We start from the raw sequence: 51,011 nt of genomic DNA, 5'->3' as shown, positions 1-51,011 counted from the left end.
TTGGTGGTAGACAATCATTCATGCGTTTGTCGTGCCATTGATTGAGTAAACATTTACATATGCTATATAACATTATATAATATTTAGATACATCTATATTATCATTCAGGCGCTGATTTGTCAAATAATTTTGTACTCTGACATATTCTTTTAGTCAAGTTCTATTATCCGGAATTTTTTTCACAAAGTGTACCAGAGAACGATCATATCTTTATGCCGCACCATTGAAAATACATATCCGGATTCCGCACGGATCACCGCATGGCTGACCATTTGATTTCATGTTTATACAATACATCATGTAACATCATGACTTTATATGATTCAGTATAAATAAATTGTGAACAATCAACATTTTTCTATTCTTTTTTATTTTTAGTTCAGAAAATGCATACCACGTGTACAGTAATGTAATTTTTACAATTCTTCAGCCATGTTTTTCCATACTGTGGTATAACCGTTCTGCAAAAAATACAGCTGAATTCAGGAATCCCAGAGCAAAGCTAACCAGAATCAGGATCCCCGGATGGAACATATCGCACAGTCTGCCTCCCACCAGGTTTGCAAGGACTGTTCCCACCACACTGCTGACGGTCAGTCCCATTGAAATACTGAAGCTGCGCAAGCGCTCATCCGCCGCCTCCGCAAAGCACTCCACGCTGACACTCATGTAGAACGCAAAACTAGCACACTGCAGCATCTGTCCCAGATAAAGGGCCCATGTACCGGAAAACAGCAGAAAGCAGAACGGTCTGAGGAGATTTGTGATCAGGGCGATCGCCATTCCCAAAAGAGCATGGGAATTCTTCTTTTTCCATGCAAAAGCCAGCAGCATAAGACCTGCAAACTCCACTGCCGCTCCTGCCCCACAGACATTTCCATATGTCTCCGCATCTCCGCCCAGTTCCACGATGATCAGGGAGAGAAAGCTTCCCACCAGACGGTGGCTGAACCAGTAAAATGTGATGATTCCCAGCCAGAACAGGAAACGACGGTTCTGCACCAAAGTATGAAATGCCTGGAAAAAGGAGAGACTTTTCTCTTTCTCCTCCTGTTTCCGGCGATTCCCGAGACTGGTATCTGGAAGAAGAAGGAGACATGGGATCATGAAGAGAAATATCACCATTTGTACGAGAAAATAGCCATCCCAGCCTCTGTGTTTAAAATAATATCCACCAATCACCGACATCACCGCATACCCGATGGACCCGCCGGCACGAACCCGGCTGTAGATCAGATCCGGCTGTTTTTCCCGGCTGATATCGACCCAGGCATCCATCAGCTGACTGAACGGGTAAACGATCCCGGCAGACAGGACCATCCCAGGAAGCATGATCCAGGGCTGGTCCATATATTTTGTACAGAAGATACACAGTGCTGAGATCATTCCGATAAGCAGAAGAAGATACCGCCTTGTTGGAAGAAATGTGTCCGTGATATAACCGCCCACCGGCTCCATCAGAAGATTTGCCAGAAATGTCAGGCTGGTGATGATTCCGCAGACCGTGGCGCTGTAGGCGCGTTCCGTCAAAAACAGGACCGTATAGCTGGAAAATATGCAGTATGCGGCATAGTAAATAAAGTATGCAGAAAAAAACAGAACCGTATAGTGAGAGCCGCTGTTTATTCCAGCGGCCCTCTCGCGTCTCATCATAAAACCTCCAATGGAACAGATGCCAGCAGTAACCTCCTGTTAAAAATACAGTTACCGTCCTGCCATCCTTCCTCATAGAAGCAGTACACCGGACCTGTTCCCGCCAGGTCAGACGCCCCGCCCTCTTCTGCCAGAAGGAAACCATCGTCCCAGTTTTTTCCATCATCTACACTGATGCGGATCGTCAGTTTCTGACGGGCGTCAAGACTCCACCGGACCGCCTCGCCGTTTTTCTGACGCTCCAGTGCCGGTTCATCTCCGTAAGCGCAGTTGACAAAGGCCATCTGTCCGTCTGGAAGTGTGAGCAAAGCTCCGCCGCAGATCGGATCCGGAAGTTTTTCGTTCAGCCATGGAGCTCCCCACTGGACCGCATCCTGTCCTTTCTCCGTTTTTTTGCTCTCACAGAACGCTCTTCTCCGCACTCCCGGGATCTCATGGCGCATGGTGGCAAGCAGAGTTCCGTCGCTCCGCTCCGCCACGGAGCTTTCGGTTGGATCACCGATCCCATTCTCCGCTGGAACCGTATTGCTGCAGTGCCACGTCCCGCCCCAGTCATCGCTGGAAAGGCAGGCAAAGCAGGCCGGGAGATGCGCATTCTCTCCACGGCTCAGCCACAGCGGCAATATCAGAGTTCCGTCTTTTTTGCAGATTCCATGGCCCGGAGCAATGGCCCACAGCGTCACCGGCCATTCTTTCCGGAAACCATCGATCAGAGAAGTCAGCTCGCGCTCCTCCCCAAATGTTTCCCCATTATCATGGCTTTCCCTAAGAAACAGTCTTTGATAATCCTGACACCAGAAGAAATATACTCTTCCCTCCGGCGCTGCGATCAGCAAGGGATTATGAAGAAGCTCTTCCCCTTTCGGCGATACCATTGTGATCCGCTCTCCTGCGGGCTGCGGCTGTCCGTCCTTTATCTGATATCTCCTGAAGAATAAAGTTCTGCGGTTTCCTCCGGCTTCCCTGCCCTCATATGCCAGAAGCAGATCCCCGTTGGAAGCCGTAACGATTCCCGGGACACGGTAAGAGTCAAAGCCATGTTCCCCATTTTCCTCCACCAAAACCTTAACACAAGTCTTCTCCGCCATCATTTTTCCTCCCCACTTTACTCCTGCATTGGAAAATCACAGTTAAACTGTGTTACATACTTGTCCCTTCCGGACGTGGAATATAAAACCATTGTACAGCAGCTGCCAAAATCTCCAGTCCGCACTACTGCCTTAGCATTTTTCATTGTCTCCATCAGGCGCTCCTGGCTGATCGTTCCGCCCGGAAGCTGAGGCACGAGAGACTGGATCTTCTGATACATCGCATCATTGTACTGCAGCATCAGCTCAAATACTTCATAGCGCTCCGCAACCAGATCATTCAGGATCGCGCACATCGTCTGCACCAGCGTCGGAACTCCCCGCACGAGAGAGACATCGATCACATTACATCCATCCGGAATTGGCATATTCGCGTCACAGATCACGATCGCATCCTTATGTCTCGCTGTCGCCAGCGCATATCCAAGCTCCGCATTGATCACCGTGTGTTTAATCATTTAATTTCTCCTTTCGTTAAATACGTTATATAACATCATTATTTTATATGACCAGTATAGAGGAATCTGAAAAAAAGGTCAATATTTCTTTTTTCTTTTTTTAATAACATTTAAAATTAAAAAAAGAAGATGCATCTTTGGTGGTATGTTAATACCTTTTTGTCCAACAGGACGTCCCATCAGAATTTCCTGTTACATAAGAAAAAGCCCTGTAAGCTGTTTATATCAACAGTTTACAAGGCTTTGGGGCTTTTTTCTTGATTTTCCAGGTTATTTTTCACTTTCTACAATTAATGTATTATAGAACTCTTCAAATACATCTGCCGCCAGACAGACAGTTTCCAGACAGCGCACATCGTCTTTCTTATAGATCTTTACCAGCTCTGAGCAGTCTGTGTTTCCAAGCTTCTTTCGGAATTCATCTACAAGGTCCGCGCATGTATCCTTAAAACCATCGGTTGCATGGGCACGGGTCTTCACCGTCAGCCGTCCCAGCGCTGCCATTGCGCCGCATAATGCACCGCAGGAGGAGCCGCATCCCATGCCGCCGCCAAACGCACTGACCAACTTGAAATCATCTTCCGTAAGACCGATCCCGTATTCCTCGTCAATACATCTTAAGATCGTCTCCGCACAATTGTAATCCTGTTCCAGATAGTATTTTTTTACGTTATCTCTCAGCATATCCTCTTCCTCCGGTTCTTTTTTCTGACTAAGTCCCAATTCTCTCTTAAAGTATTTTAATGATGAAAAATGATATCGACGTTCAAATTCTCTTTCATGAAGCTTTTTTATTCCTTTTATATGTTCGACATAATCATCAACAAATTTTATCACAGAATCTACTATCTTTTCAATATTATATATAACTTCTTTGTATTCGTCCTGATCAACAACAGTGATATCCTCGTTTATAAATTCTTGATTGGTGACAATTACCACTTTTGTAAAATCCAATCCCGAATGATGCTTTCTCGATCTTTCTGATGCTTGGAAATGATACGCATATTTATGACGTATTTCAGTCCGAAACGGTACACATATCAAGTATCCATGTTGTTTAACAAGAAGACATGAATATGGTCTATCCTCTTTACTTAGAATTTCCTCATACATTTTAGATGGATACCTCTGATAAAATTTTTTGCTTAATTTCTTTATACAAAATTCAATTGATGTATTCATGGTAAGAATCCCCTAAGAAAAATAGACTGGTATAGAAAAGGGAGGATTTCTCCTCCCTCAAAGATTCTTCGCTCGGTCACTTTTTATTTTACCGACGAGTCGGAACCGTCACTCGTCTCATCGCTCGGTCACTTTTTATTTTACCGACGAGTCAGAACCGTCACTCGTCTCATCTGCGAAGGAAAGATTAACTCTTTCACTGATAGTATAGTGGATTTCTTATCGAAATACTATTAGCATTTTTTACAAAAAAGAACGTTTGAATTTTACGTGCTGCTGTTCATGCGGTACGCAGACAGTAACGGATTTTCTGCAGTTCTTATTCCCCCCTATCCTTCCAGTTTTCTCCCTCCGGACAATACTCTCCACACCCCCGGCAGGAAGCGGACGAGGAATTTTGCGAGAATGTAAGAGGCAATAACTGCGATTGCCGGAAGCAGGAAATAGACGACCAGGGAGATTCCGGCGGCTGTTGTCGTGCCTGCAAGACTTCTCGTCACGACGGCTGTTCCTTTGTTTACGAACCGTACGACGATGAAGTGAATCGCATAGAGGAACATACTCTGGCGCATCCATGGACGGATCTTCGGAAGGCGCACTCCACAGGCAAAGGCCCAACAGGTCATCGGCACAGCCATACGGTAAAAGCAGGTCCAGAGGACGGCCGCTTCAGGTGCCATCATCCTCCTGTAACAGAATACAGAGATCATGACTCCCGCCAGGCCTTCTGCAAAACAGCGCCTTCTCACATGAGCCGGGATGACACCGGCTGTATTTCCATCTTTGTCCTCTGGGGCAGCTTTCTTTTCTTTCGTTCCATGATCTGCATTCCATCCGGCTGCCTCTTCCTCCATGCTTCTCTCCACCAGCCCTCGGCGATGAACCGCAAAGTATGCGGCAACCGAATAGTAAAGCAGGGCGTCCGTATTCGGATGGCGCATATCCAAGTGGAGATGCACCGCAAACACAAGTCCCACGATCCAGAAAAGACCGACCGCCCGATTCTTAACAAGTGCGTAGATCATCGGTGACACGATGATCAGGAAGATCAGCTGATAAAGATACCAGAAGATTGGCGCATACGCATACTGTGAGACCGCCCGCCAGATCTCCTGCACGGAAAATGGAATGATGTCACGTCCGACCACGGATCGTATGGCGAGAAACCGGGATGCTGCCATATAACCCAGATAGTAGATGAGATTCCAGACTACATAAGGGATCAGGACGCTGAATACCCGGCTCTTCCATTTTCCGACTAGCTTGTCCCAGGAAAAATTCCGGAAAAACAGGTAGGAGGACAGCAGGAAAAAGCCCGGAACGGCGATCTGTCCCAGTCCCACCGACACGAAATTTTCGATCCGGTCCGCAAGACTCCATATCCCATCCTGCGCCCCACCGGAAAACAGATCCACATTATAAGAGTGGACCCATATCACAAATATGCTGAATAGAAACATCAGCCATGATATCTGATCATGAAACCGTCTTTCTCCGCTGCCTGTCACCATATGCACTCCCCGCAGTTTTCTTTTATCTTATCATATAAAATATGACATTTCCAGACAGACTATCAAAGAATACAAAATCAAGTCGAACGTCCGTGAGACTTGGCTCGTGATTCTGGGCAGCGAAGCGGAAGTCTTCACGAGTGAGATCAGAATACAGCCGTGATCTGGTATTATACACTGGCAGAAGCCATCCAAACTACGACATGATCTCCGGTTCCTACACATAATTATCTTTCGTGTCCGGAATCCTTATTTGACAGATTCCTCATTTCCCATTAATATTTGTGATGTCGGGGCAAGAGGTCAGAAACCTGCCTCAGGCCTGCTTGCAGGAGGATTTTTAACCCTGATCCCCGCCCAAACATGTGTAAGCAGCTATTTTTCAAAGAGAAACGAGCAAATTGCGAATATTTTCAGAATACGATCCTTTTGAAAGAAGGTCCTTATATGTACATTTTTCTCCAGTCCATCCTGCGCATGACCGCATGGCCGATGACACCCCCGGTGCCTTATTCTGCCTTCCATATTCTGCTGACCCTCTTTGGGGCAGGATTTGCGGTCTCTTTTGCACGGGTTTTCGGCAAAAAAATACGGTCCATGGCATCGCCTGAACCGTATTTCCGCCATATTCTCTTTTCCTGCGGAGTATTTCTCGCACTCATGGAACTCTATAAGCAGGCATTTTTATATGTCGTCGAGTTTCAAGGGCATTTCGACTGGTGGTATTTTCCGTTCCAGCTCTGCAGTATCCCCATGTACATCTGTCTGGCTGCACCGCTTCTGCACTCGGAAACGGCACTTCGCCGCGCCGCAACCTTTCTTCAGGATTTCGGTCTTCTAGGCGGGATCATGGCCCTGGCTGTACCGCCAGGACTCATGCATCCGTACTGGACGATGACACTGCATGGGTTTATCTGGCATTTTATTCTGCTCTTCCTTGGACTTTTATCCTGTAGGACAGACATCGCAGGACATGATCGACAAGATTATATGAAGATTCTCCCATTTTTTTTCCTCTGCTGCCTGATCGCCTGCGTGATCAACATCGAAGCAGGCCCAACTGCCGATGCTGACATGTTCTACGTATCCCCATTCCATCCGTCCTCGCAGCCGGTTTTCCACCAAATTGCCTGTGCGCTTGGTATCTTCTGGGGAAATCTACTGTATGTTCTTTCAATGATAGTGGGCGGATTTCTAATGCATAGAATCTCGTCACGGCTTGTCTAAACGTTCCTCGCATAAATAAAAGACCGATCTGCCATTCCATTCTTTGGTTCTTTATGATCTTTGGATATTAGTAAAAAAGCAGGTATGGATACATCTGCTTTTTTACTGACCAGTTGCTTCTTATCTTTGGGTATTTATAGTATAATAAAACCATCACAGTCGAACGAAGATGATTCATTTGAAATATGTCCCAACGTAAGACTATTCATTCATCAGCTTTTTAAATTCTTTAATAGAACCCGCTTTTGCAGCTAACTTTACCAGACAATACAAGTGTTCCTTATCCGCCTCATCACGAATTTTCTTTTCAAGAGTCGCGGATACTCTTCCTTTTTCTTTTAGCAAACGTAAAATCATTTCAAGTGTTGCCTGATGTTCCCCTCGTTCTATTCCATCTTCTACTCCAATCGAATAAATGCTCATCCTGACATCCTCCCACTCTTCCGATTTCTCCCTGCCAGTTTTCATTGGGTATTTAGCAAAGAGTCATCCGATGCTGTTTCCAGCTAAGAAATTTAGAATTTTAGATGTATAGAAACTTTGACTGAGATAATAAAGATATCACTCTTTATATCTGACTCTAAGATAACAGATTCCTCTCAGGAAAGTAATGAACGAAACGATAAAATAAGATTAAAATCCTGTAAACTATTGTCACTAAAAAAGATCCCCAACAGCCTCATCAGCCATCATGGATCTCTTCATATATTTTTATTCTACATGAAACGCATCCATTCCCGGATATACCCCATTCTCTCCGAGTTCTTCCTCGATTCTGAGAAGCTGGTTATACTTCGCGACACGCTCGGATCTGGACGGGGCACCAGTCTTGATCTGGCAGGTGTTGAGAGCTACGGCGAGGTCTGCAATAGTCGTATCTGCGGTCTCACCGGAGCGATGGGAGGAGATTGCTGTGTAGCCGGCACGGTGCGCCATCTTGATCGCCTCCAATGTCTCAGATACGGAACCGATCTGATTTAACTTGATCAGGATGGAGTTTGCGCAGCCGAGCTTGATCCCTTTGGAAAGTCTCTCTGTGTTTGTTACAAAAAGGTCATCTCCGACTAGCTGCACCTTCGTTCCAAGCTCTGCGGTCAGCTTTTTCCATCCTTCCCAGTCTTCCTCATCAAGGGCATCCTCGATGGAAATAATCGGATATTTCTCAACAAGCTTTTTCCAGTGCTCGATGAGCTGCTCGGAAGTATAGACAGTTCCTGCCTTGGGGAGCTTGTACTCGCCGGTTTTTCCCGTCTTCCACTCAGAAGATGCAGCATCCATAGCGATCCTGAAATCGCGGCCCGGCTCATATCCGGCTTTCTTTACTGCCTCGAGGATCGTCTCGATCGCTTCCTCATCAGACTTCAATGCCGGAGCAAAGCCACCCTCATCTCCAACGGAGGTTGCAAGTCCGCGTTCTTTTAAGATCGCAGCCAGTGCATGGAAGACCTCTGCACACCATCTTAAGCACTCCTTGAAGGACGGAGCACCGACCGGCATGATCATAAATTCCTGAACATCAAGACCGGAGGAAAGTGCATGGCAGCCGCCGTTGATAATGTTCATCATCGGAACCGGAAGACGGTTTCCACCTATTCCACCGAGGAATCTGTATAACGGAATATCTAAGGAGATAGCTGCGGCACGCGCGCAGGCGATGGATACCGCAAGAATCGCATTCGCGCCAAGCTTTGACTTGTCCTTTGTTCCGTCATCCTTGATCATGGCACGGTCAACTGCGTAGATATCAGATGCATCCATGCCTGTCAGAGTCTCGTTGATAATTGTATTGATATTCTCAACAGCCTTTGTCACACCTTTTCCGCCGTAACGTGCCTTGTCACCGTCTCTTAACTCCAGCGCCTCGAACTCGCCGGTAGATGCACCGCTCGGCGCGGTTCCTCTCCCGATGGTTCCGTCTGCCAGATATACTTCCGCCTCAACCGTGGGATTTCCACGGGAATCTAAAATCTCCCTTCCAATAACTTTCTCAATTTTCAGATTATTTATCATCATAAACTCCTTTCAAGTATCAACGTCAATTACTCTCCCACCCGGATCAAACCGGAAAAACGACGTGATCGATTGATCTGTTCACCTGCGAAATCACCCGCCTGCACATGTTTAGGAAATGCCAGCCAGTATTTCGGTTAGTTTTTTCTAACCATCATGATTTTATCATAGCATCATTTTCAGTTCAAGAGGATCGTATGCCAAAACATTCAATTGAAAAAAGTTGTCGTTACCATAAATTTATCGGCAGTTCCCGGAATAAAAAAGAGTGTGTCTTTTTATGTAACAGAGAATTCCTCGAAATTTCCTGCTGCATAAAAAATGGACCATCCTGATATCCTTAGGATCGCCCATTTTTTCTATATTTATTCACATTTTTATTTCATCTGATATCAGCCCGTCACATGCAGCAGATCGACCAGGAATAACATCGCCAGTCCATAATAAACCACAATTGCGACAAGATCGTTCACCGTCGTGATCAGCGGGCCGGACGCAACTGCCGGGTCTACGTTGATCTTCTTAAAGAACATCGGGATCAGTGTGCCGACCATACTGGAGATCACCATCGCTGTCACAAGCGCGATTCCGACACAGCCGGAGACAAGCAGCGCATGGTGGATCGGATATCCCTTGATCACGCAGATATAGATTCCGAGGAAAAGCCACGCCATAACTCCAAGAAACAGTCCGTTCACGAAGCCGATCTTCATCTCTTTCACAACAAGCATAAGCTTCTGCTTTGCGGTCAGTTCCTCATCCATAAGCACACGGATCGTAACAGCCAGAGACTGTGTTCCGACGTTTCCTGCCATGTCGAGGATCAGGGACTGGAAGCACATGACGATCGGGATCACCGCAACGACAGCCTCAAAAGCGCCCACAACAGAAGATACTACCATGCCCAGAAATAACAGAATGACCAGCCACGGAAGTCTCTTTTTCACGCTCTCCGTCAGCTTCTCGTTCAGATCCTCCTCCGCAGTCAAACCGGCTAATTTCGCGTAATCTTCGCCCATCTCATCATCCACGGCCTCAACGATATCCTGGGATGTGATGATACCGGCGATCGTTCCGTCTTCCTGCAGTACCGGGATGGAATCCTCGGCGTAATCCTTGATCTGCTCGATACAGTCCGCAACCTTTTCATGATCCTTGACATACGGATACGAGTGGCTGATCAGGTCCTCAAGGTCTGTATACTCTCTTGCGATGATCAGGTCCTTCAGATCGATCGCACCGTAAAATTTATCCTCGTCATCGATCACATAGATCGTGGAGATATTGTCGTTTTCCCCTGCCTGCTCGATCAGTTCCCGCATCGCCTGACGGATCGTCAGGTTATTGTGGATCATAATAAAGTTGGTAGTCATGCGGCTACCGATCTCATCCTCATCGTATGAGAACAGGAGTCTTACATCCTCGCTGGCTTCCTTATCCAGCATGCCGACGATCTTATGCTTCGTCGTCGCATCCATCTCTTCTAGGACATCCACCGCATCGTCGGAGTCCATCTCGGAGACGATCTTTGCGGCGCTCTCGATCGGAAGCTCCTTCAGGTACGGCTCCGCGTCATCTAAGTACGCGAAGATCTCCGCAACCCGCTCCACACCGATCAGCGGATAAAGTTCCCGCCTCTCATCCGGTGTCAACTTCGTGAGGGCATCCGCGATATCGTTATCATGATAATCGGATAACCGGTCGATCAGCTCCTCTTTCGGAAGTCCGCTGCGGATGATCTCGACCAGTTCTTCCACATAATGTTGTTCTTTTAAAACTTCTGTTTCCATTTCTGCCTCCTTTTCCGTTGTAACTGTCCTTTATCCGTCCAGTTACTTTTTATCATCAGGACTGTGCGTATCTTCGCGCCTCCTGATCGAATTGCCAAATTTCGGCAACAAAAAGAACACCGCCCAGGATAATTCCTGGCGGGGTCCAACCATACATCGCTGTGATGGACAGGCCGTTCCCTTGCGGTGTTCTCGAGACATCTCAATATGGAATCCAGCTATCAGAGGATTACATCATCGCACCGATAGCCGCATTCTGCGCCTGTCTGTTTTTCACACCGCATTTCGTACTTCGCCCTGTACTATCGCAACTATCCATGCAATTCACCTCCGTAAAATTTCTTGGTTTTAAATATTCTCTGCGAAAAAAGGAAACTGCTGCGCACAGATATCTTTTTCCGCACACAGCAGTATAACATTTTTTTATAGGAATTGTAAAGTAAAAATCTGGCAAAATAAAGGTGGGAAATACGGTTAAAACATGTAAAATATTCCGGCTGCCTGCTGTCCTGATCCTCAACGTCCGCGATAACAGGACTACACAGCTATCCGGGAAAAGCCCGTAATTTTTTTCTACCTCATCAGCACTACCGTTGCCAGAATACACGCAAACCCGATCAGGTCCGTCGGAGAAAAGCTGGAGTGCAGCCAGACGACGGACAAGGTTGCCGCGGTCAAAGGTTCCAGGCAGGACAGGAGTGCCGCTTTTACGGGTCCTACCAGAGCGATCCCCTGAAGAAACAGCGTAAACGCACCGACAGTCCCAAGCAGGACGATCACCGCCATATAGAGGATCGCCCGTCCGTCCAGGCCTGCCGGGATCTTCCAGCTCTGGGCGATCAGGGACAGGGCGAGCCCGCCGATGAACATTCCCATTCCGGACACAGGGATACTTCCGCGGTGTTTTACCGGTGCTCTGGAAAGCAGGGAATAGCTTGCCGCGCCGATTCCGGCCATGAGTCCCCAGAAGAGGCCCCTCGGTGTGAGTTCCATGTTTCCGGGCTTTCCGCCGGTGGCAAGAAGCCAGACACCAAACAGCGCCAGAAAAATGCAGAATACGGTCCGTTTATCCGGTGCTGTCCTTGTGGTCAGGCAGACATAGACTGCGATAAATACAATGGATAGATTCTGGATCACCGTTGCGGTTCCGGAATTCGTCCATTTGATGGCGCTGAGGTACGCGTACTGGCAGAGCGCCAGACCCGCAATGGCAAACAGAACGATCTCTATAAGCCCTTTTTTGTCTTTTCCAAGTTCTTTCAAATTCAGACTGTGCTTCGCAAACGCAAGAAACAGCAATATGATCCCCGCTGATGTCATTCTCACCGCCGTCACCCATGTCGTATCTACCGGGTACTGGGAAAACAGCGCCTCACTGCAGGTTCCTGAAAGTCCCCAGCTCGTCGCCCCCGCCGTGCAGCAGAGAATTCCAAGTTTTTCTCTCTTCTTGTCCTTTGTGTCTGTCATAACACCCTCCAGATAATCGATCGATCTTCATAATATCGTCATTGCAGCCTGCCCGTCTGGACCTGCTGCCCTGACATTTGAATTATATCGGGATCTCGAAGATGTGTACAGCAGAATTTCAATAAAAATCCGAATTTGTCTTTCTTTACATCCGGTCCAGAACCACCGATTCCTCCGGAATACTCGGGATCCCGCCCGACTGTGTCGTGGAGATGCTTGCCGCTGTGCAGGCGAACTGACCGATAAATCTAAGTTCTTCCGTGCCGAGCTCTTCCGGCGCTTTTCCTGTCTTTAACAGTCTGGACACCGCGCTTCCTCCGAAGATATCCCCGGCTCCCGTCGTATCGATGGGCTTTACCTTGGGGCACTTCGCATAGGCAGCGCCATTCTGATTTGCAAGATACGCCCCCTTAGGTCCCATAGTGACCATGGCGAGGTGGATTCCAAACTCGTCGAGAAGCTTCTCTGCCGCCTCCTTCTCGTCCGTGATCCCCCAGAGGAATTCCACCTCCTCATCGCTGATCTTCACAACATCCGCATGGGCCAGCCCCCATAAGATCTGCTCTTTCGCCGCGTCCGTTGTCTCCCAGAGCGGAAGTCTTAAGTTTGGATCAAAAGTAATGAGCTTTCCATGCTCTTTCGCATATTCCACACACTTTTTCGTCGCCGTGCGGACCGGATCATCGGTAAGACTCAGGGTTCCGAAATGAAAAACCGATGCCTCATCGATCATGGTAAGATCGATCTCCTCAAAGCTCAATTTCGTATCCGCTCCCGGCTTTCTCGCAAAGCTGAAGGAACGGTCACCTTCCGGCGAAAAAGTCACAAATGCCAGTGTCGTAAACACGGACGGATCTGTCAGGATCCCCTTTGTCTCAATTCCGGCTTTCTCAAACGTCTTTACCAGCAGTTTACCAAAAGCGTCATCCCCGACTTTTCCGAGAAATGCCGTCTTCATTCCATATTTATTTAACGCTGCAAGGAAATTTCCCGGTGCACCGCCCGGATTCGCCTTCATCGTCGGATAGCCGTCCGAGTCCGTCTCCTTCGCCGCAAAATCGATCAGAAGCTCACCAAGAGCGATCACATCGTACATTCCAATACCTCCCTGCACTCACGTTCAAGTAATTCAATTTCGTCTTCTCCGTCCAGGATCTGGAATCGGATCCGGTTTACATGTTTTTCAAATGGCTTTAGAATTTCCGTCGCCCCGGCGCGGCCATCAAACCCACAGTTTGTCGGCTCCAGCGCCATCGCAAAATCGCCGGCTGCCAGACTCTTCCACTGGGTCAGGTAGGGGATCACAGATTTTTCAAAACGAATGCAGAGCCCGATCTGCAGCTCGTCATTGACAAATGCCGCAAACGTATTTCCATTACGATCCGCTGCCAGCTCATGCTGGAATACCTGCTCCGGCGCATGCTCCACCGGCTCCTCCATGACGTTCCAGGCCGCCGCGCCTGCCTTTGCGTCCGCATCTCTCGGACCGCAGAAGATCGATGGCATCACGACCCGCAGCCCCGGCACCAGAAACGGATATCCGGCATTGCAGTGATAGAGAAAGCAGAGCGGCTGGTCCTCAAATCCCTGGTTCTCGATCTCGTCCGTGAACACGATCTCGTTCTTTCCATAAACCGTCTCCACGGTTCTTCTCAGCACCAGATTTTCACCGAAGATCCGCGCTTCCCGCATCTCCCCAGACACCCGGATCTTATACTCCCCGTTCTCCCAGAATGCGTCCATAGAGATCTTTTCCGATGGAGTTGTCCGCATCCGTCCGTGAACCGGATATTCCACACCGTCCACCACCCGGTTTCCGTGGACATTTCCAAGGCCGCAGGTGAACATCGCGCCGCCCATAATGGAGCGCACCGCCTCGTCTCCCGCAGTATCATAGGGATTTCTCCCCTGAAGCCCCGGTTTTGTGAGGAGACTTAAGTTGATCCCCTTATACCGGATCCAGGCCGGGTCCAGGCATTTATCGAGCATCAGCGGAAGCTCCAGCGGTCCATTATGGATCATCGCACAGCGAAGTCCCGCTGCCCGCCCGTCCTGAAATTTCATCTGACGGACTCCGGCGACCTGATCCATATGACCGCAGACCGCCATCAGTGTTCTCTGATCTACCATCTATTTTGCCTCCGGATACTCGTTGCAGAGCAAACGGTACGGTGCTTCATCCTCCTCGATCTCCGGGAATCTTCCCATTTTCTCGTAGAAGCGGTTATCCACGTTGTCATCGTTGCACTGGCTGACCTCGCCTAAAAGAACCGGGCCGCTGCCCTCTTCCACCTCGAAATCATGGTACATGTACGGGTAGATGGAAATGCTCTCACCGGGAGTCAGGCGCACCTGGGTGCCGGCCGGAACGACCATCTCTCTGCCATCCACATGGACATGGACATCGTTCACCTTGTCAAGGTCCTCATCCTTTGTCGAATTATATACACGGATCAGGACATTTCCGCCGCCGCGGTTGATGATGTCCTCCATCTTGGACCAGTGGAAGTGCATCGGGGAGTACTGTCCCTCTTTGATATACAGGAGTTTTTCCGCGTAGGATTTTGTATATTTGTCCTTCATTTTCAGGTTTCCGTTCCGGATCGTGATCAGGGAGAACCCGACTTTATCAAAATCCCCGAGACCGTAGTCTGTGATATCCCAGCCTAACATATTGTCACGGATCTCATCGTAATCATGTCCTTTTTCCTTCCACTCTTCCGGTGTGAAATTACAGAACGGCGGGATCGCAAATCGGTATTCCCTGATCATCTGTTCCATCTCTTTTAAAGCCGCGTTGATCTCACTGCGTTTCATACAAATGTCCTCCTGTCCCTTATATGCAGGAACGCCGATCCTTTCGGCCCGGCGTTCCATTGCGTTACATGTTTCAGTAACTGTCCGTCGCGCGGAAGCTACCGTTATTTTAATTCATTTTCGTGCCGGTTTCCAGTTTATTTTCCTGCCCGGCACCTTTTCTTTCATTCAGGGCCATCATTCATGCGCTGCACGAACTGTAACCATTGAAATTCTTTATCAGTTCGTAACTGTTCCGTACACAGTTACATCAGTTCTTTTTCAGAACAGATACGCCTGTATCGCTGACAGCGCCGCCGAGCTCTTCGCCCTCTAACGCTCTGACTGCTGCCTTTACGCCCTCTTTACCCATAACATCAGGGTTCTGAGCCATTGTGCAGAGGAGATATCCGTCATTGATGAGGTTCATGATCGCATCAGATTTATCGAAGCCTACGCCTACGATGTCTGTCTTTCCGGATGCCTTGATCGCATTACCGGTACCGGTCGTGGATCCCTCGTTACATCCGAAGATACCTACAACTCCCTGTGTGATGTAGTTTTCAGCGATGGTCTGGGACTTCGCTGCATCGCCTTCGCCGTACTGGGTCTCCATAAGCTCGTAGCCCTTTCCTTCGAATGCAGAGCGGAAGCCTGCTTCTCTCTTAACGGTGGAGTCTGTTGCTGCGTTTACGTTTACGATACCGATCTTACCGGATGTGATGCCTGCTGCCTCGAGAGCCTTGATCATCTCATCGCCTGCTGTCTTACCAGCTGCCTCGTTGTCTGTGGAGAAGGTTGCCTCTGCCTCTACGTTTGCCGGAGAGTCAACATACACGATCTTCACGCCTGTGGAAGCGGCTTCCTTTAATGCGGAAGAGATCGCGTCCGGGCCGTTTGCCGCTACGATGATCGCCTCATAGCCGCCTGCGACTGCGTTGTTCACGCACTCGATCTGCTGAGCATCATCCTTTGTGTTCGGGGACATGAAGCTTACGGTTACGCCAAGTGCCTTTGCCTCTGCCTGAGCGCCCTCATTTAAAGTTACCCAGTGCTGGTCGATGGAGTCCATGGTGATCAGCGCGATTTTCCAGTCCTTTGTTGCTGTCACGTCAGTTGTTCCTGCTGCATCCTCAGTGTTGCCTGCCTTGATGACAGAAACGCCTGTATCCGTTACAAGACCGCCAAATGTCTCACCCTGAAGCGCACGGACAGCTGCCTCAACACCGTCTCTACCCATGAGATCCGGGTTCTGAGCCATTGTGCAGAGAAGATATCCGTCGTTGATAAGGTTCATGATCGCGTCGGATTTATCGAAACCAACGCCGATGATGCCTGTATTGCCGGATGCCTTGATGGCATTACCGGTACCGGTCGTGGAGCCCTCGTTGCAGCCGAAGATGCCGACAACACCCTGTGTGATGTAGTTCTCAGCGATGGTCTGGGACTTCGCTGCATCGCCTTCGCCGTACTGGGTCTCCATGAGCTCAAAGCCTTTTCCTTCGAATGCCTTACGGAATCCGGCTTCTCTCTTGACTGTGGAGTCTGTTGCTGCGTTTACATTTACAATACCGATCTTACCGGATGTGATGCCGGACTCTTCAAGAGCTTTGAGCATCTCTTTACCGGCTGTCTCACCAGCTGCCTCGTTATCGGTAGAGAAGGTTGCCTCTGCCTCCACATTTGCCGGGGAATCAACGTATACGATCTTAATGCCCGCGTCCTTTGCTTCCTTCAGTGCGGAAGAGATCGCGTCCGGGCCGTTTGCCGCTACGATGATCGCCTGATAGCCGCCTGCGACTGCGTTATTTACGCACTCGATCTGCTGAGCGTCATCCTTTGTGTTCGGGGACATGAAGCTTACTGTCACGCCGAGCTCTTTCGCCTCTTCCTGAGCACCCTCGTTTAAGGTTACCCAGTGCTGGTCGATGGAGTCCATGGTGATCAGCGCGATCTTATAATCGCCGACTTCTTTGGACGGAGCACCTGTGGTGGACTCTGCCTCTGCAGACGCAGCTGCGGATTCTGCAGGTTTCTGGCTGGAACAGCCGGTGATGCTGGCTGCCGCAAGGGCTGCACAGCTTAACAGTGCGAACAATCTCTTTTTCATAAAAATCCTCCTTAAGATTTTCTTATATGTAACTCCCGTATACCATGGGAGTTAGATATCCATGTAACGATATTTCCGGACCAGCATCCTGCTTATTCTCATGCAGGACCGCGGACCGACTGTTGCTGCAAAATGCCGCAGACACAAAACAGTTTTTTCTCTGTCTTATTTGGATGCTTTCTTTCCGAAGTTTCCGGAACGAACGACAACATCAAGAAGTACAGAGAATACAACGATGATACCGATGACAAGTCTCTGGATGCCGACCTGTGCACCGATCATGTTCAGACCATTCTCCAGTGTCTGCCATACAGCCGCACCGGCAAAGGTTCCGAGCAGAAGTCCTGTTCCGCCGAGCGGGGAGATGCCGCCGATAACGCCGGCCGCAACGCCGTACATCTCGTACATGTTTCCTGCTTCCATGTTGCCCATTCCTGCCTGTGCGCAGAGGATATAACCAACGACACACGCGCAGACAGCACTTACCAGATATGCCTTAATTGTTGTATTTACAACATTCACACCGGACAGTTTCGCAGCATCCACGTTGGAGCCGATCGCGTAAATATGTCTTCCTGTGCGCGTCTTTGAGAGCAGGAAGAAGAAGATCAGAAAGATCACGAGAGCGATCCAGAAGGTGTTGTAAACACCAAGTGTCTTTCCATAGTAGAAGACGTTCTGGAACTTATCCCCTGCTTCCTTTCCGATACCTGTGGCGATGGCATCCGTGTTTCGGTTGTTGTTGACCATGTAGGCAACGCCTCGTGTCACGAACATGGTACCCAGGGTAGCGATGAACGGCGGAAGCTTGAACTTTCCGACTAACATTCCGTTGATCACTCCGGTAACCAGGCAGCACGCCATCGCAACCGCCATCGCAACGAACGGATTGACGCCCATCGCCATCAGGGTTGCCGAGATCATGGCGCTCATTCCGACCATGGAACCGATCGAGAGATCGATGTTTCCGGTGATCAGAAGATAGCTCTGTCCGACGCCGATCAGAAGGTACTTTGACATGGAACGCAGAAGGTTCATGACGTTCTGTCCTGCAAATACTTTACGGTCGATGAGACCGAATGCTACATAGATGATGATCAGTCCCGCGAATGCCGTGATGACCGCGCCCATTCCGCGTGTCCCCAGGATCCGCTTTACTGTACTCTGCTTCTTTTCATTCATTCTCCTGTCCTCCCTCAGCTAACCTGTTGTTTCTTCTCAAATTCGGTAGCGAACTTCAGAACCTCATTCTGGCTTGTTTCCTTCGCCATGACTTCGCCGGTGATCTTTCCGTCGCACATGACGATGACGCGGTCCGCGATTCCCAGGACTTCCGGCATCTCCGAGGAGACGAACATAACGGCAATGCCCTGTTTCTTTAACTGGTTCATCAGGTTGTAGATTTCGACCTTCGCGCCTACATCGATGCCTCGTGTCGGCTCATCGAAGATCACGACTCTGGAATTTCTCGCCAGCCACTTTCCGACAACCACTTTCTGCTGGTTTCCTCCGGAAAGATTGCCCGCGTTGACCTCCACCGTCGGGGTCTTGATCAGGAGGTCCTTCACCGCCTTCTCGCAGAGGTCGTCCTCCTTTTTACTGCTGATCACGCCGAGCTTGCTGCAGATGAGGTCCAGGTTCGGGAGTGCCAGGTTATGACGGATGCTGAGTTTCGTGCAGAGACCGTCTTTTTTCCGGTCCTCCGGCGCCAGTACGATCCCGGCTTTGATCGCGTCCATCGGACAGGTGATCTTCACTTCTTTTCCGTCCAGCCAGATCTCCCCGCTGGTCTTCGGGTCAACGCCGAAGATCGCTCTCGTTGTCTCGGTACGTCCCGCTCCCATCAGTCCCGCGAATCCAACGATCTCGCCCTCATAGAGGGAGAAATTGATGTCGCGGACGAGATGTCCGGCATTTAAGTTTTTCACCTCGAAGATCTTCTTTCCTTTCGGGCAGGAGACTCTCGGGAACTGTTCCTTGATCTCACGGCCGACCATGTTTGCGATGATCTGTTCCATCGTCATATCTGCGAAATTTCCGTCTGTGATATACTGACCGTCACGCATAATCGTCACCCGGTCCACGATGGCCTTCAGCTCCTCCAGACGATGGGAAATATAGACGATTCCGCAGCCGTCTGCCTTTAACTGGCGGATGATCCGGAAGAGCTCCTCGATCTCTTTTGCTGTCAGGGAAGAAGTCGGCTCATCCATGATCAGGATCTTCGCGTGGATCGAAAGTGCCTTCGCGATTTCGACCATCTGCTGTTTGGATACCGGGAGATCGCCGACGGTCTGTCTCGGGTCGATGTCGATCTTCAGATCTCCTAGGATCTTTGCCGCCTCTGCCTCCATCTCCCGGTCATTTAAGACGATCCCGTTGACCTTCTCTCTTCCGAGGAACATGTTTTCCGCAACCGATAAGTGGCGGCACATGTTTAACTCCTGGTGGATGATCGCAACGCCGACGGCCTGTGCCTGCTTCGGTGTCAGATTGTCATATTCCGTTCCGAATATGGTCATCGTTCCGCTGTCTTTTGTATAAACACCGCTTAAGATCTTCATCAGTGTAGATTTTCCTGCTCCGTTCTCCCCGAGAAGCGCCATGACCTCTCCCGACCGGAGTTCGAAATTTACATGATCCAGGGCTTTGACGCCCGGGAATGTCTTGACGATGTCTTTCATTGAAACAATTACTTCGCCCATCTTCTCCCCCACTTTCCAGTTTTTGTTTCTCGTTTGATCCGGTCTCCCGGGTCGTTTTATGTATGCGAAAATGTGCCATGCACATCCTTTTGTGGCTATATTTCTAATGTTTTTCCTGTAACTGCAGGGATTCCGGGCAGTTACATTCTTTTTGTGGTTTCTCCGCAAATCCCGGCATTTTCATTTTTTACAGGTTCATGGCAACACAGAGTGCCGCGATATCTCCGATCGATTCCCCGAGTCCCGCCGGAACGATCCGGCAGATCTCTACGCCCGGTTTCAGTGCTTCTTTCCTGATCTTTTCTTCCATGGAAGCTCTCAGATACTTCTCCGCCCGGACGAAAATACTTCCAATGACGATCACCTCCGGATTTAAAAGGTCGATCAGGATCGCCAGCATGCTTCCAAGATGTTCTCCTGTCTGCGCCCAGATCTGCAACGTCTCCGGATCTCCTTCTTCCGCCCGTTTTCCTAGCTCCGCCGCGGTTCCTTTTCCGTACTGGGCAATCCCGCCGCCGCTCACATATCCTTCGTACGAGCCGGACTTTCCGTAGCCAACGTGTCCATCCTCAAAAAGCCGTACATGACCGATCTCCCCGGCCAGCCCGCATGTTCCTTCGTAGAGCTTTCCATTTAAGATCAGCCCCGCGCCGATCCCGGTCCCGAAGGTAAGAAAGATCATGTTCTCCGCGCCTTTTCCGGCTCCGAACTGCCATTCCGCCACGGCACAGGCATCCGCATCATTTCTTAAATATGCCGGAAGTCCGAACCGCTCCGTCAGCATATCCGTGATCGGAACTTCGTCCCATCCCGGAAGATTCGGAGGTCCCAGGATCACACCCGTCCTGCTGTTTAACGGTCCGCCGCAGCTGACGCCGATTGCTTTCGTCTGATCTGTTTTCAGATCCGCAACGCTCTGAAAGATCATTTCCAGAGTTTCTCCCTTCGTTGTCGTCGCGAATCGCTTCTTTTCAAGGATCGTTCCGTTCTCGTCTCCACGAACGATGGCTGTTTTCGTCCCGCCGATATCGATTCCTATGTACTCGTTCATATAGACCTCCCCTGTTAGTTCCATCTTACATGAAAAATGTCCCCCGTAACAGAGGACAATCCTACGGTTATGGGGGACAATATTTTGATGTATACAACAGGACGGGGCAGCTCCAATCCTACCTCACAATTCTCTTAAACTCACTCTTCTCATACACTGCCGCCACCTTCCCCTGCTCCACGACGAGCAGTCGGTCCGAGATATCAAGCGTATCGGAGATACTCGCGGTGATCATGAGTATCGCCGTCCCCTGTTTCTGGATCTGGCGCAGCACATTTAAAATTCTCATGCGGCAGAACATGTCGCCCTTTGCGAGCGGCTGGATGCAGACCATGATCCGCGGACGCAGAAGATTCATCTTATGATAGAGCAGGGCAAACTGGTCTTCCTGCGGAATATCGCGCACACAGGGCGCGTCGATCACCGGCCCCACGAGCGGCAGATATTCTGAATGGATGCTCCTATAGATCTTCCCCGGAATCAGGCTTTTTTTGAGTTTCCGGTCCAGGAGAAATGTCAGGTTCTCCATGTAGCTCCCATCCAGAAACAGCAGCCGGTTTACCCCGTCCGCCGGGATCACGGCGATCCCCTCATCGAGATAATCCGCCGCTTTTTTCTGCGTGTAGGTCACATGTTCCACTGTGATCCATCCTGATCTGCACCGCTTCTTCCCGGTCATCAGATCCATCATGTCCCCTGCGATCTTATTCTCCTTGTCGAGGATCGTCATACACTCACCGCGGTGCAGGATGAAGCGAAGACCATTTAAATTTCCGACTCCCACGGTGTGAAAGTGCAGGATCCCGTCATCCTCGGCATCCTGATCATTCTCCGTGGACATGATCTTCCATTCTGAGATGTACGGTGCCATCTTTTCGTCCGTCATCTCATCCCGCTCAAAGACCTTGTAGATGTGACCGTCCGAAAAAAGTGCGGTCCGGTCCGCGATCTTAAAGAGCTCTTGGTGGTGGTTTCCCACATAGAGCACGGAGATCCCCTCTTTCCGGATCTTCTTTAACATCTGCTGGAACTCGAAGAGCTCATACTGGCTCAGATAGTTCGCCGGGTTGTCCACGATAATGAGATGACAGCCCGAAAGCAGCGCCTTTCCGAGCTCCACAAAGCATCTCTCAAGCTCTGTCAGGTTCTCCACTCTCTTTTCCAGGTCCACTTTCAGCCCTTTTTCTTCAAAAAAGCGGACCGCCTGGCTGAAGATCACCTGCTCATTGATAAAATATTTCCGGAAACCTTCCCGCAGGATAAAAAGGTTGTCCACAACGCTGAGTCCCTGCACGAGATGGCTCTTCTGCTCGATCAGCGCCACCTTGTTGGACTCGCCGCTGCTGTAGGCGTAGCTATTTACAACGTTTCCGTCATACCACACGGATCCCAGGCTGATCGGATCGTTCCGGCAGATCAGATCCACCATCTCTTTCTGGCCTTTCCGGTTCCGCGCCACCAGGCCAACGATCTCCCCGGCAAACATCTGGAATTCCAGATCATCTAAAAGCTGCTCCCCGTCCCGTTCAAGATCGACATGCGATATCCGAAGAAGTTCTTTTCTCATCGCCATCCTCCCTGACGATCCCCGTCGCGCACCAGCGGAAGCTCCACTATGACATCAGTTCCGATCCCCTCTTTGCTGTAGACATGGATTCCGTACTCCTCGCCGAAGAGGAGCCTGATCCGCCTGTTCACGTTCACCACCGCGATCCCGCCGCGGGCCGGCTTCTTCTCCTCCTCTTTTTCCGGGACATCTGTCTCCACATCAAGACGGCGCAGTTTTTCATTCAGTTCCTTCAGTTTTTCGTCCGTCATTCCGCGCCCATCATCGGAAATCCTGATGTAGAGCCGTTCCTCACTCGCACTGATCCGGATCACAAGATGACCTTTTCCGATCTTTCGCTCGATCCCGTGGTAGATGGAATTTTCCACGATCGGCTGCAGTGTCAGCTTCGGAAGTTTGCACTGCAGAAAATCCATCTCCGTGAAATCGTCGTCCGGATCCCGGTCATACTGGATCTTCAGGTCCAGTTTGGAACCGAATCGGAACTGTTGAATATAGTAATAATTCTCGATATTGGCAAGTTCGTCCTCCAGCGTCACGAGATTTTCCAGGTTTGAGATCGTGTAGCGGAAGAAGGTCGCCAGCGCCTCCGTCATCTCCGCGATGCTGTCCAGCCCCGCGATCAGCGCCTCACTCCGGATCCCCTCCAGCGTGTTGTAGAGGAAATGGGGATTGATCTGGTTCTGAAGCGCCAGATACTCCGCCTGTTTCTTCGAGATCGCGATCAGGTTGTTCCGGTCGATGATCTCGTTCAGGCGCAGGACTGCCTGCTCACTCTCCGGTGAAAACGGATAGCGGACCTTAAAAAGGTCCTCCATGACATAGCCCATGACAAACTGCTCATAGATCTTCCGAGTCTCCCGGTATGGGATCAGCACCGTCCGGTAGACGATCACCGCCAGAGCAGCGGAAAGCGCCGTAAATACAGCCGGGACCATCAGGGACTGCATTTCCCGGATGCACACCACCCACATTCTCACGAGGAATGCCCCGATCAGCCCGGCTGCGAGAAGTGCACACCATTTGATCCGGACGGACAGGTAATTTTTCTCATCGGTATATTTCTTCTCCATCATGAGTACAGCTTTCTGTATTCCTTGGGCTTTAAGCCCGCATATTTTGTAAAGGTCTTCGTGAAATACCGCACATCGCTGTAACCGACCTTCCCGCAGATATCGGCCACCGTGTCATTTGTCTCCTTTAAGAGCTTTTTTGCCATGTCCATGCGAACCTTCGAGAGGTATTCCAGAAACGTCATCCCCGTATCCTTTTTAAAGATCGTGCTAAGGTATGTCGGGGAGAGATCCACAACCTGACTGAGTTCTTCCAGCGTCAGCGGCTCTCCAAAATGTTCTTCCACATACTTTTTCACCACACGGATCGGCCGGTTTTCGTCCTGTCTCTTTAATCTCGCCGCCTTCTCGTAGGAGGTCGTGATCCGTCTCGTCAGATAATCGAAAAGCTCCGCCGCGTCTGCACAGTTGTCGGCGCTGACGCTGAAGTTCTCCATAAAGTTCTCTTCCACCGGAAGGCGGTACTTTTTCATAAAAAACAGGTACTGGTTGCAGATCTCTTTCGTCATCTGAAGGATCTCATGACCGCTGATCTCCTTTTCAGCCAGCATTTTCGTCTTCAGATAGATCAGTTCTTCCCTCACTGCAAAGGAATCCAGACTCTCCAGCGTGTGGGCGATCCGGTCATTAAACTTTGCGAAGCTCTCACTGTCCGCGAAGGACTCCCCGCTTTCGATCTTTCCTTCCATCAGCTTTCCCGTTCCTGCGAGCAGCCGCTCCTCGATGAGGAGTCTGGCATTTTTCAAGGAACTGCCGATCTCCGGGAGACTTTCCACGCCCTCTCCGAGTGCCAGCGTCACCGACAGGTTCTTTAAAATATCCCCCTGGACCCGGATTTCCGAGAGCAGGCCTTTCATCTGTCTCCGGATCTGCATCCGGTCCTCTGCGTCATAATTTAACAGAAAGAAATGGAATCCGTTGAGCTCCGTATTCTCTGTCTCCATAACATAGTCTTTTAAAAATCTTTCCGCCGCAGACTGGACTTTCTCCGCCATAAACTGGACATTCTGCTCCTCGTCGCAGACACGCCCATCCAGTTTTAAGATGGCGATGCAGAATTCCCCCGGCTCAAAACGATAGTGAAATTCCCGGTTGATCTCCAAAAGCGGCTGCGACAGGGTCTCCTTATTTCTTCTCCCCACAAGATCCTGTAAAAAGGCCTGTCTCAGGTTCTTCTCATCGCTTCTGATCGCCAGTCTGGTCTTCTCCTCCTGGCTCAGCTGTTCCGTCTGTGCCCGGAAACGGGTGCTGAGGCGTTTTAATGTCTCCGTCAGCTCGTCCTTTTTTATCGGTTTTAAGAGATACGCATTCACCCCGTACCGGATCGCCATCTGCGCGTATTCAAAATGGCGGTAACCGCTGATGATCACAAACTCTGCCTTCGGAGCTTCCTCTTTTCCCAACCGGATCAGGTCCAGCCCGTCATATCCCGGCATCCGGATATCCGTGATCACGATATCCGGGTGAAATTCTTTTATTTTTTCCAACGCCTCGATCCCGTTCTCGGCAACTGCGACAACCTCCATCCCAAGCGCATCCCAGTCCACAAGCTTCTCGATCAGCTGGCACACCTTGCTCTCGTCGTCGGCGATCAGTACTCTCAGCATCCGCAATTCCCCCCCCTGTTTCCCCCGAAAGTAATATAATTTCATTGTACCCCGCATGGGACATTTCCGTCAACCCATATGAATTACTGCCCTTTGCGTTTTTGGTCAGACCTTTTATTTCCACTTGACTTCCCCCACAACATCTGGTATATATAGCTTATACCGATCATATGACTGACGGATAAGTGGATAAACCACGTGAAGTATGATCGAAGAAAGCCGACCGTCTGGGCAATCATAGCGCAGACCGTGGGCTGTTTTTTTGCCCTTTTGTCTGATGGCGCATTCTGCGCCGCGCTGTGATTCTGTAACAGCTGAGATCTCCCTAAAGAGAAAATTTCCCATATGACGGATTTTGATAATGGTTCTCATTTAGAGTATTGTTTTTTCCTGTCACGATCTGTTATAATGGCGAAGCATTTCTTCACAACCGAAGATTTCAGAATGATCCCTTTTTAACAATATGTAATAGTAATGGAAACAAGGAGGAACCACCATGTCTGAACAGAATACCAGAAACGGAAACGCTGATGTTTTCAAAAAAGCCTGGAGAGGATTCCAGGGCGCAAAATGGACCGACGAGGTCAATGTCCGCGAATTCATCCAGAATAACTATACCCAGTACGACGGAACCGAGGATTTCCTCGCAGCTCCGACCGAAGCTACTGATAAACTCTGGGGACGTCTTCAGGAGCTCCAGAAAGAGGAGCGCAAAAAAGGCGGCGTCTTAGAGTGCGAGACTGAGATCGTATCCAGCCTGACTTCCTACGGCCCGGGCTATATCGACGAGAGCTTAAAGGAGCTCGAGACGATCGTCGGACTCCAGACAGACAAACCGTTAAAACGTGCATTCATGCCTTTCGGCGGAATCAAGATGGCTGAGGAAGCTGCCGAAACTTACGGATATAAAGTAAATGAGAAGTTCCACAAGATCTTCACTGAATACCACAAAACTCACAACCAGGCTGTTTTTGATGCCTACACACCAGAGATGAAGGCTGCCCGCCACTGCCACATCGTAACCGGTCTTCCGGACACCTACGGACGCGGACGTATCGTCGGCGACTACCGCCGTGTGGCCCTTTACGGTATCGATTTCCTGATCGAGGAGAAGAAGAAAGACCTGGATCTCTGCGGAAATGGCGCAATGTACGATGAGATCATCCGCCAGAGAGAGGAGATCGCAGAACAGATCCGTGCCTTAAAGGGCATGAAGGAGATGGCAAAGATCTACGGATATGACATTTCCGGCCCGGCAACAAACGCAAAAGAAGCGATCCAGTGGCTTTATTTCGGCTATCTTGCCGCTGTTAAGACCCAGAATGGCGCAGCTATGAGTGTTGGACGTATCTCCACCTTTATCGATATCTATGTAAACCGTGACCTCGAGGAAGGTACACTTACCGAGTCCCAGGCGCAGGAACTGATCGACCATATGACCATGAAGTTCCGTATGGTGAAGTTCGCAAGAATCCCGTCCTACAACCAGCTCTTCTCCGGCGATCCGGTTTGGGCGACACTGGAGGTTGCAGGTCTCGGACAGGATGGACGTCACATGGTAACAAAGACAGACTTCCGTTTCCTCCATACTTTAGAAAACATGGGTCCGTCCCCGGAGCCGAACCTGACTGTACTTTACTCCTCCCGTCTCCCGGAGAATTTCAAGAAGTACGCGGCAAAGATCTCCGTTGATACATCCTCGATCCAGTATGAGAACGATGATGTGATGCGTCCGGTATGGGGCGATGACTACAGCATCTGCTGCTGCGTATCCGCTACCCAGACAGGTAAGGAGATGCAGTTCTTCGGTGCCCGCGCAAACCTTGCAAAGTGCCTGCTCTACGCGATCAACGGCGGTAAAGACGAGAAGTACAAGACAAAGGACGGAAAGCCGATGCAGGCTGGTCCGGAGTACGCACCGATCACCTCCGAGTATCTTGATTATGACGAGGTGATGCATAAGTATGACCTGATGATGGACTGGCTGGCAGGAATCTATGTAAACATCCTGAACCTGATCCAGTATATGCACGATAAATATTACTATGAGGCAGCCGAGATGGCTCTCATCGATACCGATGTACGGCGTACCTTCGCAACCGGTATCGCAGGCTTCTCCCACGTGGTAGACTCCCTCTCTGCGATCAAGTACGCAAAGGTAAAGGTTGTCCGCGACGAGAACGGTATGGCGACAAGCTTCGTAACAGAGGGTGATTTCCCGCGTTACGGAAACGATGATGACCGTGCGGATGATATCGCAGTTTGGCTGTTAAAGACATTCTTAAAGAAGGTTAAGAAGTACCACACCTACAGAAATTCCGAGCCGACTACTTCGATCCTTACGATCACATCCAATGTGGTTTACGGTAAGGCAACAGGCGCTCTCCCGGATGGCCGTGCAGCGTTCACACCGTTCGCACCGGGCGCAACTCCGTCCTACGGCGCAGAGCAGAATGGTCTTCTTGCTTCCTTGAACTCCGTTGCAAAGCTTCCGTATGAGTACGCTCTCGACGGAATCTCCAACACTGAGACGATCGCTCCGGGTGCTCTCGGACATTCTGAGGACGAGAGAAAGAACAACCTTGTCCATGTTCTCGACGGATATTTTGACCAGGGTGCTCATCACCTCAACGTGAATGTATTCGGTCTTGATAAGTTAAAAGACGCGATGGAACATCCGGAGAAACCGGAGTACGCAAACTTCACGATCCGTGTTTCCGGTTATGCTGTTAAATTCATTGATCTGACAAGAGAGCAGCAGCTGGATGTCATTGCAAGAACTTGCCATGAGGCAATGTAAAAAAATATATTTCTTCTTAAAATGAGTCAGGATATACCTCGCAGGTCTGACTGTTACCACATCAGTCTCTGTGAACATGGACTTCGACTCACATAACAAAAATCAGCCGGGAACCTGATGTTCCTGGCTGATCTTAGATTATGAATGATATACCCGCACCGCACTTTTTGAATACACCGATCGATCGAATCATCGAGAAAGGAATCTGATATGGAAACAACAGGCTACATTCACTCCATCGACAGTTTTGGCTCCGTAGACGGTCCCGGCGTCCGCTTTGTGACATTTCTTCAGGGCTGCCATATGCGGTGCCGGTATTGCCACAACCCGGACACCTGGAAATTGGCCGGAAACCGCGCGGATGCCTGTCCTCAGTCCGGCGATCCTGCCTCTGCCGCTTCCGGCTGCAATTATAAAGAAATGACCCCGTCCGCCCTCTTAAAGCAGGCACTTCGCTATAAACGCTACTGGGGAAAAGAAGGCGGGATCACTGTCAGCGGCGGCGAACCGCTCTTACAGCTCGATTTCATGACGGAGCTTTTCCGCCTTGCAAAAGAAAACGGTGTCGGCACGGTGCTTGACACCGCGGGACAGCCGTTTACAAGAACAGAACCATTTTTCTCAAAACTTTCGTCTCTCATGGAGAACACGGACCTTGTGATGCTCGACTTAAAACACATCGATCCGGAAAAACACCGCGCGCTCACCGGTCACACCAACGAGAACATCCTGGACTTCGCCAGATACTTAAACGAGATCGGCAAACCCATATGGGTCCGCCACGTCCTCGTCCCAGGCGTGACCGACGATGAAGAAAACCTTCGCGGTATCCGCGCGTTTTTAGACACACTGTCCAACGTGAAAAAGGTGGAAGTTCTCCCGTACCATACGCTCGGGATCTACAAATGGGAGTCCCTCGGCATCCCGTATACCTTGAAAGATGTGGATCCACCGACGGCGGAATCTGTGAAGCGGGCGGAGGAGATTTTGGGGTGTCAGAAATAAGTTTTGCTAATAAAACACGTACTGTCTAAAGTTGATTTTATCCGACTTAAACCAGTACGTGTTTCTTTTATCTTTTCTGATTATAAATTTCCTTCAGATTCTCGATCGCAAGAACCGGATCCATCGTATGAAACATCATGTAATTTCGTTTCATAACTTCGACCGGCGCTTGTTTATATATCTTTCTACTGTCCTCACCGCTGTAATAATGCCAATAACGGTAAATATAACCGATCCAATACAGAACATCTTTTGAATATACTTCTCCGCCGACTAAACTTTCTATCTTGGAATTTCCAATGACCTCATCTAAAAGATACTCTTCTCCTGCCCATTGCATACGATTATACTCAGAATCCAATGCTTTTGCCGTTTCAGAATTCATGAACAATTTAATAAATTCCATACTACTGTAATTATGATCAGCTGACAGTTCAAAAAGTCTTCCCTGTATGTCACAGAGTTTTAAAGCTATCTCATTCATTGTTTTCCTCCGGCTTTGGCGTTATCCAGGATTTCATCAAAAAATAGTCCCTCACGGCGATAATTCTTACAGATATCGTTTGCAAGAGAAACTCCCCGTGCACGATTTTCCTCTGCAACCTCCTTAATAAATGCTCTCTCCAAATAGGAAAGCTCTATTTCCGCTTCAATATGGATTGCATCACATCCTCTTTGTGACACCGCAACGTACTGACTTCCCAATTGCAATGCAGAAAAACTGTGCACCAATGCTGCATCTGTGATATTTCCAATAAAGAAATTATCAATCACATAAAACATCCTGTCATTTGCAATGCTTCCAATAAGCAGATCTTTTCCGGCTGCCATATTCCGATACTTGTTATAAAATTCAGTATCCTTTATGCTCTCCATTCTTCCCCTGTTATATGCTACAAGCATTGCCCACTCAATATCTGCTGGTACATTCAGCAATTCAAGCTCATTCACATCGACAGAAACGATATAAAATTTTGATTTTTCATAGTCACAAATCAGTGTCAACGTCTGACCTGGATCTGTTCCCATATAAAAGCCTCTGCCAAAATCACACTGTTTCCGGCTCTTCGGCTCAATAACTCCTTCTATGCCGGATTTCGATCCATGATAAAGCAGCACCTTTCCGTGAACAGCTTCTATTTTTTTTGCCGCTTTCGCAATTTTCTCCAACGTCATATCATAAACCGGAACTGCCCGTGCCTTACACAGCTCATGCAATCTCATCTGCGCCAGTTTATTAGGAACAGCCCGGCCGTTTTCCCAGCGATTCACGGTTGCAAAAGACACATTCATATGCTCTGCGAACTCGGTCTGACTCATGTTCAAATAAAACCTGATTTTTTTAATCAAATTTTTCATGTCGCTTCTCCAAAATATAACATTATTTATAATGTAAAATATATCAGATGTTATGTTTCGTGTCAATGTATCTACCAGAATCCACTTCATACCATGCTGTCAATATGTTGTCGTTTATTCTTTGCATCTTTTTTACTTCTCTCAAAACACGATAAATATCTGTTTGTGAACTACATCGGCAATTGAATTACCGAGCATCTGATTACGAAGCATAACTTCGTCGAAAGCGAGCCTGTTTCTGTAAGTCTCCGCAAACGCACAAATGCCGATAAAGCTTGATAGGACAGGCATTTTCGGTTGAAGTCAAAACATATAAGTTTCTATTTCCCTACGCATCCCCACGCAGAAATGGCGTAAAAATGGCGTAGAGGAACCGGCGATACGCAGTTGCGAAAATCGCCTGCTGCAACATTACTAAGAATATTCAAGCTGCCCTGCGCACAAGCAGGGCAGCTTTTTTATCTGCGCACCGGCGTGGAGAGATACAAGGCGTTTCACTCTGCGTTCGTTTGCGTCGCAGTGTCCGGTGCGAAATATTTCCGCCATGGGAAGCGGTCGCAAAATGTCCAGTGCTCTTCATAGAACGCGGAGAATCGCCCGATGACATAGCCGTTGATCAGCGCGCACAGCCTGCAAGCAGTATTCCGCCATGCCGAAGGTGACGAAGCTCCACACGGGAGACAGCCAACGGTAAAGAAGGTATGCAGGCGCGACCACCATGGAAACGCCGAAGTCGGCCTTTTCCATCAGGACAACGCCCCGCGCGACAAATACGATGCCGAATACATAGGCAAGCTCCGTGCTGAATGTTCTCTTCATTTTTGATCCTCCAAACAAAAAATGAGCCTTCTCCGTTTGGTATAGAAACGGAAAAAGCTCATTTATATTGTACCACGCCTGTCAAGCGGCGCAGAACTTTGGCAGCGCTATGCCTCATCCTCCGCCAGCATCCGGTATCCGACGCCAAGCTCATTGATGATGTAGCGCTTTTCACCGGGCGTCACGCCCATTTTCTTGCGGATGTTCTTCATGTTGACTTGCAGCTTCTTGACGCTGCCATAGTCTGAATACCCCCAGACCGAGCGGATGATGGCGGCATACGTCAGCACCTTTCCCGCATGGACGGAGAGAAACGCCATGATGTTGTACTCCGTCTGAGTCAGGTCAATCTCCTCTTTGCCAACAAAGACCTGCCGCGTATCATAGTCGATCAGCAGATCCTGAAGGTGGAATTTTCCGCCGGGGGAGCTTTCTTCCTCTTCACTGTGCCGATGACTGCGGAGAACGGCGCGGATACGGGCCAGCAATTCCTCCGTGCCAAAGGGCTTGGTGATATAATCATTCGCCCCCAGATCCAGGGCTTCCACCTTATCCCGCTCGTTGGAACGGGCGGAGAGCACAATGATGGGCACGGTGTCCGATTCCCGGACTTTCTGAATCAAGTCCAAACCATCCCGATCCGGCAGGCCGAGATCCAGAACGATGAGATCCGGACGATGGGAGGCGTACATCATTATGCCGAGCGCACAGGTCTCCGCGCAAAGCACCTGATAGTCGCTGGTTTCCAGATTGGCTTTGATAAAGCTTCGGATGTTGGCCTCGTCCTCTACGATCAGGATCTTGTACTTGTTATTGCCCATCGTCCTCACCCCCTCTTTCCAGCGCAAAGCGGAATACCGCACCGCCGCCCTTTCTGTTTTCTGCGGTAATGTCACTGCCGTGCGCTTTGACGATGGCAACGCACACAGATAGCCCGATCCCCATATTGCTGCGTGTCCCGTCCACCGGCGCGGCGGACTTTTCATAGCTCCCGCTGAAAATCTTTTGGAGCGCATCCTCCGGAATGCCGCAGCCGTTGTCGGCGACCTCAAATACCGCCTTGTCTCCCACGAGAGAAACGGAAAGCATCAGCTCCGTCATGCCTTTTGCATGGAATACAGCGTTTTCCAGAAGATTCAGCAGCACTTGCTCGATGAGAAGCGAGTCCATGGGAATATCCACAAACTCGTCCGGTATCTGCGTGATGACCTTCTGGTTCGGATGCTTTTTGGAAAACTTCATGAGAACCGAGTCGATCAGCTCATCCAGAACAGTCGGCGTCTTCACAACCTCGACCTTTGCACCGTCGATCCTTGTGACGGACAGGAGATTTTCGACCATGCGGATGAGCCACTCGCTGTCCTCCTGAATTTCTCCCAACAGCTTGAGCTGCTGCTCCTTTGGCAGCGCGTCATACTTGGAGATCAGCGTGGAGGATGACCCGTATATGGAGGTGAGGGGCGTGCGCAGATCATGGGAGATTGCCCGCAGCAGATTGCCCCGCATTCTCTCCTTTTCATTTTCTGAGCGCAGCTTCTCCTGATCGCGGATGCGAATGTTCAGAGTACTGGTGGAAACGGCGACGATGAGCATGATGACGGCGGACAGGATACTTTCCTCCACAAAAAAGTCGAAGGCATAATAGGGATAGGTGAAGGCGAAATTCACCGCAAACACACTGACGATAGCCGAAGTGATGCCATAGCAATACCCATGCGTTTTCAGCGAGATCAGAAACACACCGAACACAAAGATCATGGGCACCAGCGTCTGCGTGGTAAAGAGCTTCTGAATCAGCAAATTGACGGCAAAGGCGCTGCCAAAAATAATGATTGAAAATAAAATATCCTTTTGTCGTTGACGGTTCTTCATCATGTTTCTCCTGTACGATACTGCGACATTATTATACCGCAGAAACGGAAACGCTTCAAGATTTCTCACAGGGGGATATTGCGCCGCACTTGTTTCTTTACCGAATCTACACCGGAGAAATGCTATGATGTAAGCACATAGCAAAAAGAAGGAAGAAAACCGTGGAAAACGACAGTAGCGACGACAACGGTAACCGCTCTTATATGGTCTGTTCGTATGTCGCATATCTACGCCCTTTGCTGCGGTATCGGGTATAGGCGTGTCTTTTTTTGCTTGGTACGATAATACGAACAGAACATAAAGGAGTTTTATATGAGTTATTCTATTGCATCTTTGCTGCTGATACAGATTATTTTGATTGCATTAAATGCCGTGTTCGCCAGTGCAGAGCTGGCTGTATTGTCTGTAAACGAATCGAGAATCAATCGCCTTGCCGAACAGGGAAGCAAAAAAGCAAGGCGATTGAGAAAGCTCACAAAAGAACCGGCGAAATTTCTGTCTACAATTCAAATTGCTATTACATTGTCCGGTTTTCTTGGCAGTGCATTTGCAGCCGATGGCTTTTCAGACCCGCTTGTTGATTGGCTTATCGGTCTCGGCGTGACGCTGCCCCGAAACACGCTGGATACTTTGTCCGTAATTTTTATTACGCTTGTTCTTTCTTACTTCACGCTGATTTTTGGAGAATTGGTTCCCAAGCGAATTGCCATGAAAAAAGCGGAGGCATTGTCGCTTAAGGTGTCGGGTATTGTCAGCGGAATCTCGATCCTGTTTAAGCCGATTGTGTGGCTGCTATCCGTTTCAACAAATGCCGTGCTGAAAATGCTTGGTGTCGATCCTGATGAATCAGAGACACATATTTGCGAAGAAGATATACGTATGATGGTTGAAACAGGTGGTGAAACCGGGGCGATAGATAAAGATGAGCAGAATTTTATACAAAACGTGTTCAAGTTTGACGACCTATCGGCCAGAGAAATCCTTACGCATCGCACAGACCTGATCATGCTTTGGTTGGAGGATACAGACGACACATGGGAGAAAATCATATGCAGCAGCAACTTTTCACGGTATCCCGTTTGTGACGGCTCCCCTGACAAAGTTGTGGGCGTGCTGAATGCAAAGGTTTATCTGAGAGAAAAGGACAGAAGTCGGGAGAAGGTTATGCGTTCAGCGCTGGAACTGGCCTACTTTGTACCGGAAACGGTGAAAGCCGATGTTCTATTTCGGAACATGAAGCAGACGCATACTACATTTGCTTTTGTTTTGGACGAATATGGCGGTCTGACCGGCATTGTTACAATGCATGATTTGATTGAAGAACTGGTCGGTGAAATTTGGGACGAACATGACGAGGTGGAAGAAGATTTTGAAAAGCTGGACGAGAATACCTACCGCGTGGACTGCTCCGTCAGCTTGGAGGATTTTATGGAATTCTTTGATGTCAAGCTGGAATCGGACAGCGTTTCCGTTGGCGGATGGGTCATGGAGCAGCTCAATAGAGCCCCCATCAAGGGAGACTCCATCACCGCACAAAATTTGGAGATCACAGTCTCCGGGCTGAGCGCATATCGGGTATCCTCTGTCACAGTCAGGCGATGCGGCGTATGTTTGGCCTGCGCACAATAAATCCATCGCACGATTCACAAGGAGTGAGGAAGATGTCAGAAGAAATGGTTTGCAGAAAGCGTCGTCTTTCGTCTTTTCAGATCATCATATTGGGCTTTGCAGGGGTGATCCTGCTGGGCGCGCTGCTGCTGATGCTGCCAATTTCTGCGACAGCTCGGTGTGTAACGCCGTTCAATGAAGCGCTGTTTACCGCGACCTCCGCTGTTTGTGTAACGGGTCTTGTGGTGCAGGATACCGGCAGCTATTGGTCGGCCTTTGGTCAAGCGGTGATCCTGACGCTGATTCAGATAGGCGGGCTTGGTGTTGTCACCGTGGCGGCATCGTTTGCACTGCTGTCCGGGCGAAGGATCTCTCTGATGCAGCGCAGCACCATGCAGGACGCCATCTCAGCGCCGAAGGTAGGAGGGATCGTCCGGCTGACACGGTTCATCCTGCGGGGAACACTTTTGATCGAACTGATCGGTGCGCTTGCCATGCTGCCGGTGTTTTGCCGCGACTATGGATGGCACGGGATCTGGTTGGCGGTATTTCACTCCATCTCCGCCTTTTGCAACGCAGGGTTTGACATTCTGGGAACAAACAACAACTTGTATCCGTCCCTTACCGGTTACGTCCAAAATCCGGTGATCAATATCACGATCATGCTGCTGATCATAACCGGCGGCATCGGATTCTTAACGTGGGATGACATTTGCGAAAACAAGCTGCACATCCACCGTTATCGAATGCAGAGCAAGGTCATTCTCGTTACAACACTCGTGCTGATCGTCCTTCCGGCACTGTTTTTCTTCTTTGTGGACTTTGATGCCCTTCCCCGCGGAGAGCGGGTTCAGGCAGCCTTGTTCCAATCGGTCACGCCGAGAACGGCGGGCTTCAACACGGTAAATCTATCCGCAATGTCCGGTGCGTCGCAGGGCATGATGATTCTTCTGATGCTCATTGGCGGTTCTCCCGGCTCCACGGCAGGCGGCATGAAAACCACCACGCTGGCAGTTCTGCTTGCCAATGCTGCCGCAACCTTCCGTCAGCGGGACAGCGCCCAATTCTTTGGGCGCAGAGTCGATTGCGGTGCCGTCAAAACCGTTGCGACCATTCTGACGATGTACCTTGCGCTGTTCTTTGGGGGAGCCGTCTTTATCAGCGTGTATGAGAATCTTCCGCTGTCCCCCTGCCTATATGAAACCGCGTCGGCGGTGGGCACCGTGGGACTGACTCTGGGTATTACGCCGCAGCTGCACATTCCCTCGCAGGCGGTATTGATCGCGCTGATGTATCTGGGCAGGGTCGGCGGACTGACGCTCATTTATGCGGCGGTGTCCAGCAAAAAAAGCGGCAATGCAAAGCTGCCGCAGGAAAGAATTACGATTGGATAAGTAAAGGAGTTGTCTATCCCATGAAAAATGTTTTATTGATTGGAGCAGGTCGCTTTGGGCGGCATATCGCCATGCAGCTTTCTCAACTGGGGCATCAGGTCATGGCAGTTGATACCAACGAGGAGCGAATCAACGATGTGCTTCCGTTTGTCACCAACGCACAGATCGGCGACAGCACCAATGCGGAGTTCCTGCGTTCGCTCGGCATCGGGAATTTTGATGTTTGCTTTATGACCATCAGCGGCAACTTCCAGAACTCGCTGGAAACCACCTCGCTGCTGAAAGAGCTGGGCGCAAAATGCGTGGTATCCCGCGCCGAACGCGACGTGCAGGCGAAGTTTCTGCTCCGCAACGGCGCAGATAACGTGGTCTATCCCGAAAAGCAGATGGCAAAATGGGCAGCGATTCGATTCACTGCCGACCATATTTTTGACTATATAGAGATCGACGAGCAGCACGCCATCTTTGAAGTTCAGGTGCCAGAGGCGTGGGTCGGGAAAAGCGTTGGAGAACTGGATGTTCGCCGAAAGTTCGGCATCAATATCCTCGGCATCAAGCGTGCAGGAAAAACGGATGTTTCCGTTACGCCGGACACTGTATTGTCCGATGACATAACGATTCTGACAATGGGTGAGTATAAAGCGCTGCAAAAGTGCTTTCGGATTTGAATGGGCCTGTGCACAATAGTGGAAAGGAAGAAACATGGCGAAGAAACCGCAAAACACAGCCGGTAACAGAAATGAGGATTCCGCGCCGCAGGAACGCAAATGGCCGGACAAGGCGATTATTCGTTACATTATCCGCGCATTGGTGCTGCTGATTGTATTTGCGTGGGCACTGGTAAACCTTGACGCTGTTTTGCGTTTTCTCGGCAAGGTGCTTGCGCTGTTCACGCCATTTCTGATCGGCGGCGCAATTGCGTTTTTGATTAACATAGTCCTTCGACCGTTGGAATGCTGCTGGAACAAGGTGTGCCGAAGGGCTCCTGAAAAGCTGACCCGCCCTGTGTGCCTGAGCGCAAGCACCGTGCTCGTTCTTGGGATTCTGTTTGCTGTGGTGTTTATGATGATCCCCAGCCTGCGGGAGTCCGGCGACGAGTTTATTCAAAACATTCCGGCCTATGTGGAGGAAATCGGGCGGTGGTGGACAGGCGTTGTCCGGTTTGCTGCAAAATATAACATTGTCCTGCCCGAATACGCCATAGACTCCGACCTGTTGATCGAGAAGGTCACCGCCTTGATCAGCGATGAGGGAAGCGGCATCCTCACCGTGACGTGGGGCGCGGCAACCTCTGTCCTGTCGGCTTTGGTGGATGTTCTCTTGGGACTTGTCTTTGCGCTGTATCTGCTTGCAAAGAAGGAAGTCGTCGCAGCACATTTGAAAAAACTCATTGTGACAGTCCTTCCGCAAAAGAAGGCACAGCGGCTTCTGAGTATTGCCTTTCTGACCAACCAAACCTTTACAAATTTTGTCAGCGGACAGCTTACCGAAGCGGTCATCATCGGCGTTCTGTGCTTCTTTGGAATGCTGATCCTTGGGATTCCGTATGCTGGTGCGGTCTCCGCGTTTGTGGCCGTTACTGCGCTGGTACCGATTTTTGGCGCATGGATTGGCGGCGGTCTTGGCGCGTTTTTGATCCTGCTGGCAGAACCCGGCAAGGCTCTGTGGTTCATTCTCTTTCTGCTCATTTTGCAGCAGGTGGAGGGCAATCTGATTTATCCCAAGGTGGTCGGCAAGTCCGTTGGGCTTCCCGGACTGCTTGTGCTGATGGCTGTTACAATCGGCGGCGAAGCATTCGGCGTCTTAGGGATGCTGTTCAGCGTACCCGTCTGTGCTGTGTTGTACAGTCTTTATCTGGAGTTCATGAAGAAAGCAAGCACCAACCACTGAATGATTCATGATCGGCTGCCTCCTGAATATAAGGCTGCGAGCCAAATGCAAAGGGCTTGGGATTATCCCAAAATCGCCACGTGTCCGGACAGCGGCTGTGCTTGCTATTCTCCCAAATCTCAGTTTCCCCATCCCCGCGCTGCGCTTTTCCTTCGGCGTGATCTGTGGTATACTGTAGGAAAATCACCAAAGGGAGGGCTGCGTATGGCAGAGAGACGCGTATTTGCCGGTTACTACAAGCGCTACGACGGCAAGCCGATTTTCGTCATCCGGGTGCTCAAGGACATCGACACCGGCGAGGCCATCGTGGTCTGCAAGGATGCCAGCTTTTCCCGCGAGGACAACGAACATTACTACCTCATCCGCTACGCCTCCTTCTGCGAGCAGGTCAAAGTCGATGGTGTGCTGCGGGATAAATACGTCCGTCAGACCCGGCGCGAGATCGACGAAGGCACCGTCCGCGAGGTGTATGAGGATGGCTTTCCGGAGCCTAAGAGCAAGCCCTTCACTTATGTTGATGACGAGTACGCGGAGCGCACCATCCGTTGCAGCAGAACCTACTATGAATACGCCGACCTCTTCCGGAAACGCTTTTCCGAGGGGCTGTCCATCCGCAAAGCAGCGGATGCCATGCAGCAGAATCGCGGCGTGGTCGAGCGGCGGCAGGCCGCGCTCTATCGGGCGTTCGCCCAGCTTTTGCAGCAGCGGGATGAGGCAGATGGTGTCTGTCGGCTGATGCAGAAAACTGAATACGATCAAAGGGATATAGAGGATTTGCTCGAATAACTGATGCAAATCCAAGCGCTTGTCGTAGTGGCAGGCGCTTCTTTTTTTGCCCTTGTTATGACAAAACCGTGACGCCCCGCATCATTTTGTCCGTTGGAAAGTAGAAAGGGCAATTTGGAGCAGCTCACAGAATTTATTTCACCGTCCTCGAAACTTTTTTGAGAAATCTGGGACAAAACCGGTCTCTGATTCACTTAGCTCAGTAGAGGGAGGATCAGGGGCAAGAAAAGTTTTTTGAAAAAGGGTGCCAAGTTTTTGAGAAAAAATGTCCGTTGGTTATATAGAGGACCTTCTGCACGACCAAAATTTTTTCGCGCCACCTGACAAACGGCCAAAAATTGTCTGCGGGATGGAGAAAGGGAAACCAATCCATCCAAGCCGCCCTTCAAACAAAGTTTTTCAAAATCGAAAGGAGAACCACAATGAACATCATGCACTACGATTATTCCGACAAGACCACCGTCCCCACGGAGCTGCTGCAAGACCCCTATCTCTCTGTCGATACCAAGGGTCTGGCCGCAATCCTCTGTTCCTTCGGCAAAGAAGCCTTTGAGCTGTCCGAACTGAACAAACTGCTGAAAGATAACATTTCGGATGAGCGAATCTTCCGCACGCTCATGGAGCTTTACGATATGTGCTATCTGGACGTTTGGGAAGAGGGAGATAACAGACACCTGATGCTGAGGGGGATGTAAGTCATGCCGGACCGCACGCGACCCATCCGCAAGGAAATCTGCCTCAACGAGCAGGAGTTGAATCTCATTCAGCACAAGATGCGGCAGTTGGGGACGCACAACTTCGGGGTTTACGCCCGGAAAATGCTGCTCGACGGGTACATCATCAAGGTCGATTACACCGAGCAGAAAAAGTTAACTGCCGCCGTCAGCCGCGTCACCTCGAACGTCAACCAGATTTGCCGCCGCATCAACAGCACCGGGCGCTGCTACGAGGATGACGTTGCCGAGCTGAAAGCGCGGCAAGCCGAGATCTGGGAGCTGCTGCTGGACAGGGCAAGCATTTCCCGGCAGAACGGCTACGTCGAGCCGGACGGCACCATCCGGCTGTACTTCACCTTGGAGCAGGCGCAGACAAAGCTCCACCGCAGCCGCCAGAGCGCCACACGAATCTTCCGGGAACTAGAGTACAGCGGCTTGATCGTTCGGCGCAAGCAGGGCTTTGCCAATACTAATGATTGTGCGAAGAGGGATAAAATCCGTTCAACTTGAAGTATACCTTGTTTCACTGGGACACAATCTTTATAAATTCCACAACAAACAGATGAAAATAAAATCAGCTGCATAGATTTGAAAATCAACAAATTTATGGGGTAAGGGGGAAATGCGCTTTTAGAGACTACTTCGTTTATAATTTTTTAAAATAAAAACTTACTAAATTTCTGATTATCTTTTCATAAGTTGGTAAATGCCGATATATCCCGTATTTTAGGGCTTTATCGGTATTTTCTTTTCGGAAGATACCTTGCATAAGCTGGCATTTACCAGCATGAAAATGCAACCAAAAGTAGTAAATGAGTAGTAAATATAAGCTCCGATATTAACAAGCCAGCCTTTCCAGTTCTGCTTTTGCAGATTGAAATGTGCCGTGTGCATAATAGCCAAGTGTCATGGTTATGTTAGCGTGTCCCATGAGATATTGCAGAGTGTTTGGGTTCATTCCTCTGTTTGCCATATTCGTACAATAAGTATGTCTGAATGAATGTGGCGTGATGTTCGGTAACTTGTCCGTGTGATACTTGTTATACTTCTTAATCAGTCCTCGCACCATGCCCTCATAGTTTCCTGCAACTTTAGGCAAGCCCTCACGATTTAGGAATAGGAAATTGCTGTAACCACCTACAATCAGCGGTTGTGCCTTTCCTCTGTTCTTTAGTATTCTTTGGATTGCTTGATAAGCCCGTTCTGTCAATGGAAGTTCCCGTTTTCCGTTTTTGGTCTTTGGTGTTTCAATATAGTAGCCCATTTCGCTATCTTTCAATAACTGGTGGTCTATATTGAGTATTCTGTTCTGCATATCAATATGCGTCGTCAGTCCGCAAAATTCAGAAATACGAAGTCCCGTTTCCAGCAGAAGCACAACCTCATCATAATACTTACTGTAAATCTTGTCCTTTTCCATAAAGGCAAGCAGGTGTTCTTCCTGCTCTGGTGTAAGGATAACTTTCTGTTCGGTATCATCTTCCAGAACATCACTTAACTTAAATTCAAATGGGTTCTTTCTGATACAGTCGTCTTGTATTGCCATGTAAAATGACGCTTTCAAGGAACGTTTATAGTTATCAATCGTTTTATAGGCATATCCTTTTTCGCTCATTCTGATAGCCCATTCTTTAGCGTCCGACTGCTTAACCGTATCAATCGCCCTCATACCTAATGGGTCATTTTTCAAAGCGTTCATAAGATACTGTCGTCCTTTTTCAGTAGCCCTTTTGATGTTCTTTCTTTGACTGTTCTTCTTGTCGTAGAGCTGGCAGACTGTCATTTTACCGCCGACTGTGTCGATACCGTCGTTAAGGTCTTTTTTTATCTGTGCTTCTTTTTCCCTCAACGATATATCATCACGCTTTCCAGCAGGTGTCTTGTCTGTCGGTACAAGTTTCCAAGAATAGATAAATTGTGGCTTTCCGTATATATCGGTATATTTATAAACGTATCTTCCGTCTTTTCGCTGGCTCTCTCCATTACGCAAATTGCGATTTTTACTGTCTTTTCGTTTCACATTAGACATAGTGTAAAGCTCCTTTCCGTCATGGAATGAGCCGTGATACGCTACTAATATTATACCATATCTACGGCTCAATGACATTAGATTTCGTCCAATGTATCTATGATTTTTTCAAATTGTTTTCGCTTAATCTGAATACGATTACCGTTCACGATAACCCAGCCAGCGTCAAGATTTTCTTCGGCTAATTTACGCAATTTCTTTTCGCCAATACGGAAGTATTTAGACGCTTCTTCAATCGTCAGCGTATATTTTTCCCAGATAGGCACATCAGTATTGTTCATAATCTATGCACCCCCTTTACTGTGTGTCATTTTTTTACAAGCAGACAAACGGCTTTGGAAAGCTCCGTTAGTATCTCAACTATTCCCATTCTTGTGGGCAGAACCGCACCATGCGGACGTATCATTATTCTGTGAGGATAGGTCGTGGCAAAACGACTATTCCAACAGTCGCTCTCGGATCACTGCGTGGGTCGCTCGCTTTCTTTTGGAAAGGTCATGGCGTACAGTCCCCGTGGCTTGCTATCTCACAAACGTATCTGTCTGCTTTATTCAGTTGTCAAAGACCAGACGGGCATAATCAATCCCAATATGAATTAGAAGCGTTTAATATCAAAGTTTAAGATTTTACGAATAATCGCTTCTTTGATAAAACCTTTCATTTCCAAATCTACCGCAAGACGTAAGTTGTTGTTATCGTCGTAAAACGGACGCATACAGCACTGATTGATATATGGGTCATAAAATTCCAAGATTTTTGAAATTGCTGTTTCGTCGCCGTCGCAGGCTTTGGAAATAACCGTGAAAGTCGGTGTCAGCTCTTTTGGCATTTTTCTTTTTCCTCCTCAATCAGTTGCTTTAACTTGTCTAGTGCTTGTATTCTGCACTTCGTTACATTCGCTCTGGAACAGTCAAGCATTTTCCCAATGTAAGTGTCCGTGTCGCCAATGAAAAAATACTGTAAAACGATATTACGCTTTCGTTCTTCAATAGCTTTCAATGCACGAGCCAGTTGTTCATCTTCGATTGATACTTTTTCTCCACAGACTTCAAATACCGCAACATAATCCGTAGAATATGTATCTTCTGTACCTATGGAATTTAAGAGGTCGTCCATAATTTCGGCGAATGGCATTTCTTTTTTCTCTGAACGACGTATCGCTCGATAGAAGTCAATCGCTCTATGACGTATAACTGTTTTAATAGCACAATCGAATTGATGACAGGTTTTTTCTTGTAGTTCTGACGGTTTCATTTTCCTCACCTCCTTTCGCTAGTCGAAAAGAGGTGTCTGCCCCTTTTCATATATACCGCGTTGAAAGTGGGGGACAGCGTAACCAAAATCGAAAAAACTTTAAAAAATTTTTTTCTGGCATGAAAAAAGCCCGCACAAAACATATAGTCTGTACGAGCTTTTAAAACTGTGCTATATTCAGTTGTTATAAAAATGCCGTTAGGTTCAAACTGATTGCGTCGAGGTATATCTAAAATATTCCATAATGACAACTCCTTTACGGCACTATTCTAATTTAATCAGACAGAAAAGAAATTGCACCGTTTTTAATTTCTAAGATTTCGTCGGCTTCTTCTGCCAAATGCTTACTGTGTGTAACCACAACAACACATTTTCCTAATTCATGTGCAGTCTTTTTCAGCAAAGCAATGATTTCATCAGCGGTAGTTTCGTCAAGATTTCCCGTCGGTTCGTCTGCCAAAAGTACATGAGCGTCGCTGGCTAATGCTCTTGCAATCGCTACACGCTGTTGCTGTCCGCCAGATAGTTGCAATACATTTCTCTGCCAGTATTCTTTTCCAATGCCGACTTCTTCCAATAATTTTTCAGCATTTCCACTACCACCTAATTTGACATTTTCAACCGTTGTCAAATAATCAATCAGATTATAATTTTGAAATACCAATGAGATATTATGCTTTCTGTGGTAATTCAGCCCTTTTTTTGTAATGTCCTCGCCATTGCAAAGGACAGTCCCTTTTACCGCTGTGTCTAAGCCTGCTAACAACGATAAGAGTGTTGTTTTTCCTGCACCACTCGGACCGACAATAGTATAAAAAATACCCTCCTCGAAAGTAGCAGATACATTATTCAAAATGGTTTTATCTTTTTTTGTTTTGTAAGCATAGCTTACATTCTTTACTTCTAACATTTTCGTCGTCCTCCTAACTCATTTCCGATAAAATATCTTTCGGGTTTCTCTTTAGTATTACAATTCCAGATACCAGAACAGAAGCCGTTATCAACACAAGAACACTTGCTCCGTCCAACAGATACATTTCTGGCGTAACCTCTACGCTGATATTCTGCACGTCCTGCTTTGGTGCAACATATTCTGTGGATACTTTTCCCTCGTTATTTTTTTCTTCTTCCTGCATTTGCTGAACCTGCTGTGATACCAGATAATTTGCAGTTACTTTGGAAACGGCAGGAGCGACAGCAAAGGATAGCATAAGGGAAAGAACAGCAATCATAATCGCTTCACTCCAAATCTGCCCGATAATTCTGAATTTCGGAACACCGAGAGATAAGAAAATGCCGACTTCCTGCACTCGATTTTTCAGCCAGAACAGAAATACTAAAACAAGGATAACAAAACTTGCAACAGAGATTACCAATATCATCATTTCGCTTACTTTTGCTAAATCATTGAAGTTTGAGGACATGGTTTCGGAATTTCCGTTATTGTCAATCAAATCATATTGCCCCCAGTTGATGTCTACTTTTTGCAGATTTTCTTTTACTTCGTCGTAAGCTTCCACATCTTCTACTTTGAAATAGGCTCTTTCATATAATGGACTTGTTTCACCCTCTGCCTTTTCTGGAAATCTCAAATCTGTAAATATTACATTTTCCGAACGGTAAGTATCTCCCTGCATAAGTGGGGACATCTTTTGATCCACTTGATAAATTCCAACAATCTCAGCTTCTGATACCTTTGAATTTTCAGTATCGTGGTAATCATTAAAAGAAATCTTATCGCCGATTTTCAGATTATTTTGATTTGCAAGTTCCTCTGAAATGACACACATATCTTTATCCTCTGGGGTTATCATTCGCCCCTCTTTGATATGCAGGTTTCCAGATAAAACATTTCTGTCAAGTTTCATATCTTTGTTTCCAATTAAGCTTACACCTCCCTCATCTACACTTTGGTCTACATCTTTATCTTCAATTCTTTTGAAATTTACAGGGTTTACAGGAGTTGTTGCTGTTGTAATATTGTAATCAGCAATTCCTTTTGTTTTTGCCAGTTTCTCAATGTCTTTTATATCTAAGCTTTCAAATTCATTTGTTGTCCAGCCTGACCAAGTCTCCACACCATTGATAATCTCTTTTTCCTGATGGTAGCCACCAAAACTACCTTCCTTATCATTACCAATCTTTTCTGAGTATTCACGAACTCGTTTTGTTCGGTACTCTGCATTTCTTTCTAAAAGAAAGCCTGCACCTATGGCTTGTCTGGTTTTGTCCTGCACCTCAATACTGGCATTTTTGCTCGCCACACCTGCAAGAAGCAGGGTACTGATTGCAAAAACAATCAACAATAAGAGAATACTTTTTATGGGCTTTCTGAACACAGAACGCCTTGCCAATCCAAAAAAATTCATGTACTATCCCTCCATTTTCGCTAATATATCTTTTGGGTTTGCTCGTAATATCGGAAGAATGGAACAGCACAATGCCACCAGAATAACTGCACCACCTAAAAGGAACAACATTCCAATATCTTGTATCTGCAACACCACTTTCAGATTTTCTGTTACTGTTTCTGAACCAGTAATGACATTTTGCAAAACGCCCGAGAACAATTTACCAATGGCTGTTGCTCCTAAAACCGAAAGTGTAAATACACTGCCTGCTTCTAATAAAGTTTGCAGGAAAATTTCACTTTTTGTCTTGCCGAGGCTCATAAAGATTGCCACCTCTTTTTGCCTTGTCCGCATCCACATACATAACAGCAGGGAAACAACAACAGTACCAGTTACCAATGTAAGTACCAGCATAAGATTTGCCACCTTACTGATTTGCTCTAATGGAGCAGACATCTGTTGATAAAGGGTATCGGAAGTGCTAAGTTCTACATCATTTCCGAATATTTTTTGCAAGCTGGTTTCCAGCACATCTAATTTTTCTGGTCTTTTTGAATAAACGCAGAGTTTTTCAAATTCAGCTTCTTTGAACAATTCTTTATAAGTGCTGTTGTCAATAAAGACTTGATTTTCTATTCGATTGACTGCGGTAGTTTCTGTTGGCTGGTCTTTTTCCACATTTCCTGCGGACATGAAAATTCCAATAATTTGAACAGATACTTTTGTTCCGTTTTCTGTACTTAATTCAATCGTATCTCCAACTTTTAGCTCATTTTGATTTGCAAGGTTCGCATTGATAACAGCACCTTTTTTCTCATGTTTGATATAATCGCCAGAAGATAAGCGGTACTGCATTTCTGAAAAAGGGCTGTCCTTTTCCAAATCATCATAGGAGAGCAACGCTATTTTCAAATTTTCCTCATTCGTAGAAGTATTGAGCGTAACGGGAGCAAAACTAGCTGGAAATACATCTTGCCTGCCGATACGGTTGATAGCTGAAACATCTTCCAGCGTTTCAATCTTGTTTACTTCATTCTCTGTTATCTTGCTGTCCTTACTTGTAATTTCAGCTACAATCTTAGAATTTGTCTTTTCCTGCATGGCTTGTTTGGACTCATTTGTAGTCCTTAAAATCATGCTTGTACCTAAAATCATACTGTTTACAAGTATCAAAACAATCAACAAAAGAATGGTTTTTCCTTTTTTTCGCTGTAAATAGCGAAAACCAAGTTGATAAAACTTCATACTTCACACCTCTATTCCCAACGGGCTATGACAACCTTTGTTGCATTGAAATGAAGTGTGTCTGCAAATTCTCCATAAAGATATACTTCAGATTGTTTTTTTACATCGGATATAGAACCCGTTGTTACATTTGTAACACCAGACTGTGCATTTACTGTGGCAATGACAAATTCACAATCTGGGTTATAGGTTACAGAAACAGCATTGTCTTTATTTTCCATTCCCGGTGCTTCTATTTTTATCCCAGCTCCACCCTCAATATCTTTTGCTTGATTTACCAAGCAACCATTGTCTGTAAATTCCAAAACACTTCCTCTCAAATTAGCAGACTCTAATATGTCGTTTCCTTTATTTTCTGAAGAACCATTTGTATTTTCTTCATTCGTATTAGAATTGACAATAGGATTAGACGTATCTGGCTTCTCATTTGGACTTGCACCACACCCCGTCAATGCACAGATACATAATCCAACTGCTATGAATTTACTGATGTTTGTTTTTTTCATTTTTGTATTCCACCTTTCTTGTTCGATATGCCCCTATTGTAAAAGCAAACCATTCTAAAAATCCTGTAAAAAAGTAAGAAAATCATCATCATTTTTTAGAGGATTTTTACAGACTTTTCTGTTATACTGTCTATAATTTATATAGAAAAGGATTGATACATTATGAAAATACTTCTTCTGGAAGATGATTTAGAGTTATGTAAAAATATAAAAATTTCTCTGGAAAAAGAAAACTATATGGTTGATTGTTGCAATGACGGGGAAACTGCTATGCTGTATGCCTTAAATACAGACTATGCTTATGACCTCGCCATTGTAGACCGTATGTTACCGATTATTGACGGTTTGACAATCATAAAATCTATGCGTAAAAAAGGAATTTCTATTCCTATCCTTATCATTACTGCCATGAGTACCCTTGACAATCGGGTTGAGGGTTTAGACGGCGGTGCTGATGATTATTTAGTAAAACCATTTCATATCAAAGAATTGCTTGCAAGAGTTCGGGCATTAACAAGACGCCCTGCCAATATCCAGTTATCTTCCAAATTAGAATATGGAGATTTAACTTTCGATAAAGACAGCCGAACCTTATCTACACCCGTCAATTCTCTTTTATTAACTTCAAAAGAAACCGAGTTGACTTTTGTATTTATGCAGAACCCAGAAACACTATTTTCCCGTGAACAGCTAATCCTTAAAATCTGGGGCAGTTCTTCCGAGGTAGAAACTGGCAATGTAGACAGTTACATTTCTTTTCTGCGAAAACGCCTAAAAGAATTAAAAAGTTCCTGTAAAATAACAACGGTCTACGGTGCAGGGTACAAACTGGAGAAAGAAACATGTTAAATAACTTATACCGAAAACTTCATATTCTGTTTGCAAGTTCTGTTATGCTGATTATTACCCTTGTGATTTCCTTTGTCGTTGCGAACACAGTTCATACAGAGAAAATCAACGAAAGCACCTTATTTCAGAGATTGACAACCTTGCTGATTTATCAAGTGGAAAGTGCTTCTTCGGATATGGACAAAGCACTCAAAACCTACGAAGAGAGTTATCATATTTTTTCTTTAATTACTGATACAAGGGGGAATACCATTTATCAGAGTGATTTCCCATTTCCAACTTCTGCGGACAATCTGTTGCATGATGTAGAAAAGCAGATTTCTACACAACCATTATCACAAATAGAAAACAGCACAACTTCACAAGGCGGTTTTCTGGAAATAAGAGGAACACATCACGATACTTATTTTGTTATTCCTGCTACAATTAGGACAGCAAATGATACCGTGTATCATGCAACCTTTCTTTATCAGACAGCCAGTTTGACGGATATTTTACAAAAAACATTGCCTATATATCTTCTTATCTGGTTTTTGGCTTGTATCGTTGTTATCGTGCTGACCCGTTATCTGCTGAAAAAGTCGTTTGCTCCAACGGAACGAATACTGCAAAGCCAAAAAGATTTTGTTGCAACAGCGTCCCATGAATTAAAATCTCCACTTGCTGTTATGATTTCCAACACGGATATGCTTCTTGATAATGTTTCCTTAAACGAGCAGGCAAAGCAAGCCGTACAGACCATAGATTTTGAATGTATGCGGTTATCCCGTTTAGTCAAAGATATGTTGCTTTTGGCTTCTTCCGACGCTAAAACATGGACATTGCATAAAAGCACAATCAATGTAGATACCTTGCTCATTACGTTATATGAAACCTACGAACCCGTCTGCATGAAGCAGAATTTAGAACTAAAACTGCATTTATCCGAGGAAAGTTATCCTGCTATGTTTACCGACAAAGACCGATTATTTCAAATCTTGTGTGTCTTTATGGATAATGCCATTCAACATTCCAAGAATAATTCTTTAATAGAGATAGAAGTAATCGCCACCGAAAAAAATATTGCTTTTTCTGTGGTAGACCACGGGCAAGGCATTTCTGATGAAGATAAGCAGTATATCTTTGACCGATTTTATAGTGGCGACAAGTCCCATACGAACAAATCGAATTTTGGACTGGGACTAAGTATCGCCAAAGAATTAACTCAAATGCTGAACGGTATTATCATTATCAATGATACTGCTGGTGGAGGTGCTACTTTTACTGTTAAATTTCCTCTGAAATAGATTAAGGCTTGCAGATCATACACTATGTATGGAGCAAGCCTTTTTTCAAATCTTTGTCTTTTTGGTAATCTTGTAAATATATTCTTCTGGGGTAGGGCGTTTATTACCAAAATATTTTTTGAAATTTGCCTACACTTCTGGGGCGGTGCTATTCATAGCTTCATCAATCGTCGCTTCAATATCTGCCCGAACATCAGCCAATGATACACCGCCAGCTTTTGCACCAGCTTTCAACGCTTTTTTTATATCTCGCTTTTTTAGTCCTATCATAATAACCTTTCTTATCATAATTGCAAATTTATAAATTCATTAGTATTAAAACTGAAATTCAAATACATTACTAAAATCATTGTTCAAGACATAATAAACTTTATTTTTTTCTGTAGAATATACAAATGAAACCCTAGTTGCCCACAAGTCTTTTTGAGAAACAGATTTTAATACTTTAAATGCGTCATTTACTGAAAAATCTTTATCATATCCTGCCAATAACTCTTTAGCCACTTCGTATCTTGTATCCCCAGAAACAATGTACGGCTTTGTTATATCTGGTTTTAGAATAGAATAATTTGTAATAAGTGAAAAATTTTCTTGTTCATATCTATACCCAATTCCAGGTTCAATAATTAAAACTCGTCCTTTTTTATCAGAAAGCATAGCTTGCATAGTAGCATCTGGTGCATAAATAATTTTTTTCTTTTTAACAATGTCCAAGGCTTTATCAAAAGAAATCTCTGCCTTAATGAATTTTTCTGTTAATTCAGATATTGTAATACAATCCTCGCTTTCTATATACCTTGCATTTTCATTACCATGAACATAAAGAAGTGTTCCTACATTACCATTTTTATTTATCCCATGAAATGAATGATACAGACCGTCAGGCATTTTAATACCAATATAAAATCTATTTTCTTCGGTAATTACAGTATGATCCCATACAGAAAGGTCAATATCAAAATTAAAACCAACAATTTTATCTATACCATTGTAAACAAATCTTGTACACATATAATCACTCCTCAAAATACTATTTCAAATAGTCATTTAACTAATCTAATTAGTATTTTAAAATGTTTTTAAACTCAAACATATTATATTCGCACGTTTCGATTGAATAGCCTGAACTAAAGTAGGCTAAAGAGAGGGTAAACATAACGCTATTGCGCCCTACTAAACCCTTTTCTCCTGAAAATTTCGTTTCGTGCAATAAGAGATTAAACCAGGGTTCATCTACTTGTTTTTTGCCTTCTGTACCGCTTAAAACCGTTAGACTTGAACGAGTAAAGCCCTTATTATCTGTTTGTTTGAAAGACCAATCTTGCCATTCTTTGAAAGAATAACGGTAATTGGGATCAAAAAATTCTACATTGTCCGTTCTTGGTATACGAGCAATCCCAAAATGATTGCACGTTAGATCAACTGGCAAAGACTTTCCAAAATATTCTCGGATATTTTGCGAGATTATTTTGGCTGCTTTGACAGATTTAAATTCTGATTTTGAAGTCACATAGACTGGCGTTTCTAAAACAAAATATGCTTGATAACCTTTATCAGATTTGATAATTAACGTAGGCATAAAACCTAAATCAATAGCTGTTGTTAAAATATCGCTTGCTGAAATAGTTTCTTTTTCCGTGTGAATATCAAAATCAATAAAGAAGGTATTGATTTGTCTTAAATTGTTTTCAGAATGTCCTTTAGTGTATGAACGGTTTTCGTCTGCATACGTACCATAACGATAAACGTTTGGTGTCCAATGCGTAAATGTATCTTGATTTTCGTGAATCGCTTCTTCGGAAGTCAGAACAACGCCACGTCCGCCAATCATGCTTTTTTTTGAGCGATACGCAAAAATAGCCCCTTTACTTTTACCTGGCTTGGTAGTGATTGAGCGAATTTTACTATTTGAATATTACGGGTACTTTTACACCACTTGTCCG

At 47.1% G+C, this 51,011-nt stretch carries 46 protein-coding genes, 1 pseudogene and 1 riboswitch; of the genes and pseudogenes, 12 read left to right on the top strand and 35 right to left on the bottom strand.

The features are described 5' to 3' along the window. Window positions 1-427: 427 nt before the first annotated feature. From DXA87_RS13080 to DXA87_RS13060, 5 genes are all read right to left on the bottom strand, one after another. Window positions 428-1,654 carry an MFS transporter gene (locus DXA87_RS13080; protein ID WP_117472458.1) on the bottom strand — a complete coding sequence of 409 codons (1,227 nt, stop codon included), beginning with the start codon at window positions 1,652-1,654 and terminating at the stop codon, window positions 428-430. Then, window positions 1,651-2,742, bottom strand: a complete 1,092-nt coding sequence (locus DXA87_RS13075; RefSeq protein WP_117472460.1) for a sialidase family protein — start codon at window positions 2,740-2,742, stop codon at window positions 1,651-1,653. Before DXA87_RS13075 ends, DXA87_RS13080 begins: the two co-directional genes overlap by 4 nt. A gap of 17 nt (window positions 2,743-2,759) precedes the next feature. Next, window positions 2,760-3,200, bottom strand: a complete 441-nt coding sequence (locus tag DXA87_RS13070; RefSeq protein WP_117472462.1) for an RbsD/FucU family protein — start codon at window positions 3,198-3,200, stop codon at window positions 2,760-2,762. Window positions 3,201-3,470: 270 nt separating this feature from the next. Further along, window positions 3,471-3,884, bottom strand: a complete 414-nt coding sequence (locus tag DXA87_RS17995; protein ID WP_117472464.1) for a C-GCAxxG-C-C family (seleno)protein — start codon at window positions 3,882-3,884, stop codon at window positions 3,471-3,473. 830 nt (window positions 3,885-4,714) lie between these two features. Then, complete coding sequence (locus tag DXA87_RS13060; protein ID WP_117504769.1) at window positions 4,715-5,896, bottom strand: acyltransferase; 1,182 nt, start codon at window positions 5,894-5,896, stop codon at window positions 4,715-4,717. 447 nt (window positions 5,897-6,343) lie between these two features. Here DXA87_RS13060 and DXA87_RS13055 point away from each other — a divergent pair, with 447 nt between their 5' ends. Beyond that, window positions 6,344-7,123, top strand: coding sequence for a YwaF family protein (locus DXA87_RS13055; protein ID WP_117504777.1), 780 nt, complete (start codon window positions 6,344-6,346; stop codon window positions 7,121-7,123). Window positions 7,124-7,324: 201 nt separating this feature from the next. Here DXA87_RS13055 and DXA87_RS13050 read toward each other — a convergent pair whose 3' ends face one another. From DXA87_RS13050 to DXA87_RS12985, 14 genes are all read right to left on the bottom strand, one after another. Beyond that, window positions 7,325-7,546, bottom strand: a complete 222-nt coding sequence (locus DXA87_RS13050) for a hypothetical protein (RefSeq protein WP_117504767.1) — start codon at window positions 7,544-7,546, stop codon at window positions 7,325-7,327. A 288-nt stretch (window positions 7,547-7,834) separates the two neighbouring features. Beyond that, window positions 7,835-9,130: a phosphopyruvate hydratase gene (gene eno / locus DXA87_RS13045; RefSeq protein WP_117504775.1), complete on the bottom strand. Its 1,296-nt coding sequence runs from the start codon at window positions 9,128-9,130 to the stop codon at window positions 7,835-7,837. A 395-nt stretch (window positions 9,131-9,525) separates the two neighbouring features. After that, the gene (mgtE, locus tag DXA87_RS13040; protein ID WP_117504765.1) at window positions 9,526-10,923 is read right to left on the bottom strand and encodes a magnesium transporter; all 1,398 of its coding nucleotides are present in this window, start codon (window positions 10,921-10,923) and stop codon (window positions 9,526-9,528) included. A 573-nt stretch (window positions 10,924-11,496) separates the two neighbouring features. Then, window positions 11,497-12,390, bottom strand: coding sequence for an EamA family transporter (locus DXA87_RS13035; RefSeq protein ID WP_117504763.1), 894 nt, complete (start codon window positions 12,388-12,390; stop codon window positions 11,497-11,499). A 145-nt stretch (window positions 12,391-12,535) separates the two neighbouring features. Continuing rightward, window positions 12,536-13,486, bottom strand: coding sequence for a carbohydrate kinase (locus tag DXA87_RS13030; protein WP_117504761.1), 951 nt, complete (start codon window positions 13,484-13,486; stop codon window positions 12,536-12,538). Continuing rightward, window positions 13,474-14,520 (bottom strand): aldose 1-epimerase family protein, encoded by a 1,047-nt coding sequence (locus DXA87_RS13025; RefSeq protein ID WP_117504759.1) that lies wholly within the window; start codon window positions 14,518-14,520, stop codon window positions 13,474-13,476. The genes DXA87_RS13030 and DXA87_RS13025 overlap by 13 nt, the downstream gene beginning before the upstream one ends. After that, on the bottom strand, window positions 14,521-15,207 hold the full coding sequence (locus DXA87_RS13020) for a D-lyxose/D-mannose family sugar isomerase (protein WP_021905645.1): 687 nt from the start codon (window positions 15,205-15,207) through the stop codon (window positions 14,521-14,523). 250 nt (window positions 15,208-15,457) lie between these two features. Further along, window positions 15,458-17,296, bottom strand: a complete 1,839-nt coding sequence (locus DXA87_RS18750) for a substrate-binding domain-containing protein (protein WP_117504757.1) — start codon at window positions 17,294-17,296, stop codon at window positions 15,458-15,460. 165 nt (window positions 17,297-17,461) lie between these two features. Beyond that, window positions 17,462-18,478 carry an ABC transporter permease gene (locus DXA87_RS13010; RefSeq protein WP_117504755.1) on the bottom strand — a complete coding sequence of 339 codons (1,017 nt, stop codon included), beginning with the start codon at window positions 18,476-18,478 and terminating at the stop codon, window positions 17,462-17,464. Window positions 18,479-18,492: 14 nt separating this feature from the next. After that, a complete protein-coding gene (locus DXA87_RS13005; protein WP_117504753.1) occupies window positions 18,493-20,001 on the bottom strand; it encodes a sugar ABC transporter ATP-binding protein in 1,509 nt (502 codons plus the stop codon). A 187-nt stretch (window positions 20,002-20,188) separates the two neighbouring features. Then, a complete protein-coding gene (locus tag DXA87_RS13000; protein WP_117504751.1) occupies window positions 20,189-21,052 on the bottom strand; it encodes an ROK family protein in 864 nt (287 codons plus the stop codon). 118 nt (window positions 21,053-21,170) lie between these two features. Further along, a complete protein-coding gene (locus DXA87_RS12995) occupies window positions 21,171-22,619 on the bottom strand; it encodes an ATP-binding cassette domain-containing protein (RefSeq protein WP_242998073.1) in 1,449 nt (482 codons plus the stop codon). Continuing rightward, window positions 22,616-23,695 (bottom strand): histidine kinase, encoded by a 1,080-nt coding sequence (locus tag DXA87_RS12990; protein ID WP_347473139.1) that lies wholly within the window; start codon window positions 23,693-23,695, stop codon window positions 22,616-22,618. Before DXA87_RS12990 ends, DXA87_RS12995 begins: the two co-directional genes overlap by 4 nt. Beyond that, entirely contained in the window at window positions 23,692-25,299 is a 1,608-nt protein-coding gene (locus DXA87_RS12985) for a response regulator (RefSeq protein ID WP_117504747.1), read from the bottom strand. The genes DXA87_RS12990 and DXA87_RS12985 overlap by 4 nt, the downstream gene beginning before the upstream one ends. 160 nt (window positions 25,300-25,459) lie before the next feature. Continuing rightward, window positions 25,460-25,539: riboswitch (ZMP/ZTP riboswitch) on the top strand. Window positions 25,540-25,795: 256 nt separating this feature from the next. Between DXA87_RS12985 and pflB the strand changes: the two genes are divergently transcribed. Together pflB and DXA87_RS12970 are read left to right on the top strand one after the other, a co-directional pair. Further along, entirely contained in the window at window positions 25,796-28,099 is a 2,304-nt protein-coding gene (gene pflB / locus DXA87_RS12975) for a formate C-acetyltransferase (protein WP_117504745.1), read from the top strand. A gap of 210 nt (window positions 28,100-28,309) precedes the next feature. Then, window positions 28,310-29,104: a radical SAM protein gene (locus tag DXA87_RS12970; RefSeq protein ID WP_117504743.1), complete on the top strand. Its 795-nt coding sequence runs from the start codon at window positions 28,310-28,312 to the stop codon at window positions 29,102-29,104. A 67-nt stretch (window positions 29,105-29,171) separates the two neighbouring features. Here the strand turns inward: DXA87_RS12970 and DXA87_RS12965 are convergent, their stop codons facing one another. From DXA87_RS12965 to DXA87_RS12945, 5 genes are all read right to left on the bottom strand, one after another. After that, window positions 29,172-29,588 carry a hypothetical protein gene (locus DXA87_RS12965; RefSeq protein WP_117470467.1) on the bottom strand — a complete coding sequence of 139 codons (417 nt, stop codon included), beginning with the start codon at window positions 29,586-29,588 and terminating at the stop codon, window positions 29,172-29,174. Then, complete coding sequence (locus DXA87_RS12960) at window positions 29,585-30,463, bottom strand: DUF3990 domain-containing protein (RefSeq protein ID WP_117504741.1); 879 nt, start codon at window positions 30,461-30,463, stop codon at window positions 29,585-29,587. Before DXA87_RS12960 ends, DXA87_RS12965 begins: the two co-directional genes overlap by 4 nt. Before the next feature lie 576 nt (window positions 30,464-31,039). Continuing rightward, on the bottom strand, window positions 31,040-31,282 hold the full coding sequence (locus tag DXA87_RS12955; protein ID WP_117470469.1) for a hypothetical protein: 243 nt from the start codon (window positions 31,280-31,282) through the stop codon (window positions 31,040-31,042). A gap of 107 nt (window positions 31,283-31,389) precedes the next feature. Then, window positions 31,390-32,103 (bottom strand): response regulator transcription factor, encoded by a 714-nt coding sequence (locus DXA87_RS12950; RefSeq protein ID WP_117470470.1) that lies wholly within the window; start codon window positions 32,101-32,103, stop codon window positions 31,390-31,392. Further along, complete coding sequence (locus tag DXA87_RS12945) at window positions 32,093-33,157, bottom strand: DUF4118 domain-containing protein (protein WP_181968545.1); 1,065 nt, start codon at window positions 33,155-33,157, stop codon at window positions 32,093-32,095. The genes DXA87_RS12950 and DXA87_RS12945 overlap by 11 nt, the downstream gene beginning before the upstream one ends. Before the next feature lie 309 nt (window positions 33,158-33,466). Between DXA87_RS12945 and DXA87_RS12940 the strand changes: the two genes are divergently transcribed. From DXA87_RS12940 to DXA87_RS18460, 7 genes are all read left to right on the top strand, one after another. After that, window positions 33,467-34,783, top strand: coding sequence for a hemolysin family protein (locus tag DXA87_RS12940; protein WP_117504737.1), 1,317 nt, complete (start codon window positions 33,467-33,469; stop codon window positions 34,781-34,783). A 32-nt stretch (window positions 34,784-34,815) separates the two neighbouring features. Next, a complete protein-coding gene (locus tag DXA87_RS12935) occupies window positions 34,816-36,156 on the top strand; it encodes a potassium transporter TrkG (RefSeq protein ID WP_117504736.1) in 1,341 nt (446 codons plus the stop codon). Between the two features lie 20 nt (window positions 36,157-36,176). Further along, window positions 36,177-36,824 (top strand): TrkA family potassium uptake protein, encoded by a 648-nt coding sequence (locus DXA87_RS12930; protein ID WP_117483337.1) that lies wholly within the window; start codon window positions 36,177-36,179, stop codon window positions 36,822-36,824. Window positions 36,825-36,858: 34 nt separating this feature from the next. Further along, window positions 36,859-38,046, top strand: a complete 1,188-nt coding sequence (locus DXA87_RS12925; protein ID WP_117504735.1) for an AI-2E family transporter — start codon at window positions 36,859-36,861, stop codon at window positions 38,044-38,046. A 204-nt stretch (window positions 38,047-38,250) separates the two neighbouring features. Beyond that, window positions 38,251-38,832, top strand: a complete 582-nt coding sequence (locus DXA87_RS12920) for a hypothetical protein (RefSeq protein WP_117504734.1) — start codon at window positions 38,251-38,253, stop codon at window positions 38,830-38,832. 422 nt (window positions 38,833-39,254) lie between these two features. Continuing rightward, on the top strand, window positions 39,255-39,527 hold the full coding sequence (locus tag DXA87_RS12915) for a hypothetical protein (protein WP_117470476.1): 273 nt from the start codon (window positions 39,255-39,257) through the stop codon (window positions 39,525-39,527). A 3-nt stretch (window positions 39,528-39,530) separates the two neighbouring features. Then, complete coding sequence (locus DXA87_RS18460) at window positions 39,531-40,058, top strand: replication initiator protein A (protein ID WP_242990620.1); 528 nt, start codon at window positions 39,531-39,533, stop codon at window positions 40,056-40,058. A 328-nt stretch (window positions 40,059-40,386) separates the two neighbouring features. On the opposite strand, the gene DXA87_RS12900 is transcribed toward DXA87_RS18460, so the two are convergent. The 8 genes from DXA87_RS12900 to DXA87_RS12860 form a co-directional block, all read right to left on the bottom strand. Further along, on the bottom strand, window positions 40,387-41,577 hold the full coding sequence (locus tag DXA87_RS12900) for a site-specific integrase (RefSeq protein ID WP_025489609.1): 1,191 nt from the start codon (window positions 41,575-41,577) through the stop codon (window positions 40,387-40,389). A 77-nt stretch (window positions 41,578-41,654) separates the two neighbouring features. After that, window positions 41,655-41,858, bottom strand: coding sequence for an excisionase (locus DXA87_RS12895; protein ID WP_002347229.1), 204 nt, complete (start codon window positions 41,856-41,858; stop codon window positions 41,655-41,657). 314 nt (window positions 41,859-42,172) lie between these two features. Then, a complete protein-coding gene (locus tag DXA87_RS12885; protein WP_003431885.1) occupies window positions 42,173-42,406 on the bottom strand; it encodes a helix-turn-helix domain-containing protein in 234 nt (77 codons plus the stop codon). Then, window positions 42,391-42,831 carry a hypothetical protein gene (locus DXA87_RS12880; protein ID WP_003431889.1) on the bottom strand — a complete coding sequence of 147 codons (441 nt, stop codon included), beginning with the start codon at window positions 42,829-42,831 and terminating at the stop codon, window positions 42,391-42,393. The genes DXA87_RS12885 and DXA87_RS12880 overlap by 16 nt, the downstream gene beginning before the upstream one ends. A 274-nt stretch (window positions 42,832-43,105) precedes the next feature. Continuing rightward, window positions 43,106-43,741, bottom strand: a complete 636-nt coding sequence (locus DXA87_RS12875) for an ABC transporter ATP-binding protein (protein ID WP_003431891.1) — start codon at window positions 43,739-43,741, stop codon at window positions 43,106-43,108. A gap of 13 nt (window positions 43,742-43,754) precedes the next feature. Further along, window positions 43,755-45,200 (bottom strand): FtsX-like permease family protein, encoded by a 1,446-nt coding sequence (locus DXA87_RS12870; RefSeq protein WP_117504733.1) that lies wholly within the window; start codon window positions 45,198-45,200, stop codon window positions 43,755-43,757. A 3-nt stretch (window positions 45,201-45,203) separates the two neighbouring features. Further along, a complete protein-coding gene (locus DXA87_RS12865; protein WP_025489608.1) occupies window positions 45,204-46,427 on the bottom strand; it encodes an FtsX-like permease family protein in 1,224 nt (407 codons plus the stop codon). A gap of 11 nt (window positions 46,428-46,438) precedes the next feature. Further along, the gene (locus DXA87_RS12860; protein WP_025489607.1) at window positions 46,439-46,933 is read right to left on the bottom strand and encodes a hypothetical protein; all 495 of its coding nucleotides are present in this window, start codon (window positions 46,931-46,933) and stop codon (window positions 46,439-46,441) included. Between the two features lie 162 nt (window positions 46,934-47,095). On the opposite strand from DXA87_RS12860, the gene DXA87_RS12855 reads away from it, so the two are divergent. Both DXA87_RS12855 and DXA87_RS12850 read left to right on the top strand, forming a co-directional pair. Beyond that, window positions 47,096-47,782: a response regulator transcription factor gene (locus DXA87_RS12855; protein ID WP_025489606.1), complete on the top strand. Its 687-nt coding sequence runs from the start codon at window positions 47,096-47,098 to the stop codon at window positions 47,780-47,782. Continuing rightward, entirely contained in the window at window positions 47,776-49,068 is a 1,293-nt protein-coding gene (locus DXA87_RS12850) for a HAMP domain-containing sensor histidine kinase (RefSeq protein WP_021364213.1), read from the top strand. The genes DXA87_RS12855 and DXA87_RS12850 overlap by 7 nt, the downstream gene beginning before the upstream one ends. 45 nt (window positions 49,069-49,113) lie before the next feature. Here the strand turns inward: DXA87_RS12850 and DXA87_RS12845 are convergent. The 3 genes and pseudogenes from DXA87_RS12845 to DXA87_RS12835 form a co-directional block, all read right to left on the bottom strand. Continuing rightward, a pseudogene (locus DXA87_RS12845) lies at window positions 49,114-49,338 on the bottom strand (hypothetical protein). Between the two features lie 45 nt (window positions 49,339-49,383). Continuing rightward, complete coding sequence (locus DXA87_RS12840) at window positions 49,384-50,079, bottom strand: hypothetical protein (RefSeq protein WP_009905043.1); 696 nt, start codon at window positions 50,077-50,079, stop codon at window positions 49,384-49,386. Between the two features lie 49 nt (window positions 50,080-50,128). Further along, window positions 50,129-50,899, bottom strand: coding sequence for a primase C-terminal domain-containing protein (locus DXA87_RS12835; RefSeq protein ID WP_242998071.1), 771 nt, complete (start codon window positions 50,897-50,899; stop codon window positions 50,129-50,131). Window positions 50,900-51,011 lie beyond the last annotated feature (112 nt).

It is taken from the genome of Desulfotomaculum sp. OF05-3 (assembly GCF_003435535.1).
Taxonomy (GTDB): Bacteria; Bacillota; Clostridia; order Lachnospirales; family Lachnospiraceae; genus Pilosibacter; species Pilosibacter fragilis.
The sequence above is the reverse complement of the archived record's forward strand: the minus strand, read 5'-3'. Positions and strand labels throughout refer to the sequence as shown.

What these genes read in the sequence shown, in the direction of transcription:
- DXA87_RS13080 (WP_117472458.1), bottom strand. Translation starts at nt 1,654, where the DNA reads ATGATGAGACGCGAGAGGGCCGCTGGAATAAACAGCGGCTCTCACTAT.
- DXA87_RS13075 (WP_117472460.1), bottom strand. Translation starts at nt 2,742, where the DNA reads ATGGCGGAGAAGACTTGTGTTAAGGTTTTGGTGGAGGAAAATGGGGAA.
- DXA87_RS13070 (WP_117472462.1), bottom strand. Translation starts at nt 3,200, where the DNA reads ATGATTAAACACACGGTGATCAATGCGGAGCTTGGATATGCGCTGGCG.
- DXA87_RS17995 (WP_117472464.1), bottom strand. Translation starts at nt 3,884, where the DNA reads ATGCTGAGAGATAACGTAAAAAAATACTATCTGGAACAGGATTACAAT.
- DXA87_RS13060 (WP_117504769.1), bottom strand. Translation starts at nt 5,896, where the DNA reads ATGGTGACAGGCAGCGGAGAAAGACGGTTTCATGATCAGATATCATGG.
- DXA87_RS13055 (WP_117504777.1), top strand. Translation starts at nt 6,344, where the DNA reads ATGTACATTTTTCTCCAGTCCATCCTGCGCATGACCGCATGGCCGATG.
- DXA87_RS13050 (WP_117504767.1), bottom strand. Translation starts at nt 7,546, where the DNA reads ATGAGCATTTATTCGATTGGAGTAGAAGATGGAATAGAACGAGGGGAA.
- mgtE (WP_117504765.1), bottom strand. Translation starts at nt 10,923, where the DNA reads ATGGAAACAGAAGTTTTAAAAGAACAACATTATGTGGAAGAACTGGTC.
- DXA87_RS13035 (WP_117504763.1), bottom strand. Translation starts at nt 12,390, where the DNA reads ATGACAGACACAAAGGACAAGAAGAGAGAAAAACTTGGAATTCTCTGC.
- DXA87_RS13030 (WP_117504761.1), bottom strand. Translation starts at nt 13,486, where the DNA reads ATGTACGATGTGATCGCTCTTGGTGAGCTTCTGATCGATTTTGCGGCG.
- DXA87_RS13025 (WP_117504759.1), bottom strand. Translation starts at nt 14,520, where the DNA reads ATGGTAGATCAGAGAACACTGATGGCGGTCTGCGGTCATATGGATCAG.
- DXA87_RS13020 (WP_021905645.1), bottom strand. Translation starts at nt 15,207, where the DNA reads ATGAAACGCAGTGAGATCAACGCGGCTTTAAAAGAGATGGAACAGATG.
- DXA87_RS18750 (WP_117504757.1), bottom strand. Translation starts at nt 17,296, where the DNA reads ATGAAAAAGAGATTGTTCGCACTGTTAAGCTGTGCAGCCCTTGCGGCA.
- DXA87_RS13010 (WP_117504755.1), bottom strand. Translation starts at nt 18,478, where the DNA reads ATGAATGAAAAGAAGCAGAGTACAGTAAAGCGGATCCTGGGGACACGC.
- DXA87_RS13005 (WP_117504753.1), bottom strand. Translation starts at nt 20,001, where the DNA reads ATGGGCGAAGTAATTGTTTCAATGAAAGACATCGTCAAGACATTCCCG.
- DXA87_RS13000 (WP_117504751.1), bottom strand. Translation starts at nt 21,052, where the DNA reads ATGAACGAGTACATAGGAATCGATATCGGCGGGACGAAAACAGCCATC.
- DXA87_RS12995 (WP_242998073.1), bottom strand. Translation starts at nt 22,619, where the DNA reads ATGAGAAAAGAACTTCTTCGGATATCGCATGTCGATCTTGAACGGGAC.
- DXA87_RS12990 (WP_347473139.1), bottom strand. Translation starts at nt 23,695, where the DNA reads ATGATGGAGAAGAAATATACCGATGAGAAAAATTACCTGTCCGTCCGG.
- DXA87_RS12985 (WP_117504747.1), bottom strand. Translation starts at nt 25,299, where the DNA reads ATGCTGAGAGTACTGATCGCCGACGACGAGAGCAAGGTGTGCCAGCTG.
- pflB (WP_117504745.1), top strand. Translation starts at nt 25,796, where the DNA reads ATGTCTGAACAGAATACCAGAAACGGAAACGCTGATGTTTTCAAAAAA.
- DXA87_RS12970 (WP_117504743.1), top strand. Translation starts at nt 28,310, where the DNA reads ATGGAAACAACAGGCTACATTCACTCCATCGACAGTTTTGGCTCCGTA.
- DXA87_RS12965 (WP_117470467.1), bottom strand. Translation starts at nt 29,588, where the DNA reads ATGAATGAGATAGCTTTAAAACTCTGTGACATACAGGGAAGACTTTTT.
- DXA87_RS12960 (WP_117504741.1), bottom strand. Translation starts at nt 30,463, where the DNA reads ATGAAAAATTTGATTAAAAAAATCAGGTTTTATTTGAACATGAGTCAG.
- DXA87_RS12955 (WP_117470469.1), bottom strand. Translation starts at nt 31,282, where the DNA reads ATGAAGAGAACATTCAGCACGGAGCTTGCCTATGTATTCGGCATCGTA.
- DXA87_RS12950 (WP_117470470.1), bottom strand. Translation starts at nt 32,103, where the DNA reads ATGGGCAATAACAAGTACAAGATCCTGATCGTAGAGGACGAGGCCAAC.
- DXA87_RS12945 (WP_181968545.1), bottom strand. Translation starts at nt 33,157, where the DNA reads ATGATGAAGAACCGTCAACGACAAAAGGATATTTTATTTTCAATCATT.
- DXA87_RS12940 (WP_117504737.1), top strand. Translation starts at nt 33,467, where the DNA reads ATGAGTTATTCTATTGCATCTTTGCTGCTGATACAGATTATTTTGATT.
- DXA87_RS12935 (WP_117504736.1), top strand. Translation starts at nt 34,816, where the DNA reads ATGTCAGAAGAAATGGTTTGCAGAAAGCGTCGTCTTTCGTCTTTTCAG.
- DXA87_RS12930 (WP_117483337.1), top strand. Translation starts at nt 36,177, where the DNA reads ATGAAAAATGTTTTATTGATTGGAGCAGGTCGCTTTGGGCGGCATATC.
- DXA87_RS12925 (WP_117504735.1), top strand. Translation starts at nt 36,859, where the DNA reads ATGGCGAAGAAACCGCAAAACACAGCCGGTAACAGAAATGAGGATTCC.
- DXA87_RS12920 (WP_117504734.1), top strand. Translation starts at nt 38,251, where the DNA reads ATGGCAGAGAGACGCGTATTTGCCGGTTACTACAAGCGCTACGACGGC.
- DXA87_RS12915 (WP_117470476.1), top strand. Translation starts at nt 39,255, where the DNA reads ATGAACATCATGCACTACGATTATTCCGACAAGACCACCGTCCCCACG.
- DXA87_RS18460 (WP_242990620.1), top strand. Translation starts at nt 39,531, where the DNA reads ATGCCGGACCGCACGCGACCCATCCGCAAGGAAATCTGCCTCAACGAG.
- DXA87_RS12900 (WP_025489609.1), bottom strand. Translation starts at nt 41,577, where the DNA reads ATGTCTAATGTGAAACGAAAAGACAGTAAAAATCGCAATTTGCGTAAT.
- DXA87_RS12895 (WP_002347229.1), bottom strand. Translation starts at nt 41,858, where the DNA reads ATGAACAATACTGATGTGCCTATCTGGGAAAAATATACGCTGACGATT.
- DXA87_RS12885 (WP_003431885.1), bottom strand. Translation starts at nt 42,406, where the DNA reads ATGCCAAAAGAGCTGACACCGACTTTCACGGTTATTTCCAAAGCCTGC.
- DXA87_RS12880 (WP_003431889.1), bottom strand. Translation starts at nt 42,831, where the DNA reads ATGAAACCGTCAGAACTACAAGAAAAAACCTGTCATCAATTCGATTGT.
- DXA87_RS12875 (WP_003431891.1), bottom strand. Translation starts at nt 43,741, where the DNA reads ATGTTAGAAGTAAAGAATGTAAGCTATGCTTACAAAACAAAAAAAGAT.
- DXA87_RS12870 (WP_117504733.1), bottom strand. Translation starts at nt 45,200, where the DNA reads ATGAATTTTTTTGGATTGGCAAGGCGTTCTGTGTTCAGAAAGCCCATA.
- DXA87_RS12865 (WP_025489608.1), bottom strand. Translation starts at nt 46,427, where the DNA reads ATGAAGTTTTATCAACTTGGTTTTCGCTATTTACAGCGAAAAAAAGGA.
- DXA87_RS12860 (WP_025489607.1), bottom strand. Translation starts at nt 46,933, where the DNA reads ATGAAAAAAACAAACATCAGTAAATTCATAGCAGTTGGATTATGTATC.
- DXA87_RS12855 (WP_025489606.1), top strand. Translation starts at nt 47,096, where the DNA reads ATGAAAATACTTCTTCTGGAAGATGATTTAGAGTTATGTAAAAATATA.
- DXA87_RS12850 (WP_021364213.1), top strand. Translation starts at nt 47,776, where the DNA reads ATGTTAAATAACTTATACCGAAAACTTCATATTCTGTTTGCAAGTTCT.
- DXA87_RS12840 (WP_009905043.1), bottom strand. Translation starts at nt 50,079, where the DNA reads ATGTGTACAAGATTTGTTTACAATGGTATAGATAAAATTGTTGGTTTT.
- DXA87_RS12835 (WP_242998071.1), bottom strand. Translation starts at nt 50,899, where the DNA reads ATGATTGGCGGACGTGGCGTTGTTCTGACTTCCGAAGAAGCGATTCAC.